54 protein-coding genes (2 of these 54 cut by a window edge) are annotated in these 57,671 nt (G+C 36.6%); 10 read left to right on the top strand and 44 right to left on the bottom strand.

Annotation, left to right across the window (positions count from 1 at the left end; genetic code table 11):
• Window positions 1-1,053, top strand: partial view of a calcineurin-like phosphoesterase family protein gene (locus tag REI64_RS12120; protein ID WP_308850390.1) — the 3' portion only. Its footprint begins 960 nt before the window's first position; 1,053 of the gene's 2,013 nt are visible here — the last part of the coding sequence; its start codon lies off the left edge, out of view; it ends in the stop codon at window positions 1,051-1,053.
• A gap of 56 nt (window positions 1,054-1,109) precedes the next feature.
• Here the strand turns inward: REI64_RS12120 and REI64_RS12115 are convergent, their stop codons facing one another.
• The 9 genes from REI64_RS12115 to REI64_RS12075 form a co-directional block, all read right to left on the bottom strand.
• Window positions 1,110-2,024, bottom strand: a complete 915-nt coding sequence (locus REI64_RS12115) for an endonuclease/exonuclease/phosphatase family protein (protein ID WP_308850389.1) — start codon at window positions 2,022-2,024, stop codon at window positions 1,110-1,112.
• Window positions 2,025-2,029: 5 nt separating this feature from the next.
• Complete coding sequence (gene pafA, locus REI64_RS12110) at window positions 2,030-3,673, bottom strand: alkaline phosphatase PafA (RefSeq protein WP_308850388.1); 1,644 nt, start codon at window positions 3,671-3,673, stop codon at window positions 2,030-2,032.
• A complete protein-coding gene (locus REI64_RS12105; protein ID WP_308850387.1) occupies window positions 3,673-4,614 on the bottom strand; it encodes a glycerophosphodiester phosphodiesterase family protein in 942 nt (313 codons plus the stop codon). Before REI64_RS12105 ends, pafA begins: the two co-directional genes overlap by 1 nt.
• Before the next feature lies 1 nt (window position 4,615).
• On the bottom strand, window positions 4,616-5,533 hold the full coding sequence (locus REI64_RS12100) for an endonuclease/exonuclease/phosphatase family protein (RefSeq protein ID WP_308850386.1): 918 nt from the start codon (window positions 5,531-5,533) through the stop codon (window positions 4,616-4,618).
• Window positions 5,534-5,536: 3 nt separating this feature from the next.
• A complete protein-coding gene (locus REI64_RS12095) occupies window positions 5,537-6,664 on the bottom strand; it encodes a metallophosphoesterase (RefSeq protein WP_308850385.1) in 1,128 nt (375 codons plus the stop codon).
• A gap of 56 nt (window positions 6,665-6,720) precedes the next feature.
• Window positions 6,721-7,962, bottom strand: coding sequence for a DUF5689 domain-containing protein (locus REI64_RS12090; protein WP_308850384.1), 1,242 nt, complete (start codon window positions 7,960-7,962; stop codon window positions 6,721-6,723).
• A gap of 29 nt (window positions 7,963-7,991) precedes the next feature.
• Entirely contained in the window at window positions 7,992-9,371 is a 1,380-nt protein-coding gene (locus tag REI64_RS12085; RefSeq protein ID WP_308850383.1) for a SusD/RagB family nutrient-binding outer membrane lipoprotein, read from the bottom strand.
• A 92-nt stretch (window positions 9,372-9,463) separates the two neighbouring features.
• Entirely contained in the window at window positions 9,464-12,670 is a 3,207-nt protein-coding gene (locus REI64_RS12080) for a SusC/RagA family TonB-linked outer membrane protein (protein ID WP_308850382.1), read from the bottom strand.
• A gap of 400 nt (window positions 12,671-13,070) precedes the next feature.
• On the bottom strand, window positions 13,071-14,441 hold the full coding sequence (locus REI64_RS12075; RefSeq protein ID WP_308850381.1) for a dipeptidase: 1,371 nt from the start codon (window positions 14,439-14,441) through the stop codon (window positions 13,071-13,073).
• Between the two features lie 134 nt (window positions 14,442-14,575).
• Between REI64_RS12075 and REI64_RS12070 the strand changes: the two genes are divergently transcribed.
• Window positions 14,576-15,532 (top strand): zinc dependent phospholipase C family protein, encoded by a 957-nt coding sequence (locus REI64_RS12070; RefSeq protein ID WP_308850380.1) that lies wholly within the window; start codon window positions 14,576-14,578, stop codon window positions 15,530-15,532.
• A gap of 154 nt (window positions 15,533-15,686) precedes the next feature.
• Here the strand turns inward: REI64_RS12070 and REI64_RS12065 are convergent, their stop codons facing one another.
• The 10 genes from REI64_RS12065 to REI64_RS12020 form a co-directional block, all read right to left on the bottom strand.
• Window positions 15,687-16,370, bottom strand: a complete 684-nt coding sequence (locus REI64_RS12065; protein ID WP_308850379.1) for a VTT domain-containing protein — start codon at window positions 16,368-16,370, stop codon at window positions 15,687-15,689.
• A 211-nt stretch (window positions 16,371-16,581) separates the two neighbouring features.
• Window positions 16,582-17,706 (bottom strand): DNA polymerase III subunit beta, encoded by a 1,125-nt coding sequence (dnaN, locus tag REI64_RS12060; protein ID WP_308850378.1) that lies wholly within the window; start codon window positions 17,704-17,706, stop codon window positions 16,582-16,584.
• A gap of 34 nt (window positions 17,707-17,740) precedes the next feature.
• A complete protein-coding gene (gldG, locus tag REI64_RS12055) occupies window positions 17,741-19,450 on the bottom strand; it encodes a gliding motility-associated ABC transporter substrate-binding protein GldG (RefSeq protein WP_308850377.1) in 1,710 nt (569 codons plus the stop codon).
• The gene (gldF, locus tag REI64_RS12050) at window positions 19,444-20,172 is read right to left on the bottom strand and encodes a gliding motility-associated ABC transporter permease subunit GldF (RefSeq protein ID WP_308850376.1); all 729 of its coding nucleotides are present in this window, start codon (window positions 20,170-20,172) and stop codon (window positions 19,444-19,446) included. The genes gldG and gldF overlap by 7 nt, the downstream gene beginning before the upstream one ends.
• Window positions 20,173-20,265: 93 nt before the next feature.
• Window positions 20,266-20,919 (bottom strand): porin family protein, encoded by a 654-nt coding sequence (locus tag REI64_RS12045; protein ID WP_308850375.1) that lies wholly within the window; start codon window positions 20,917-20,919, stop codon window positions 20,266-20,268.
• Between the two features lie 82 nt (window positions 20,920-21,001).
• The gene (locus tag REI64_RS12040; RefSeq protein WP_308850374.1) at window positions 21,002-21,523 is read right to left on the bottom strand and encodes an outer membrane beta-barrel protein; all 522 of its coding nucleotides are present in this window, start codon (window positions 21,521-21,523) and stop codon (window positions 21,002-21,004) included.
• Between the two features lie 193 nt (window positions 21,524-21,716).
• Window positions 21,717-22,259 (bottom strand): hypothetical protein, encoded by a 543-nt coding sequence (locus REI64_RS12035; protein WP_308850373.1) that lies wholly within the window; start codon window positions 22,257-22,259, stop codon window positions 21,717-21,719.
• A 67-nt stretch (window positions 22,260-22,326) separates the two neighbouring features.
• Entirely contained in the window at window positions 22,327-23,034 is a 708-nt protein-coding gene (locus tag REI64_RS12030) for an ATP-binding cassette domain-containing protein (RefSeq protein ID WP_308850372.1), read from the bottom strand.
• Window positions 23,035-23,955, bottom strand: coding sequence for a glycerophosphodiester phosphodiesterase family protein (locus REI64_RS12025; protein ID WP_308850371.1), 921 nt, complete (start codon window positions 23,953-23,955; stop codon window positions 23,035-23,037).
• Between the two features lie 51 nt (window positions 23,956-24,006).
• A complete protein-coding gene (locus REI64_RS12020) occupies window positions 24,007-25,059 on the bottom strand; it encodes a patatin-like phospholipase family protein (RefSeq protein WP_308850370.1) in 1,053 nt (350 codons plus the stop codon).
• 507 nt (window positions 25,060-25,566) lie between these two features.
• Between REI64_RS12020 and REI64_RS12015 the strand changes: the two genes are divergently transcribed.
• A complete protein-coding gene (locus tag REI64_RS12015) occupies window positions 25,567-27,054 on the top strand; it encodes a glycine--tRNA ligase (protein ID WP_308850369.1) in 1,488 nt (495 codons plus the stop codon).
• Window positions 27,055-27,132: 78 nt separating this feature from the next.
• Window positions 27,133-27,705, top strand: a complete 573-nt coding sequence (locus REI64_RS12010; RefSeq protein ID WP_308850368.1) for a hypothetical protein — start codon at window positions 27,133-27,135, stop codon at window positions 27,703-27,705.
• Window positions 27,706-27,773: 68 nt separating this feature from the next.
• On the opposite strand, the gene REI64_RS12005 is transcribed toward REI64_RS12010, so the two are convergent.
• Both REI64_RS12005 and REI64_RS12000 read right to left on the bottom strand, forming a co-directional pair.
• Window positions 27,774-28,118 carry an arsenate reductase family protein gene (locus tag REI64_RS12005; RefSeq protein ID WP_308850367.1) on the bottom strand — a complete coding sequence of 115 codons (345 nt, stop codon included), beginning with the start codon at window positions 28,116-28,118 and terminating at the stop codon, window positions 27,774-27,776.
• The gene (locus tag REI64_RS12000; RefSeq protein WP_308850366.1) at window positions 28,118-29,320 is read right to left on the bottom strand and encodes an SH3 domain-containing C40 family peptidase; all 1,203 of its coding nucleotides are present in this window, start codon (window positions 29,318-29,320) and stop codon (window positions 28,118-28,120) included. The genes REI64_RS12005 and REI64_RS12000 overlap by 1 nt, the downstream gene beginning before the upstream one ends.
• Window positions 29,321-29,478: 158 nt before the next feature.
• Between REI64_RS12000 and REI64_RS11995 the strand changes: the two genes are divergently transcribed.
• Window positions 29,479-30,564 carry an ionic transporter y4hA gene (locus REI64_RS11995; RefSeq protein WP_308850365.1) on the top strand — a complete coding sequence of 362 codons (1,086 nt, stop codon included), beginning with the start codon at window positions 29,479-29,481 and terminating at the stop codon, window positions 30,562-30,564.
• A gap of 66 nt (window positions 30,565-30,630) precedes the next feature.
• On the top strand, window positions 30,631-31,110 hold the full coding sequence (locus REI64_RS11990; RefSeq protein WP_308850364.1) for a GtrA family protein: 480 nt from the start codon (window positions 30,631-30,633) through the stop codon (window positions 31,108-31,110).
• Between the two features lie 186 nt (window positions 31,111-31,296).
• Here REI64_RS11990 and REI64_RS11985 read toward each other — a convergent pair whose 3' ends face one another.
• Complete coding sequence (locus tag REI64_RS11985; RefSeq protein WP_308850363.1) at window positions 31,297-31,986, bottom strand: NUDIX domain-containing protein; 690 nt, start codon at window positions 31,984-31,986, stop codon at window positions 31,297-31,299.
• Window positions 31,987-32,109: 123 nt separating this feature from the next.
• On the opposite strand from REI64_RS11985, the gene pfkA reads away from it, so the two are divergent.
• From pfkA to gap, 3 genes are all read left to right on the top strand, one after another.
• Entirely contained in the window at window positions 32,110-33,099 is a 990-nt protein-coding gene (gene pfkA, locus REI64_RS11980) for a 6-phosphofructokinase (RefSeq protein ID WP_308850362.1), read from the top strand.
• A 5-nt stretch (window positions 33,100-33,104) separates the two neighbouring features.
• Window positions 33,105-33,947, top strand: a complete 843-nt coding sequence (locus tag REI64_RS11975) for a hypothetical protein (RefSeq protein ID WP_308850361.1) — start codon at window positions 33,105-33,107, stop codon at window positions 33,945-33,947.
• A 130-nt stretch (window positions 33,948-34,077) separates the two neighbouring features.
• The gene (gene gap / locus REI64_RS11970) at window positions 34,078-35,076 is read left to right on the top strand and encodes a type I glyceraldehyde-3-phosphate dehydrogenase (protein ID WP_308850360.1); all 999 of its coding nucleotides are present in this window, start codon (window positions 34,078-34,080) and stop codon (window positions 35,074-35,076) included.
• Window positions 35,077-36,128: 1,052 nt separating this feature from the next.
• On the opposite strand, the gene REI64_RS11965 is transcribed toward gap, so the two are convergent.
• The 10 genes from REI64_RS11965 to REI64_RS11920 form a co-directional block, all read right to left on the bottom strand.
• Complete coding sequence (locus tag REI64_RS11965; protein ID WP_308850359.1) at window positions 36,129-36,587, bottom strand: JAB domain-containing protein; 459 nt, start codon at window positions 36,585-36,587, stop codon at window positions 36,129-36,131.
• Window positions 36,588-37,067: 480 nt separating this feature from the next.
• Window positions 37,068-37,904: a hypothetical protein gene (locus REI64_RS11960; RefSeq protein WP_308850358.1), complete on the bottom strand. Its 837-nt coding sequence runs from the start codon at window positions 37,902-37,904 to the stop codon at window positions 37,068-37,070.
• Window positions 37,897-38,220, bottom strand: coding sequence for a hypothetical protein (locus REI64_RS11955; RefSeq protein WP_308850357.1), 324 nt, complete (start codon window positions 38,218-38,220; stop codon window positions 37,897-37,899). The genes REI64_RS11960 and REI64_RS11955 overlap by 8 nt, the downstream gene beginning before the upstream one ends.
• A gap of 142 nt (window positions 38,221-38,362) precedes the next feature.
• Window positions 38,363-38,824, bottom strand: coding sequence for a hypothetical protein (locus tag REI64_RS11950; RefSeq protein WP_308850356.1), 462 nt, complete (start codon window positions 38,822-38,824; stop codon window positions 38,363-38,365).
• A 27-nt stretch (window positions 38,825-38,851) separates the two neighbouring features.
• A complete protein-coding gene (locus REI64_RS11945) occupies window positions 38,852-40,786 on the bottom strand; it encodes a DUF3732 domain-containing protein (RefSeq protein ID WP_308850355.1) in 1,935 nt (644 codons plus the stop codon).
• Window positions 40,787-40,789: 3 nt separating this feature from the next.
• Window positions 40,790-41,245, bottom strand: a complete 456-nt coding sequence (locus REI64_RS11940) for a three component ABC system middle component (RefSeq protein ID WP_308850354.1) — start codon at window positions 41,243-41,245, stop codon at window positions 40,790-40,792.
• The gene (locus REI64_RS11935) at window positions 41,242-42,363 is read right to left on the bottom strand and encodes a hypothetical protein (protein WP_308850353.1); all 1,122 of its coding nucleotides are present in this window, start codon (window positions 42,361-42,363) and stop codon (window positions 41,242-41,244) included. Before REI64_RS11935 ends, REI64_RS11940 begins: the two co-directional genes overlap by 4 nt.
• A gap of 696 nt (window positions 42,364-43,059) precedes the next feature.
• A complete protein-coding gene (locus REI64_RS11930; protein WP_308850352.1) occupies window positions 43,060-44,673 on the bottom strand; it encodes a hypothetical protein in 1,614 nt (537 codons plus the stop codon).
• A 112-nt stretch (window positions 44,674-44,785) separates the two neighbouring features.
• Window positions 44,786-45,493: a hypothetical protein gene (locus REI64_RS11925; protein ID WP_308850351.1), complete on the bottom strand. Its 708-nt coding sequence runs from the start codon at window positions 45,491-45,493 to the stop codon at window positions 44,786-44,788.
• 315 nt (window positions 45,494-45,808) lie between these two features.
• Window positions 45,809-46,312, bottom strand: a complete 504-nt coding sequence (locus REI64_RS11920) for a hypothetical protein (protein ID WP_308850350.1) — start codon at window positions 46,310-46,312, stop codon at window positions 45,809-45,811.
• 511 nt (window positions 46,313-46,823) lie between these two features.
• Here REI64_RS11920 and REI64_RS11915 point away from each other — a divergent pair.
• Window positions 46,824-47,447, top strand: a complete 624-nt coding sequence (locus REI64_RS11915) for a helix-turn-helix domain-containing protein (RefSeq protein ID WP_308850349.1) — start codon at window positions 46,824-46,826, stop codon at window positions 47,445-47,447.
• Between the two features lie 63 nt (window positions 47,448-47,510).
• On the opposite strand, the gene REI64_RS11910 is transcribed toward REI64_RS11915, so the two are convergent.
• The 12 genes from REI64_RS11910 to REI64_RS11855 form a co-directional block, all read right to left on the bottom strand.
• On the bottom strand, window positions 47,511-49,400 hold the full coding sequence (locus REI64_RS11910) for a hypothetical protein (protein WP_308850348.1): 1,890 nt from the start codon (window positions 49,398-49,400) through the stop codon (window positions 47,511-47,513).
• 50 nt (window positions 49,401-49,450) lie between these two features.
• Window positions 49,451-50,032, bottom strand: a complete 582-nt coding sequence (locus REI64_RS11905) for a hypothetical protein (RefSeq protein ID WP_308850347.1) — start codon at window positions 50,030-50,032, stop codon at window positions 49,451-49,453.
• A gap of 212 nt (window positions 50,033-50,244) precedes the next feature.
• Window positions 50,245-50,997 (bottom strand): hypothetical protein, encoded by a 753-nt coding sequence (locus tag REI64_RS11900; RefSeq protein ID WP_308850346.1) that lies wholly within the window; start codon window positions 50,995-50,997, stop codon window positions 50,245-50,247.
• Between the two features lie 141 nt (window positions 50,998-51,138).
• Entirely contained in the window at window positions 51,139-52,386 is a 1,248-nt protein-coding gene (locus tag REI64_RS11895) for a tyrosine-type recombinase/integrase (protein ID WP_308850345.1), read from the bottom strand.
• 341 nt (window positions 52,387-52,727) lie between these two features.
• A complete protein-coding gene (locus REI64_RS11890) occupies window positions 52,728-53,186 on the bottom strand; it encodes a JAB domain-containing protein (protein WP_308850344.1) in 459 nt (152 codons plus the stop codon).
• Window positions 53,187-53,935: 749 nt separating this feature from the next.
• Window positions 53,936-54,529, bottom strand: a complete 594-nt coding sequence (locus tag REI64_RS11885; protein ID WP_308850343.1) for a hypothetical protein — start codon at window positions 54,527-54,529, stop codon at window positions 53,936-53,938.
• A 226-nt stretch (window positions 54,530-54,755) separates the two neighbouring features.
• Window positions 54,756-55,094 carry a hypothetical protein gene (locus tag REI64_RS11880; protein ID WP_308850342.1) on the bottom strand — a complete coding sequence of 113 codons (339 nt, stop codon included), beginning with the start codon at window positions 55,092-55,094 and terminating at the stop codon, window positions 54,756-54,758.
• Window positions 55,095-55,131: 37 nt separating this feature from the next.
• Window positions 55,132-55,686 (bottom strand): suppressor of fused domain protein, encoded by a 555-nt coding sequence (locus REI64_RS11875; protein ID WP_308850341.1) that lies wholly within the window; start codon window positions 55,684-55,686, stop codon window positions 55,132-55,134.
• On the bottom strand, window positions 55,676-55,969 hold the full coding sequence (locus REI64_RS11870) for a hypothetical protein (RefSeq protein ID WP_308850340.1): 294 nt from the start codon (window positions 55,967-55,969) through the stop codon (window positions 55,676-55,678). Before REI64_RS11870 ends, REI64_RS11875 begins: the two co-directional genes overlap by 11 nt.
• Window positions 55,966-56,907, bottom strand: a complete 942-nt coding sequence (locus REI64_RS11865) for a tetratricopeptide repeat protein (protein ID WP_308850339.1) — start codon at window positions 56,905-56,907, stop codon at window positions 55,966-55,968. Before REI64_RS11865 ends, REI64_RS11870 begins: the two co-directional genes overlap by 4 nt.
• Window positions 56,908-56,973: 66 nt before the next feature.
• Complete coding sequence (locus tag REI64_RS11860; RefSeq protein WP_308850338.1) at window positions 56,974-57,351, bottom strand: hypothetical protein; 378 nt, start codon at window positions 57,349-57,351, stop codon at window positions 56,974-56,976.
• 202 nt (window positions 57,352-57,553) lie between these two features.
• A protein-coding gene (locus REI64_RS11855) for a hypothetical protein (protein ID WP_308850337.1) crosses the window boundary here: on the bottom strand, window positions 57,554-57,671 show its end. It continues 560 nt past the right edge of the window; the window shows 118 of its 678 coding nt (coding positions 561-678); its start codon lies beyond the right edge, outside the window — the gene reads right to left on this strand; the stop codon is at window positions 57,554-57,556.

Below are 57,671 nucleotides of genomic sequence, written 5' to 3'. Positions count from 1 at the left end.
GTTTTTCATACGATGGGCAACCACGACAACGACCCATACATTAATGCCGATTGGCAGGCCGAAACCGCCTACAGAGCAAGTTTAGGACCAACATACTACTCATTTAATGTTGGAAAAGTTCACTATATAGTGCTAGACAATGTGCAATATATTAATACCAATGGCGCACAAGGAGTTGCCGGAACTAAAAATTACAACGGTGTAATTGTAGCAGATCAAATTGCTTGGCTTAAGAAAGATTTGGCAATGATTACCGATAAATCTACGCCTATTGTCATTGGAATGCATATTCAGCTGAACAATGCACCGACCTTAAGCGGACAGAATGAAACAGCTACTTTACGCCTAAACAATTCTACAGAGTTCATCAGTACACTAGCCGGCTTTACAGATGTGAATGTAATTACCGGACATACGCACGTTTGCTACGCTTACGAAAACAACGCTAATATTATGGAACACAATTCGGGTGCTATTTGCGCAACTTGGTGGTGGACCGGTAGAAGCGGCTACGCCAACAACCACACCTGCAAAGACGGCGCCCCTGGCGGATATGCGATCTGGAAATTCAATAACAAAAACTACGACTGGAAATATAAATCTATTGGATTTGAAGAAAACTATCAGTTTAGAGCTTACGACCTGAACAAAGTACATATTACCGCAGCAAAATATGCTCCTAGCAGTACCGATGCCCTGCTGAACCCTTACAAAGGCCCTTATGCAAACGCTAACAATAACAACGAGATTTTGGTAAACGTTTGGGGCTTTGACAAACAATGGAAAGTGGAGATTTTAGAAAATGGAACACCACTTGCAGTAACTCGGGTTAGCACATTAGACCCTCTGCACATCATTTCTTACGAAGCCTTAAGATTGAATGTGGGACAAACACCAACGGCAGATTTCGTAACAGCCAACTCGGCACATTTCTTTAAAGCAAAAGCAAACGGAGCAACCACACCTATCGAGATTAGGGTTACAGATAGGTTTGGTAATGTTTACAGCGAAACCATGAACCGACCAAAAGATTTAGTGGTGTCGATGAAGTAAAAGACAAAAGCCAGTTTTCAAAAATTGAAACTGGCTTTTTTAATCCCCAAAGCAATCTACAATTCAATATCCGAATACATAAAATAATGATCGCTGGGGTAGAACCCATTTTTGGCATCCTTAACCAGAACACAACTTTGCGCCTTTATATTTCCTTTGGTAAGGATATAATCAATTCTATTACCAATCTTACCATTTGCAGTTCTGTATTCATCCCCTAAAAAACCATGCCCGGTAGCGCCTGGATTTGCAGCCCCATTAATGGCGATATATTCATCAACAAATTTGGCATCAGTTATAATTTTTAATGCCGAGCTTGTTGGAGCAGAATTAAAATCGCCGGTCAAAATCTGAGGAAAATTTGCTTTGTATTGATTAGATTCTGCCACAATCATTTCCACCTGTTTGGTCTTGGCTATTTCGGTACTGTTTTTAGCTGTGGTAAGGTGAGTATTTGAAAACCTAAACAACTTTCCGGTAGTTAGATCTTTTAGCAAAGCATAGTTAACATGACGAGCCCTATAGGTACCCCAAGATTCGCTTCCCGCAATATGTGGCGTTTCCGAAAGCCAATATATGCCAACAGAAAGCAATTCGAACCTTGATTTTTTAATTAACAATGGATTTTTCGCAATACCTGCATATTCGGTAACTCCATCCATCTCGGGCCCATCGTAACCTAAAAAATAATAGTCCTTAAATTCGTTCCTTAAATCTATAGCCTGTTGATAAAACACCTCTTGCAGTCCCACAATATCTGGATTGTATTTTTTGATCACCTCAAAACAATAATCCTTGCGCTTTTTCCACCCCACTCCCTTTTCTTCATCTTCTTTTAAATCTACCCTAATGTTGGCGGTCATTACCCTAAATTTCCCGATTTCATCTCTGCTGGCTAAGGCTTCAATTGAAATTGTTGGTAATACAGTCAATATCGCTGCGCTTTTTAAAAAATTCCTTCTTCCGTTCATCTTGATTATTTCGCTAATAACTCTAAAATTGGCACACCTACATTTCCATTAGGCGCTTGAATTTTCAATAAATTGGATAGGGTAATGGCAATATCATTTTGGTGATATATTCGATTTGTTGCACCAGACTTAACGCCCCAGCCCATAAACAACAGCGGGATATGCGTATCGTATGGATTCCAAACGGCATGTGTTGATCCGCTTCTTTTGGCTGCATCTAAGTAACCTGCATTGGGAACTATTAAAATAGAACCCGTCCGCTTTCTATTGTTACCATTAACAACCATCGTTTTTAAAGGCTCTGGCACTGGCGAACTTCCTATTTGATCAACATCAATGGCGAAAAGCACACCTGCCTGTTGCTCCAAAAACCTAATCGAGGCCTGCTTCACTAGCGAAAAATCTAAACCTTCTACTCTATCCATCTTAAAATACACGCCATAATTAGCAGTACCCTCTATCAAGCCTTTAACTTTAAATTGCTTCTCCAAATATTCATTTAATGATTTCCTAAGTGGAGACATTAATAGCTGTCCATTTGGCATTTTATTCTCTTCGAGAAATTCTAATGAATGTGCCACACCATGATCTGCAGTTAAAAAAATCAGGTAGTTACCTTTGCCATATTTAGAATCTAGATATTTGAGAAAACTGGCAATTGTCTTATCCAACCTTAAATAAACATCTTCAATCTCAATAGCATTAGGTCCAAACTTATGCCCTACATAATCTGTAGAAGCCAAATTCACCGTAAGAAAATCTGTATCTGCACCCTCTCCTAACTGATAGCCTTCAATTGCTGCTTTGGCAAAACTTAATGTCAAATCGTTTCCAAATGGCGTAGCCCTAATTGCAGATTTGTCTACTTTATAGATTTCTGATAAAGGGTAAGGAAAGGTCGGCTTAGCATGCCCCTTGAACAATCCTTCCCATTTTACATCATCAGCAGAACTTTGCGTATAAGTTTTGATAGGATAAAGTGTTTTCCAATCTTGAGACATCAGTTTTGCGGGCTCATTTTTTTGGTTGAATTGATTAACCCAAGAAGGCAGTTCTTTCATATAATAAGTACTAGAAATAAACTTTGCCGAGTTATCATCATACCAAAAAGCAGCATTTGCCGAATGCCCCGAAGGTAAAATGGCAGCTCTATCTTTTAAGGAAACCCCAACCACCTTCGATCGGAAGTTGGTTGCCAACTTAAGTTCATCTGCCACCGTATTAACCAGCAAATTACGTGGCGACATTTGTCCTCCATCGCCATCATCGCCCGATTTCACATTATTTATACCTAAGGCCCGTACCGAAGTATCACCAACACAATATACTTTTTCTCCCGTATAGCGCTCTATCCAACTATTTCCGGTGATACCATGTATAGCGGGCACAGAACCAGTAAAAATGGTGGCATGCCCTACGGCTGTTTTAGATGGTGTATGATTGATATAGGTATTTTCCACAGAAAAACCTTCGCTCTGCAAACGTTTAAATCCATCTGAACCATACCTATCTTTAAATTTATATAGATAATCCCAACGCATTTGATCTACCACCAAACCAACAACTATCTTTGGCTTAACTCTCTCTTGTGCCCAAAGATGATTTGATAAAATGGTTAGCACTACTATTGAAAGAATGATTTTCTTCATTATGGTTTACTTGTTTTAAAAAACTTACTTTTCGTACTTTTTTCGGGCATAAATTGCTCGATAGCCCCATAGGCCTCCAAAGCTCTATCACTTAAAAGAATATCGGCGCCGTCTCTTATGGTTTTCCTATATAATTCTACCCTGGTATCTTTATTTTTTTCCCTTTCCATTACTTTTGCGGTATAGACAAAAATCATCATGCCTTTGCTGTGCAAAAGCTCGTAAAAGCTTTTCTTTTTGGGCTGGCCAACATAAGCCACCATATTTTCGTAAGGCACACCTGTATCTTCGTAAGCTTTCAACTTCTCCTCATTGCTCACAAAAATCTCGAACATCAAGTTTTTATCTTTTGCATAATAAAAAGCGGCTTCTTCTGGTTCGTAAGCAGAAATCAGCACACAGCTTTCTGCTTTATTTCTTTTGATAATCTCATAAAGCTGTCCTAAGGGCACGTCTTTTTTATCTATCATGATGATAGTTTTCCCCTTGGCCCATTGCAAAACTTCATCTAAGGTATGGATAGCATAATTGGTTAATTTACCCTTACTGTCTTTCAGCCTTAACTTCTTTATTTCCTCCCAAGTGTAATCAGACAGTTTTCCTTTACCATTTGTAGTTCTATCCAAAGTGGCATCGTGCAATACAACAGCAACACTATCTTTAGTCAACCTTGGATCTATCTCAAAAAAAGCAGGCATTTTATTAAGAATATATTCTAAGCCAGCGATGGAATTTTCTGGATAAAGTTCTTGCGCACCACCTCTATGTCCACATATCAAAGGAATTCTATCTGGTGTATATTGAAAAAATTCCTTTAAATTTTTAGTTGATTTAACTGATAAAGCATGCTGTTTTTTATCCTGTGCCAATACTTGAAATTGGTGCGAAAACATCCAAATAAGGATAAAAACCAAACGTCTACAATTTCTAACACTTAACATTTTAATTGATTTTGAATGTCGCTAAAACTGGATAATGATCTGAAACAACATGTGTAACAGAGTCTTGAACAATATCTGATTTTACTAGTTTTTGGGCTAATGGCTGGTTTACCCAAATATAATCTACCCGTCGCAAGATAGAGTTCTTTTTCAATTGACTTTTTACCGGCACACTGTTCTTAAACGACCTATGCAGATAGAAGTATGAATCGACAAATGACGCTGCCAACATTTTATCCGTAACAGAAAAATCGATAGCACCGTTATTTAAATTATTCCTGTAAATAGTTTTGTTTTTAACGATAGGCGTACCGCTTTTTGGCTCAAGACGTCCTTCTAGTCTTGACATAGATTTCAGCAAACTATTGTCATATTGCGTTGCATCAAATCTCGCCAAGGAATTAAAATCTCCACCCACCAATACCATCGCATTTGTTGGCAAAGATTTTATTTTTCCAATGATCAAATCCACATCGTGCTGCCTATCTTTTAACGTGAAAGGAGCTAAATGTGTTGCAACAAAATGCACTCCCCTTATTTTTGCATAAACATAGCCGTGCCACATATTCTCGTTTCTCATTTCAATTTCTTCGAATGGATATCTCGAAGTAATAGCGATAGGGTGCGTTACATCGTAGCCAGTTTCTTTACTCATAATTACCGAAAAACCATGACCATATTTCTTCGCAAACAATTCGAGTTCTGCTTTAGAAAAATTGATCATTTCTTGGTATAGCACAACATCTGCAGAGTGTTGTACTACCCAGTTGATGTATTTAGCTCTTGTCAAGCTATCATTATTAAAGCCGTGCAACGAATTATAACCTATCACAGTTAGGGTTTTACCATTTTGCCGTGCAACACCTTTTTGAAAGACAAATAAAAAACCAAAAGAAAGGAACAATATTACTTTTCTCATTACCTATTTATAAAGTGGAAGCGAGAAGTTGCTATCTTCATCATTTTCTTCCTGCACACCATCGCTATGCGGAATAAAAGTTCTAACACTTAAAATCTGCTTAGTTTGGTTAAACTTCATCAGCCTTAAAATACCATTGCCTCCATTTCTATCTTTCTCCGTATACTCTGGATTTCTCCTTCCCTGATAATCCGTTAATAAAACCTTTATTTTTCTTCCTTCGAACTCAACTTCTCTTAACGCTTCGCCACTAATATGTCCACAAAGCATCATAAATACGTTAGGTGAGTGTTTAAATTTCTCGATAATTCTTTGTCCTTGCTTAGTGAAATTGCCCGGTTTTGGTGCCTTTCCGGCTCCTGCAATAAAATTGCTTTTACTAGAAGTATCTGGCCTAAGTATATTATGGCTAACCACAATGGCCTTTCTATCGGCATGTTTCGATAATATATCGGCACCCCAATTGTGTACTTTTTCCTCTAAAGCAGCATCATAAAGTTCTTTCTTACCGGGATCATTATATATCAAGTAAAGCACAATAAATTTTTCGCCGTTTGCTGTGAACAGATCAAAATGGCTATCGCTAGATTCATTGTTTTCAAAAGAACCTCCATAATGCGGCTTACCTTCAAAGTGCTTGCGTCCAAAATATTTTGTATAGCCAATTTTTGTGCCGTTAGGATCGCCGTTTGGTCGTACATCATGGTTTCCTACTGCCACACCGTACGGAATACCATGTGGCAACCCCGGACGCGGCTGCTCTAACCTATACATTGCTTCTTTTGCTCTTTCCCATTCTTCGGGTGTTTTATCGCCATGATCGGTAATATCGCCTACGTGCACCACATAGGCTATTTTCTCTTTCTCTGCATTAGAAGTTATCCAATCAATCTGATTGTAGAACATATTCATATTACCACCATTTTTTATTGCGGTGTAATACTGGGTATCAGCCAAAACAGCAATCTGAAAATATCGATCATCGGCGGTTTGGGCTATCAGCGCCGCTTCTTTAGTAAAAAAACCAAAATGCCTAATACCTTGTGTAAGTACAAGCAATGATAAAAAAGTATAAAGAACAACTAATCTATTCTTTAAAACTCCCGACAAAAAATTAGGATATGTAATCATTTGAAATAAATTAAAAGGTATTTGGAAAGTTAACCAAATACCTTATGAAGAAAAAATTAATTTTGATATACGGCAACATCGTCCACAAATAATCTAGCATTTGCCGCATCTTTTGAAATTCTAAATCTCACAGGCCCTTTAATATCTAAAATATACTCTTTAAAATACTTCATATTTTGTACAGTCACCAGTAAGTTATCGCCAAGCGACTGCCAAGTATTCCCAGAATCTTGCGAATATTCTGCCCTTACGGTAATTGGCAAATTGGCATCGGTAGCCGATAGTGTAGCCGCACCATAATAGAAAGAGAATTTTGAAGCGCCATACGGCAAATTGAAATTCATTGCCAAAGCAGGTGCAGTGCTGTTCCTCATCATCACAGCCCAAGTACCATTTTTATTTACAATATTAGCAGAGCTGATAGAATACATATCTGGCATTAGCCATTCGCCTGATGGGAAAACATCTAAAGTGCCTGTATAAGCGCTTTTACGAGCAGGAGTGGTGGTATGTGTTTCCCATCCTTCTGGGAAATTAAGATACAATTGATCTGGTTTGTAAGGTTCCAAAGACTGTCCCACATAATCGTTTTCACTCCTTAACCAGAAACTCGGCTTTTTAGCTGCGTTAAATAACGCAATACCTGTGTAATCTCCTAGACCCGGCACTGGCTTGCTCGCAAAACTAGCGGTAGCCTCGGTGTGCATCAAAATTGTATTTGCCCAATCGCTAAGCGGTATTTCACCTACAAAAGTTTGCCCTACGGTCATATTTTCCACTACCGCCGATCTCAGCTGTACCAACGTACTTTCATAAATAGCCATACTATTCGTTATTGAAGTAAAAGTTGTAGCAGACGTGTGCACTTTTTGCGGGTTGCCACTCGATATTTTAGATACCGCACCTGCTGGCAATTTAGAAATCTGCAAAATGCCATTTACTCTTTCCAAAGTAGAACCATCTACTTTTACTACAATTGAATCTCCAGCGGTATATTGGCTTGCCTCTGCACCCAATGCTAAGGCAATTCCACGAAGCTGCTTACGACGATAACTCTGCATAATTACCAAGCCATTAGGCGCATTTCCATTTCCAGGATCGGAAATTACGATACCGCAAATACTTGTGGCCCCCATCATGTTATCGGTTTTTAGCACCAAAGGCGCTTCTTGATACATCGATTTAATATCGGCAACTGAAATTAATGGACTTGGCTTTCCGGTTATTTTTTCTTCTTTTTTACATGAGCCAGCGAGCATTACGCCTAGCATCATTAAAATTGATAATATCTTTTTCATCCGTATAAATTTGTTTTTTCATTATATGGCTAAGGTTTTTGCCACCACATTAGGGTTTTTAGATCATCGGGGCCTTGAGCCGAAACAGCATTGTTATAATTTGTTGCGTTAGCAGCCTGGATTGATATTGGATAAAAAAGTCTGGTTGGCATTATACCATCGTTTCTTAAGCCCGCACCTTTTGGCAAAACTGGATGACCCGTTCTACGGTATTCTACCCAAGCTTGCATATCTGTATAGAAGAGAGCCAAATACTTTTGCCAGTGTATTTTTTCCATCTTGGCTTCCAAAGTTGCACTTTCGTTCCATGCTACCATAGTGCCGTTTAGGTAATTACCTACAGACCTACCCCATAAGGTGATACGGGCCGTAGCACCTGCATCATAACAGGTTTTCGCATTTTTTGAAGTAACCCACCCTTTCGCGGCGGCTTCGGCTAAAATTAACTGTACTTCGGCATAATTGAGCATGTTACCCAATAATGGTTCTGTTCTTAAATAAACGATATTAGATTTTGCAGTAGGCGTTTCGCCGTAAGTATAACCACTTGGAATGCCTTCGTACAAGCCATTAAACTCCGTTATCCATCTACTAATACATGGATCCGCAGACAAATCTAGTTTATCTACAAAATAACTGCATGCTTTTGGATAACGCCAGTCAGAATCTTGCATATTGGCAAAGGGAGAATTAAATGGCGTTAGGCCTGTCCATCGTAAAATTGCAGACTCTTCATTGGTGTTGATGATTGGATAGTTTGCTGGATTTACATCTACTATTTCCTTAATCTTTGCCACAGCATTGGCAGCTACTTCGGCTTTGCCCGAAACCCTTAACAACAATCGCAGATATAAAGAGTTTCCAAATTTCCGCCATAAGCTTACGTTACCTTTATAAACCGGATCTGATACCGAACTCACATTCTTGGTTACGCCCTTTAAAATGTTATTTGCCTCTTCTAACTTGGCAAACATGTCTGCATAAATATCTTCTTGAAGATCGAACTTTGGGGCATAAATACCATCCCTTGCCCGGTTCGATTCGCTATAAGGTGTATCTCCGTAAGTATCTGTGATGATAGAATGTACCCAAGCTTGACAAATCAAAGATATGGCCATGTAAGCTTTGGTGTTGTTTTCATCTACCGTATTTTCTTGTGCAAATTTATAGACATCTTTAAAATTGGTTAACTGTGTATACCAACCATTCCAGGGAGCTTCGGCAATGTTACGCCTAATATCATACCTAAAGATACGATCGGTTTCTACTAAGGTATTTACCGTTACCTGCATTAATTCGTTGGTAATGGTTCTGCTCCTGTTCATATTGGAGCTTACAGTTTGCACTAAAGCCCTAGCCAATAAGTTTTCTGCCAACACCTTTTCCGAAGTATTTGGGTCTGTGTTCATAGCAGAAAAATCTTTGGTACAAGATGGGGCGAGTAAGCTTATACAAAACCCTATTCCTATTAAATATTTTATCGTTTTCATCATGATATCTCTTAAAAACCAACGATTAAATTAACTCCAAACGTCCTGGTAGATGGGAACTGCCCAATCTCAAATCCTCTATTGATTTCGGAGCCACTTAAGGTTCCAAATTCTGGATCAAATCCTGGCCAAGTAGAAAAAATGAACAAATCTCTGCCAAAAACACCTAAAGTGGCTCTTTGCAAGCCTAGTTTCTTCGCTGTTTTCGCATTAAGTGTGTAATCTAGCCTAGCCTCTCTCAGTTTGATAAAATCAGTAGAAAAAGTTGACCCTTCTATGTTACTGATACCGAAATGCGCATCGTAATAAGCAGACAAATCTTCTGCAACCACCGTATTAGGACTAAAACTACCATCTGGATTACGCATTACCCCATTTCCTACAATGCCGTTATATCTTCCTTGCAGGGTTGAAGTTGTTTTACCTTGAACCGCCATTTTACCTTGTGTTAAAGAGTAGGCAACTGCACCGTATTGCGCATCAAAAAGAAAGCCCATAGAGAAATTTTTGTACTTAAACTGGTTCTGTATAGCACCTTTCCATTGAGGCATCGTATTGCCTAGGTAAAGGAGATCGTCAGACAATACTGGCATTCCACTGTCGTAAACAATCTGACCATCTGGCGAGCGTAAATAACCACGGCCGTACAAATCGCCCATACTTCCCCCAACATTTGCGATAATGAAACCATTACTGCCAGGCCCGTTTTGAAGCGTGAAAGAATTAAGGTTATCTGCCAATTCAAGTATTTTGTTTTTGTTAGCAGAAAAGGTGACATTTACATTCCATGTTAAACCACTTTTTCTTTTAACCGGCGAACCCGTAAGCGCAATTTCAACCCCACTGTTTCTTACCCTACCTGCGTTAATCACCAGATTGCTAAAACCTGTTGACCTATCTAGCAATGAAGACAAAATTTGGTCTTTTGTTTCGGAACTATACACAGTAAAATCTAAGCCCAAGCGATTTTTAAAGAACTGTAGTTCTAAACCAGTTTCATAACTATACGTGTAAAGCGGTTTTAGGTTAGGATTATTAAGCGCAGAAGGATTATACAAACCACCAGAATAAGAAGGATCTGCCTCGAACGAAAAGGATGTTTTATACGGCGTTGTACCGCCACTACCAACACCAGAAACAGACGCCCTTAACTTAGCATAACTTATGTTTGATGGTAACTTAAATGCCTCAGAAAGGATAAAACTGGCATTAACCGAAGGATAGAGGATAGAAATATTATCGCGACTGGTTGGTGTTGCCAACAAGCTACTCCAATCGTTCCTAAAAGTAAAATCGAGGAACAGATAACTTTTATAACCAGCAGTAACCAAGCCATAAACACTATTGATACCGTAATTGGCACGATAAGGTTTGGTCCACAGCTGCCCCGCACTATTTGCGAAAGTGAAGATACCTGGAAAAAGTAATGAATCTGCCCTTACCTCATTTCTATTAAAATAGTTTCTTAAAATTGCTCCACCCAAAGATGCGGTAACATCTAGGTCTTTTTTAAATTTCTTTTTGTACTTAATCAAGAAGTCGCTATTAATTTCACGAGAAATGATATCCTGTGTGCGATACATTCCTTTTCTAAATTTCTCTGTGTCAAAGGGACGTTGTTGCGAACGCACATCATTTGCCATATCCATAGATGTTCTTACCATCAGGCTCAGATCTTTCGTCACATCGTACGTTGCGGCAATATTACCTGTTATCGAATTTCTGTTTTGTTTGTTCAACATCTCGTAAGAAATAAGATAAGGATTATCTGGTCCAGTAGTTAAAGGTGTGTTTTGGGTTATTCCCTCTTTGCCTGGCACCCAATAGTTACGCAACCAAGATATAGGTGCACTTGGTGCCCAGAAAATAAAACCATACATAATAGATTGGTTATTGTATCCGCCTGCTGGCAAATTATCTGAAGTTTTACTAGTATAATTCAGCTTTGATGTTATTTGTAAGCCTTTAGATGGCTTAGAGTTGATAGACATCGCCACTGTATTTCTGTCATAACCTGTATTTGGAATAATCCAGCTGTTGGCAACGTTAGTATAGGAAAAACGAGCTGTTGTTTTATCGGTACCGCCATCTATAGAAACACTATTTGTAAATGTTTTAGCTGTTTCAAAGAAATTGTTAAAGCCTTCATCCTTATAAGGCCTCCAAAGTGTTCTTGTTGCTCCTTGCGCATTGGTTACTGGATCATACTGATAAAAATACTGTCCGTTAAACTTCGGGCCAAAGGCATTCGTTGTCCTATTTGTTGCCGGGCCATCTTCAGACACGCCATAAGAAAAATGATTTGCGCCGTCTACCCCCTGACCATATTCATACTGAAGGGAAGGCATCCTGTTAATTGCGGCAAAGCTCGTGTTGCTATTAAGACTAATACCGATCCCCTTTTGCTTACTTTTACCAGATTTAGTAGTGATAATGATTGCTCCATTTGCCCCACGAGAGCCATATAAAGCCGCAGCACCAGGTCCTTTCAAAACTGTTACGTTCTCTATATCATCCGGATTGATGTCTTCTAAACTACTGCCGTAGCCAACTACCGTCTCGTCCAAATAAGCTCCAGAACCCCCACTCATTCTACCGCTACCACCATTGATGATTACCCCGTCGACCACAATAAGCGCATCGTTATTGCCCGTCAGATTGCTTTCGCCACGCAATATAATAGAAGTGGACCCCGTTGGTCCGCTATTAGAACGAATAAGGTTTAAACCAGCTACTTTCCCAGAAAGCGCATCCGTCCAGTTATTGGAAAGAGCTTCTGTAAGCTGCTCGTTACCAATAGTAGTTACCGCATACCCCAACGCTTTTTGACTACGTTCAATATTCAGGGCTGTAACCACAACCTCGTTTAGTACACTTCTATCCTCTACCAAAGAAAAGTTCACTTTGGTGTCGGCTCCTGCTTTAACTACTACATTATCTTTCTTTTGTTTCAAAAATGAAAGAAATGAAATTTCTAGCGTATAAGTTCCTGCTGGCAATTGCATTTTATAATTACCCGAAACATCTGTGGATACTACCCTATTGAGCTGAACCACTTTTACACTGGCGCCAGTAAGCACTCCGCCAGTTTCATCAGAAATTTTCCCAGATATCGATCCGTTTTGCTGCGCAAAGGCACCCGCACACATCACCAGCCACAAAAAAGCTACAACAACAGTTTTGAATCCCGAAAAACTTATGAAATACTTTTTCTGCATAACGATAAGTTTGGTTTATACTTTGGTTTAAAGAGTTGTGCTATTTAGAACAACCTTTATCAAAGTAAATTAATTTAACATTAAAAAACAAAATAAAATTTAAAAAAAACATTTTGAAAGTTTTTAAACAAAAATTTTTTGCTCTATTTGTTTAGCCCAACATGATAGTACACCCACGAAAGCAGGTTTAAAAAGTCATAAAATAAGAAACAAGGAAAATTTGTTGAGTTCATGATTATTGAATTTGTAATTAACTGCAACAAACCTACCGAAACAGCATAAAGTAAATATTAACAAATCATTAAAATTTACTTTAAAAAACTTAAATAAAGTTAAAAAAAATAAAAAAGCCTTTCGATTTTAAATCAAAAGGCTTTAAGAAACAAATAAGTAAATATTGTTATTTATTTAGTTCGGCAAAATATTTATGGAACAAGGGTAAGGTTTCTATGCCTTTGTAATAATTATAAACATCGTATTTCTCGTTTGGAGAATGTAGCGCATCGCTATCTAATCCAAAACCAAATAATACAGACTTAATACCCAAAACATTTTCGAATAAAGCTACGATTGGAATACTGCCACCACCACGTGTAGGAATTGGCTTTTTACCAAAGCTGTCTTCAATAGCTTTTTCTGCAGCACGGTATGCAACACTATCTGTTGGAGTAACTACCGGCTCACCTCCATGATGTGGAGTTACCGTTACTTTTACGCCTTTTGGTGCAATTTTCTCAAAGTGTTTGGCAAAAATCTCGCTGATTTCATCAGAATTTTGATGAGGTACCAAACGCATAGAAATTTTAGCGTTTGCTTTGCTTGGCAACACGGTTTTAGCACCTTCGCCAATATAGCCGCTCCAAATACCGTTCACTTCTAAAGTTGGTCTTGTTCCGGTACGCTCTAAAGTTGAATATCCTTTTTCGCCCCACTCAGCATCAATTTCTAAATCTTTTTTGTACTCTTCCAAATCGAATGGCGCAGAATTTAAAGCTTGTTTTTCTGCATCGCTTAATTCTTGCACTTTATCGTAAAACTCAGGAATGGTGATATGGTTATTTTCGTCGTGTAATGAAGCAATCATTTTACAAAGAATTGTTGCTGGATTAGCTACTGCGCCTCCATAAACGCCAGAATGCAAATCTCTGTTCGGACCTACCACTTCTACTTCCATATATGCCAAACCTCTCAAACCAGTTTCAATAGATGGATTTTCCATACTGATCATCGAAGTATCAGAAATCAAAACCACATCCGCTTTTAAACGCTCGGTATTAGCTTTTACGAAAATGCCAAGGTTTGCTGAACCAACTTCTTCCTCACCTTCTATCATGAACTTTACGTTACAAGCCAAAGTGTTGGTTTGCATCATTAATTCGAAAGCTTTTACGTGCATGTAAAACTGACCTTTATCGTCGCAAGCACCGCGAGCATAAATTTTACCATCGCGTAGTGTTGGTTCGAAAGGTGGAGTTTTCCAAAGTTCTAATGGATCCGGCGGTTGCACATCATAGTGCCCATAAATTAATACCGTTGGCAAGCTTGGATCTACAATTTTTTCACCATATACTATTGGATAACCAGCTGTTTCGCAAATTTCTACTTTATCGGCACCAGCCTCTTTCAATTTCTGGGCAACAAAATCGGCAGTTTTTAACACATCGCCTTTATATTTTGGATCTGCACTTACCGAAGGAAAACGTAATAACTCGAAAAGCTCGTCTAAAAAACGTTGCTTGTTATCTTCTACATATTTCTTTATTTCTTGCATAAGATTTATATTTTGAACAAATATAGACATTTTGAATAGAGCTTCCGACTAATCAAAGTCATAAAAAAGTTGTGATACTTACCCTTATAGACAAGCGATTTTCTTATTTTTACCATCATACAAATTGTAGAGCAATGAAGAAACTATCCCTTTGCCTTTTATTAATTAGTGCTGTTGTGCTGCTATCTTCTTGGGGGTTTTATGCTCACAAAAGAATTAACCAGCTCGCTATATTCACATTGCCTGAAGGCATGATTGGCTTCTACAAAAACAACCATAAATACATTACCGAACATGCGGTTGATCCAGACAAACGACGTTACGCAGATACCGCAGAGGCACCTCGTCACTTTATTGATGTAGAAAATTATGAAAGCCACATAGACAGTATTCCCGAAAAATGGAATGATGCAGTAAACAAATACGGTGCAAAACATTTAGCCAAAGAGGGCATTGTACCTTGGCAAATACAACGTACCTACAACAACCTGGTAAGGGCTTTTAAAGAACGTGACTCTTCAAAAATATTAAGATATTCTGCCGATCTTGGACATTACATTGGAGATGCACACGTACCCTTACATACCACACGCAACTATAATGGTCAGTTAACCAACCAAGTGGGTATTCATGGATTTTGGGAATCGAGAGTACCTGAGTTATTTGCAAAAAACTACAATTTATTGGTTGGCAAAGCTAATTATATAGAAGACCCGTTAAAGGAAGCTTGGAAAATTGTAAAAAATGCACATACTATGGTAGATACCGTGCTGAGCTTTGAGAAGAAATTGAGCGAAACTTTCCCCGCCGACCAAAAATATGACTTCTCTATACGTGGAAAAAACGTGATGAAACAGTATTCTGTAGCATATTCTAAAGCTTATTCTGATATGATGAATGGCATGGTAGAAAGGCAGATGAAATCATCGATTATTAAGGTAGGCTCTTATTGGTATTCTGCCTGGGTTGACGCGGGGCAACCCGACTTACGAAACATGATAAGAATTGAAGCTACCATAGAAGATAAACAACAAGCTGAAAAGATTGATAAAAAGTATCAGGAAGGGAAGATTATTGGCAGGGAATATTAAGCTGGGTTAATTGGTTAACTGTTTAAAACGGTCAATTGTAATTTCGCTAGTCGGGGTTATTTTATGAACTCGCTTTGCTCTGTTTGCAATCCGGAGCAGCGGAGGTAAGACTTCAAATTAAAAAGGCTTACTAAACAGTAAGCCTTCTTCTTTATTATTCAGGATTAATCTCTTCTTCTATTTGTTTATCAATAGGTTTCTTTTTAAATAGCGATTTAAGCGCTGCAATAATTACAGGAGCAAATGTACCTACAGCGATTATTACAATAATTACTTCAAAATTCTTTTCTACAAATGGAATTTTACCTAATAGGTAACCAGCGAAAGACAAGCTGAAAATCCAAGCAATACCACCTATAATGTTATATAAGGTAAACTTCCCAAATTCCATTCTTGCAGCACCAGCAACAAATGGCGCAATAGTCCTAAAAATTGGCAAGAACCTTGAAAATACAATAGCTACAGCACCGTGTTTCTCGAAATATTCATGAGATTGGTGGTAATATTTAAGCTTCAAAATTTTATTTTCTTCCTTAAACACTTTGATGCCGAAGTATTTTCCAAGCCTGTAATTTAAGGTATTGCCTAAAATCGCGGCAGCAGTTAAAATAAAACATAGAAACCAGATATCTAATCCAGTATTTCCGGCAGCTACAATTGCACCCATGGCAAACAGCATCGAATCTCCTGGTAAAAATGGTGTCACTACAAATCCCGTTTCGGCAAAAATAATGATGAATAGAATTAGATAGGTCCAAGTTCTGTATTCATAAATGATTGCACTTAGCGTATCTTTTGTATCGGTAAGTAAGCTTATAAATAAATCTAGTATTTCCAATGTATTTAAATTTTGCGCTAAAATAAGCAATATGCGTATTAGTTGGATTTTTAAATTGCTAAATTGTTGTATTGTTTATGTAAATATTTATTAAAGCAGCATTAGAAATATATTGTCTGCATGTGTTTTTATAAATCAACAACAACCTAAAAAAAAGTCCGAGTGTCTAGCTCGGACTTTCATATATTTTAAAGTATGTTTTAATTTTCTACTAGTAGCTGTTATTCAACATCACAGGCATTACTAACATCAACACATCTTCGTTTTCATCGTTAGTTTGAGGAATTAACAACCCTGCTCTGTTTGGTGTAGATAACTCTAAAGTTACTTCTTCGCCACTTAAGTTATTTAACATTTCGATCAAGAAACGAGCATTGAAACCAATCTCTAAATCTTCACCATCATATTGGCAGCTTAAACGTTCATGAGCTTCGTTAGCGAAATCTAAATCTTCTGAAGAGATGTGCAACTCGCTACCGTTAATTTTTAAACGCACCTGATGTGTAGTTTTGTTGGCAAAAATTACTACCCTACGTAATGTATTCAAAAACAAAGCTCTATCAATTACCAACTTATTTGGATTGTTTGCAGGAATTACTGCTTCATAATCTGGATAACGCTCATCAATTAAACGACAGATCAGGTTGATGTTTTCGAACTTGAAAAATGCACTTGTAGCATTATAATCTACAGAAACATTTACGTCGTTATTTGGTAAAGCAGCCTTTAATAAAGTCAATGCTTTTTTAGGCAAAATAAATGAAGATGCTTTATCAGCCTTGCTATCGTTTCTTCTGTAACGAACCAATTTATGGGCATCCGTAGCTACAAAGGTGATGTTTTGAGGAGATAACTGACAAAAAACTCCGGTCATTGCTGGTCGCAATTCATCATTACTTACTGCAAAAATTGTTTTAGTGATAGCTTCGCCCAAAACAGATGCCGGAAGATTTACAGATGAGGCATTATCTACAACAGGAATTTTTGGAAAATCCTCGCCGTTTTCGCCGCTCAATTTATATTTACCATCACCAGCACTAATCTCAATAGCGAAACTATTATCATCCACGTTAAATGAAATAGGCTGATCTGGAAGGGTTTTTAAAGTATCTAATAAAATTCTAGACGGTACAGCTACCTTACCTTCTTCTTTAGATTCAACTGCCAAAGAAGTAGTCATGCTCGTTTGCAAATCTGTAGCAGAAATGGTCAAATTTCCTTCTTTAATTTCAAACAGGAAATTCTCCAAAATTGGCAATACCGTGCTGCTACTCGAAGCACCATTAACCGTTTGTAAATGCTTTAATAATGTCGATGTGGATACTATAAATCTCATAGTTTGTTATATATGGAATCAAAAGTATGAAATTTTACTTTGCATACTTATGTTTACGATAATAATGTTGAAAAATTGCGAAACATATTAACAACAAAATAGGTAAAACTGTGTTTACAAGCTGCCATTTTGTTTTTTCGGTGCGTACTAAAGTTTTATCTAGTGATCTTACGGTAACTTCTTTATTTCGCAGGGCGATGAGGTTATCGGTACTAGTAAAGTAATCTGCAATATTCAAAAGCAAAGCCTTGTTGCCAAAATTCTGTTGTGTGTACCTGTCAAAACCGAGTGGAAAAGGCGAACCATCGCCAGCTACCTGGTTTCGGAAAATATCCCCATCGCCCAAAACGATCATCTTTGCTGGTTTACTCTGTGCGGGCAAATCAAACTTTTCTTTTATCGCCTCTGGCACCGGTCTATTTAAAAACACCGATTTAAAACTTCCTTCTAACAACACCCCTACATTTCTTGGCTGATTGGTAAATTCTTTTTCGGTTGGTTGTTCTTCAACCATTTGTAGGTTAAACATTTTCGGCGAAGTGTAAACCTTGTTGTATGACGATGTTCGAAGAATAATTCGCTTATTTACATTTCTACTGCCAATGGTATCTACCGTGCTTGCAAATTCGCTTTTAATGTTATCCAAGTTTTTAACAACGCTGTTAGATGTATCTGGCAATAAAATTGGATAATAAAGCCATGGTGCCAGTTGGATATCCCCTTTGGGACCGCCAGACATTGCCACAGGAATTTCGGCGCAATTTACATCGGCAATGATATCGTAATTAACACGGGCACCGTACTCAAACAACATATCGTCCAAGTTGAGGGAATTATTAGCAGCCATGAAAGATCTTCCGCTACGCAAGCTATCCAAATCCATACGCACCTGATCGATAGACCAAACCACATGCCCTCCTTTCATCACAAAGTAGTTGATTTTGTACTTTTGAGCCTCCGTAAAAGGTTTCGAAGGCTTGGCAATCACCAACATTTTCAAACTATCCAGCCCTTCTTTTGTCATCGAATCTAGGTTAACCCTACCCACCACATAACTATCAGACAAAGTGCTCATGGCATCATATAACTGTAAGTCGTTAGGTTCTCCGTTGCCCTCGGTAAAACCTATTCTTGGGTTATAACCAGTAATTACTTTTTTTAAGGATGATGTAAACACATACTCTAAATTCTTGATGGAGTTATTAATGCTTTCATCATAATTAGATGCTTCTCCACCCAAATTTTGAAGCAATTTCACTGGCATCCGTTTCCCGTTACTTTCAATTAAAGCCATTGGAAAAACCAACTTTTCAGAAAAACCAGCATCAGTTTTGATGTTGATGTTTGTAGGTTTAATGCCCATTTCATACAACTGCTGAATAACTGTATCTTGTTCGTTAATTGTTAGTCCAGAAATTGGATCTACAAATACGACCTTAAATTTCCCATTAGCATAAGCCTTATAGTCTAATAGCAAATCTTTAGTAGCATTGCGCAAACGCTTAAAAGCTGCAGGCATATCGCCATCTAAAAAAATGGTTATTTCTACATCGTGCTTATTTTGCTTTAACGTTTCTTTAGTTTTTTCGGTTAAGGTAAACCGTTTTTCTTTAGTAAAATCTATCCTAGTGTAGGCAAGCTGCGTCACTACATTTAGTACAATCAAAGTCACAACAAGCAGCAGAAACTTAAATTTCCTGTTCTTTAGTCTTTGGTCTTTAGTCTTTAGTCTTTCCCCTACCATTTCCTACCTCCTATTGCCAATTTGGTTAACCCTAAAAAGAAAGCCACAAAAGTGATGAAATATACAGCATCTCTCGTATCTAAAACGCCCCTACTAATAGACTGGTAATGTTCGGCTATGCCAAAATTCACCAACACGCTAGAAATACTTTCAAAAGCACTAATTCTACTTATCGAATCGAAACCGCTATACATAAAAAAACAAAGAAAAACAGCTATTGCAAAGGCAATAATTTGATTTTTAGTAACGGACGAAGCAAAAATACCAATCGAGGTGAATGCGTTGCCAAGTAAAAACAAACCAATGTACGAGCCTATGACTGCTCCTGTATCTATATTCCCTTTGGGCAGGCCCAACTGCGAAATGCTATAATAATAAACCAAGGTTGGCAACAGAGAAAAAAGCACTAATACCATACAAGCTAGATACTTTGCCAATATAATCTGTAAATCGGTTAGCGGCCGCGTGGCCAGCAAAACATAAGTACCTTCTTTTCTTTCCTCGGCAAAAGAACGCATAGCGATGGCCGAAATAAGGAACATGAATAGATAAGGGACTAGGCTGAAGAAACCGTCCATTTCTGCATATCCGTATTCTAAAATTGAGGTATCTGGGAAGAACCAAAACATTAAACCGCAGGCCAATAAGAATATACCGATGGTAATGTAGGCCATTGATGAACTAAGGAAACTGAATAACTCTCTCTTAAATACTGCTAGCATGCGATGTGATAGGATTGCCGAAGTTATACAATATCTGTTAAAACAAAAAAGCCCCGACAAAATTGTCGAGGCTTTTAATTAACTTATTTTTTCTTAGAAATTGAAGCCTAAGCCTACTGAGAAAACTTTATTTTTGGTATTTCCTTCGTTACTGTTTTCTGTATTGCTTAAACCTAAACCATAGCCTGCATGTATATTTAGTCCATTGCTTAGTTTATAACCTCCTAAAAAGTTTAGTCCAAACTCCATTCTTTTCAGCTGGCCATCCTCAGAACCAAATTCAGCATCAATTTTTTCATCGCCAGCTTTGATATTAGCAGATAAAGCATAAGCTGCATATGGACCCGCACCTATAAAAACCTTTCCAGTTCCAGCATTAAAATTTGCTAAAAGATTTAGAGGAAGTTCTAAATACGAATAATTAAATGTAATAGCGTCAGCACCATTCAAATCTTCTGGATCAGCACCCATTTGTTCTGCCATTTCGCGGATATCAAATTTGCCTCCCTTGCCAACATAGGTCAAACCTGGCTGAAACGAGAAAATTGGTGAAATGTTGATATCTGCAATACCACCTACATAAAACGATGTTTTAGAAGAAGTATTTAATGAAATTCCCATTGTTGAAGCGGTGATTTTTGGAAAGGTCACACCTGCTTTAACTCCGAAAGAAACAGGTTTGTCTTGAGCGTTTACAGCTGTAGTTAAACCAGCCGCCAACGTTAATAATAGAAGGATTCTTTTCATTTTGTTTTTTTGATTGTTAATATTAAATGGTTATTTAATTTGAAAGTTCACTGAGGTAGTGAACTTTCAAATTTTATTTAGATTATAAACCGAAGTTTAAAGCTGCTCTTAGACCGATGAACGAAGATGTTCCGTTCTTAGACCAACCTTCGTAACGAGCACCAAAATCGATAGCCATTTTATCTGCTACTGGGAACTCTACACCTAAACTTGGTGCATATAAGAAAGCAGTACCACCATTAGTTTCTGTTGAGATAGCCGCACCTAATTGACCTTGAGCATAAAAATTTTCTGCTAAGAAATATCTTACGCCAGCTTTCAACGGAACAAAGCCAGTACTAACTGTAACACCAGCAAATTCTTTTGAAGTGAAACTTAAATATCCAGCCTCACCTACGAAATTTAATTTATTTGCAATTGGCGCTTGGAAATTCAATGAACCTCCAACTCCAAAATTCCAAACATCCCCAAAATCTCCCATTGGGAAAGCGAAATCTGCACCAACACCGAGTTTAGAGCCACCCATTGCAGGATCTTTTGTTTGTGCGTTAGCAGCTAAGCCTAAACCAGCTACAAGAGCTAATGATAATAGTAATTTTTTCATCGTTTTTGATTTTTGTTTTAATTGTGATGAAGCTATCCGATCATATCGGAATGGTTTCATTTTAAGTAATTTAAATTTGTGTATTAATAAAACTGCTCCAATAGACACAACAATATTGCCAATCGTTACACTTACACATCAAAAATATTACAAACAAATGTAAATCAGCATATTATTTTAACAAACACACAATCTATAACCCAAAAACATAACCTAATCTTAATCCAATAAAACTGAAACTTGTAGTTTTTAAAGTAGATGTTGCACCGTAACTTGTATTAGTCCAAGCTTCGTATCTCAACCCAAATTCTAATTTATTTTCCGAACTTCCTGTTTTAAAATAGGTACCAAATCCCGGCGACCAAACAAAAGAAGTTTTAGATGAACTTCCCATCCTAAAAGCCGTGCCCGCTTGCCCTTCTATATAAAAGTCTGGGGAAGGATAATGCTTTAAACCTAACTTTACCGGTACGCCTTGTATGTTAGCTATTTTGGTACCGAAAACTCGTTTAGTGAGAAAAATATTATATCCTCCATTAGCCGTAATAGCATATCTCTCTGCAATACCTATTTCAGCTTTTACGCTTCCGCCAAAACCAATCCCAGTCATGCTCGACGCATTGCCAGTGGGCACATTAATCTCTGGCGATAAAGTAATTTTCAATTGTTGAGATTGAGCTTTAACAACTGATGAAAGCGTGATAAAAAGTAGTACAGCAAATTTTCTATAATTCATAACGGTATATTGATAATCCTTTAAATCTCAAAGAATTCCTCACTAATAATGGGGATTATAAAATTGACTAAAGGGTTAGTTTCTTGAAAATATCTTCTAAAGATGATTGAGCATGCTTCTCTTTCAAATCATTTATTGAAGAATTTGCAACCAAAACACCTTTATTGATGATAATTACATCATCGCAAAGCGCTTCTACCTCTTGCATAATGTGAGTAGAAATAATTACAGTTTTATCTTTGCCCAAGTTTTTAATTAGCGCCCTAATATCGGATAGCTGATTTGGATCCAATCCCGATGTTGGCTCATCTAAAATTAGCACTTGCGGCTGGTGGATAATGGCTTGTGCCAAACCTACTCTTTGCTTGTAACCTTTAGAAAGCATTCCTATTTTCTTGTGCTGTTCTTGGGTTAAACCTACCAATTTTATTACTTCTTCTACTCTTTGCTTAACGTTTTTTAATCCATAAGTTTCTGCAACAAAGCCCAGAAATTCGCGGACATACATATCCATATATAAAGGTGTATTCTCTGGCAGGTAGCCTATCAATCTTTTCACTTCCAACGGTTCCAATTGAATATCTTTCCCGACAATTTCTGCTTGGCCAGAGGTAGGCTGCAAATAACCAGTCAGCATTTTCATGGTGGTAGATTTACCAGCACCATTTGGCCCTAGAAAACCTAAAATACGTCCAGGTTTTGCTTCGAAACTAATTTCGTTTACTGCTTTTTGTTCGCCATAATGTTTGGCCAGATTTTTTACGATTACGCTCACTTATTTAAGGCTTAGGTTTTTAAACTTCAATTGTTTTTGATTGCGATAAACATCCAGCTGCTGTCCTGCTAAAGCAACTTCATCAGTAGAAAGCACATCTGCTCCATTGCCAATTAAATCACTGTAAATGGTTTTGTTACGATTTGCCTTTGCACTTCTATCTAAGTTGCCCATGGTGCCCAAAATAGTGCTTATGCCTTTGTTATGCAAATATTCGTAAAGGCTTTTGCTAGGTTCGGCAACACCAACAAATGCAATAATTTTATCGTTAGGCACCCCCATTTTGTTCAAACGCTCCAAATCTTCTGGACTTTTAATGGTTGCAGAAATCATTAAATCTGGAGCTAACTCATGCACCTTTGCCGCTTGATTAGCATTATAGGTAATGATGATGGAGTTAGCTTCCGACTTTGTTTTACGTACCGCAGCAATAATTTTTTCGTAAGGCACACCTCTTTTAATGTCGATGGTGAAAAGCACTTTATTTTTGCCCCAACGCAACACTTCTTCTAAAGTTGGAATTTTGAACTTGGTTAACTTACCGTCGTCGTCTTTTAAGGTAAGTTTTTTCAATTCTTTATAAGTGTATGACGACACCAAGCCTGAACCAGTGGTTGTTCTATCCAGTTTATCGTCATGCATAATGACTAATGCAGAATCTTTACTTAACGCCACGTCAAACTCGATAATTACGGGTTGATAATTGGTCGCATTTTCGAAAGTTTCAATAGCATTTTCTGGAAAGCCTGGCATTGGCCCGCCACGGTGTGCACTTAGTAATGGATATGGCTTCGTTTTTCTGTTTAAAAAAGCTTGAAACTCTTTCGCAGTTTTAAAACTGATATAGTGGTGTTGCTTTGGGGCGATGCAGGCAATACCCAATAAAGCAATTGCAAGAACTAGAAATTGTATTTTTCTCAAGTTGTTAAATTTGATATGCAAAGGTAGTTTTTGTTTTACCAGCTAAGAAATTTAAGACCTCTTTAGGAAATTCCAAACAGATTCATCTTTTTCCTCTTTTTTGTCTTCGATAAGCCCAGCCACAATTTGATCTAGCAGATCTTCATTTTCACTCACTAATTTATCGCCAAGCGATACAATTTTTTGAATATTGGAAGTAGAAGCTGCATCCATAGATGAATCGATAGACGAAAGATTGCTTGGCTCTATTCTAATGTAGTTATTGATTTTCTTCACAGAATGGAACAACTGTTTAAGGAAGTAATTGGTACTTTCTGCCGAACTGCTGCTCATGATATCTACCAAAGCCGGACCGATAGAAATTGCTCTTTTCTTCTTAAAATCTTCGTAATTGTAAGATATTTTAGAAAGGCCTGTACCTAACGAGAGTATCCAAATGTCATCTATTTTATAAGTGTTATGGCTTTTTATTACTTCTAGCAAAGCTGATAGCGATGGGTTATGAGCAAACACGCCTCCATCTACTAAAGGATAGCGGGTTTTTGCCAGAGAGAAAACTTCTGCAACAGAGAAATAAGTTGGTGCGGCAGATGTTGCACGACAAACATCTCTGATATAAAAATCTCTAGAATCGCCGTGAGATATTGCCTTTTGCTGGCGGAACAAATGATTTTTACGTAACTCTATATCGTAGGCAGTGATAATGCAGGGCTTTAACAGCTCACTTAATTTCTTCTCACCAAAGTAACCATATAACACCTTTTCCAGAATGGTGGCATCGTAAAGTTCGCTTAACAGGCCAAATCTGCTAAGGAAACGTCGCCATGGTTTTGCAGAAAAAATTTCTTCCCCATGTTCTAAGTAGATATCTAATGCTTGTTTGGCGGTATATTTTGGCTTAAGAGGATCTTTATCGCTTGGGCACAAAAGTATAGATAACAATATGCCGCCTGTGCTAGTGCCCGCAAAGAAATCGAAATAATCTATGAGGTGGGCATCTGGATTTTTAGTTGCTCGCTGAATTTTTTCTTCCAAAGCTACTAACATCATTCCTGGTATGATCCCGCGAATGCCACCGCCATCTATGGAAAGTATTCTTTTCATTGTCTGTACTCGTTTCGTAAACAACCGAAAGTAGTAAAAAATTAGGTTTATTCCTTTTTTAACCTTACAAGACATTTAAAGTTCATATTAGTTTTAGTCTGCCTTTGCGGTGCTTTGCGAAAACTTCAAAAACTTTGCGGTTATTGTAATTTTGACCATGTAAGGCATTTAAGTTCATATTAGTTTTTTGTGCCTTTGCGGTGCTTTGCGAAAACTTCAAAAACTTTGCGTATATTTTTTCACCACCTAAGACACCTAAGTTCATATTAGTTGAACATCCGTTTTAACCAATGTACAGGAGAGTTTCGAAAAGAACGCGAAGTTTGAAATGTTGTCATTTGTTAAATAAACCTGATAGAAATGAAAAGCACGCAAGCGAGTGTAGCGAGTGCGGACTTGTAATGAACAGCAGGGCTTTCGGAACAAATTAGCACTAAAATTGCTTTTCAAAAACCTTAGGTTTTACGCCTTTAAACCCTCTACCTTTTTTATTATCTTTGGCGCACTATGGCTCAGAAAAATAACGACGAACTTTTTAAAAATGTAATATCACATGCAAAGGAATATGGTTTTGTGTTCCAAAGCAGCGAAATATATGATGGCTTAAGTGCGGTTTACGACTACGGACAATTGGGTGCGGAGTTGAAAAACAACATCAAAACTTATTGGTGGAAAGCAATGGTGCAAATGCACGAAAACATTGTGGGCATTGATTCTGCTATTTTTATGCATCCAAAAATCTGGAAGGCTAGTGGTCACGTTGATGGTTTTAACGACCCGATGATTGACAACAAGGATTCGAAAAAACGTTACCGTGCCGACCAATTATTGGAAGATAGAATTGCCAAATACGAGAAAGATGGCAAAACCGAAAAAGCTGCAAAATTGCAAACTGACATGGACGATGCTTTAAAAGCTGAGGATTTACCTCGTTTAAAAGCGTTAATTGAAGAGCATGAAATTGCTTGCCCGGTAAGTGGCACCAAGAACTGGACTGATGTACGTCAGTTTAACTTGATGTTTGACACGCAGTTTGGCGCAATGGCAGACGGCAGTGAGAAGGTCTACTTACGCCCAGAAACTGCGCAAGGTATTTTCGTAAATTTCTTGAACGTGCAAAAAACAGGCAGAATGAAAATTCCTTTCGGTATTGCACAAATTGGTAAAGCTTTTAGAAACGAGGTAATTGCCCGTCAGTTCATTATGCGTATGCGTGAGTTCGAGCAAATGGAAATGCAATTCTTTGTTCGTCCAGGTGAAGACAAAAAATGGTTTGAGTACTGGAAAGAAGCTCGTTTGAAATGGCACAAAGCTTTGGGTACGCCTGCAGAGAAATATCGTTACCACGACCACGTGAAACTAGCGCACTATGCTAATGCAGCTACAGATATTGAGTTCGAATTCCCATTTGGCTTTAAAGAAGTAGAAGGTATTCACAGTAGAACTGATTTCGATTTATCGCAACACCAAGAGTTTAGCGGTAAGAAAATGCAGTATTTTGATGCTGAATTGGATGAGAACGGAAAGCCTTACGGCAACTATGTTCCTTATGTAATTGAAACATCAATTGGTTTAGATAGAATGTTCTTGTTAACGATGATTAACGCATTGGAAGAGGAAGATTTAAGCACGCCTGAAAGACAGGACAGCAGAACTTTATTGCGTTTGCACCCTGCACTAGCCCCAATTAAAGCGGCTATTTTCCCTTTAACTAAAAAGGATGGTTTGCCGGAAAAAGCTCGTGAAGTGATGGATGCTTTGAAGTTTGACTTTAATTGTATTTACGAAGAGAAAGATGCGATTGGTAAACGTTATCGTAGACAAGATGCCGTTGGTACGCCTTTCTGTATCACGGTAGATCACCAAACTTTGGAAGATAATACGGTTACCATTCGTCATAGAGATACGATGGAGCAACAACGTATTGAAATTAAAGATTTGCACTGGACGATTGAAAGCAAGGTAAGCTGGAGAAGTTTGTTAAGTAATTCATAAATGTTTAATCCCGATCTAAAAAATCGGGATTTTTTATGGAAAATGCTTTTTTCTACATCCTAAAATAAATTATGATAAATGAAGAGGCTTACGTTTACAATCATCTTGTTGTTGTTCAGTTTAGGTTTTGTAAAGGCGCAAGAGGCAAAGTTAGATACCGTATTAAGAACTAAGACAAAACCCAAGGTTAAAGTCATATACGACATCCAAAGCGCTTCTCTTCTACCTCATCAAAATAACGATGTACTTACATGGAATTTCAATTCAAAAACTAAGGTTAAAACCGTAAATCCAATTTTCATCAATTACAACAATGTTGATGATTTGAACATCGATAAAGCTACCAGAAGCCTTCTCTTTAAATACAAGATAGAAAAGCCAGAAATAGTTAATCTATATGAGTTGGCTAGCAAATACTGCAAGTTAAGTGAAAAAGATATTTTATTCAGTGTAGATGATGAGTGGCAAAAACAACCTGATAGTACCTTTATTAGTATTGATGCCATTAAACATGTAAGAGTGGTAGACAGCAAGAACTATCCTTATCTATCTGAAAAGAAAGACGGTTTTGTAGTGATGGCTATTAAAACTGTAAATCCTCCAAAGAAAGAGGAAGCTGAGGATGGAAAGCCAAAGATTTATATTCGTTAAAGAACTTTCTCAGCTAAAGTTGTAAGATTGCTTCGTACCTCGCAATGACGACTTTGTGAAAGCTATAGTTAAAGAATACTATCAATAGCCTCTTCGCTTCTAGCAATTACAGCCTTGTCGCTATTGACAATAATTGGCCTTTGTATTAAAATTGGATTTTCATGCAGCGCCTTGATCCATTCCGCATCAGATAAGTTTTTATCCTTAAATTTCTCCAAATAAATCTTCTCTGTTTTACGGACAATATCAATTGGATTCAAATCCAATTTTGCCAAAAGTGATTTTAATTCAGTAATACTGGGAACAGCTTCCAAATAATTAACCACTTCGAACGGCTCTCCACTTTTTGTAATTTCTTTTAAGGCAGCGTTGCTTTTGCTACATCTGCTGTTGTGATAAATTGTAATGCTCATTACTTCTTGCTAAAATACCAATCGTGCTTTTCAACTTTAGTAATTTCTGGCTGATTGATCTGTGTTAAAATCCGCCTTGCGCCTACCAAGGTTTTAGTCTGATACTCATCATAATTAGTCGCCGTTGGCAAAATACTGCTGATCTTCACCATTCCTGCAGACTGGATAAATTCGCCATTGCCCATGTAAATTGCTGTGTGGCTAATGCGTCCACCATTCACACCTCTACGCTTAGCGGCAGAGAAAAACATCAAATCTCCGGGCTTTAAATTCTTCAAGCATTTTTCTACACTAACCGAATCATTTTCCGTTACGTCCAACTTTTCACCAACCAAAGCTTGTTGCGAGGCATCACGAGGAATGATCACACCATTCAAAAAGTAGGCAGTTTTGGTAAAGCCACTACAATCTACCCCTTTTATGGAAGTGCCGCCCCATAAATACGGTACGCCAATTAAAGTTTGCGCAGTTTTCAAAATCGCTTCAGTGCTAGGAATTGGTCTTTTTAACCAAGCACTATAATCTGCAGTTTGATTTGTTGGAATATAAGCTTCTCTCCCATCCGGAAAAGCAACTTTAGTAAACGAGCCTTCAGTAGCCAAAAATCTCAATACATTTCCAGCTACTAAGTCAGAAATCCTAGCAGCAGTCGGATCGGCTTTGACAAGAGCATGTCCATAATCGTTTACGTAAATTATTTTCTTTGCAGCTTGCCATTCTTTAAATTTGTTCTCGTTCATCAAAGCGATAGAACCACCGTCAGTCCAAGCTAAATAGCCATCAGGCGATTTCACCAAATAAAATCCACCCTGCTTTTTCAAGATTTGGATGGGCGTACCTAACAAGGTTTGTGTCATTAGCTCTGCGCCATGAAAAGGCTTGCTTCTATTGTTAGCTACCGATATTGTGGTTACACCATAAATTTGATCTTTCAATTGTTTTGATGGCAAGACGGACAATATCAGCTTTGCTTTTTCATTAGCTGCAAAAGAATTTCCGAAAGCAGACACGGCTTGTTCAGATGTACTTTCCACAAAAACAGAATCGCCTTTAAACCGAACGTCAAAATACACTGAACGTTTATCTGGGGCATATTTTTTCTGGATGGTATTAGCTGTTGCTCTGTACGCCAAAGTATCTATTTGGGCAGCTGCAGCCAAATTGAATAAGGCACAAGCCAAAAAGAAAAAACATCTTTTCATTTTTTTGTGTTTTGAGGTATATCTAGTGTAGCTAAGTTACAACATAAATGCTTATCTGCTTTTTAGTAGCCTAATATTTACACAGAACGCTTGGATACTAACTTGATAACCATATTTTTGAAAATTACCCAAAACACTCACATCGATAATTGAACGACATGTTAAAAAAACTACCGCTTCCGCTCTGGACAATTGCCCTACCTATTTTAGCTTGGATAGCCTACTTTTTGCCTCTTGATAGCATGGGCAGCTTTGGAACGATTTTGCTGGTAACACTTCTTATTGGCAGTGTATTGTCGGCGGTACACCATGCAGAGGTGGTAGCACATAAAGTTGGCGAGCCATTTGGAACACTAATCCTCGCTTTAGCAGTAACCACCATTGAAGTTTCGCTTATCGTTTCCTTAATGCTCACAGGCGGCCCTGGAACCGAAGCACTAGCAAGAGATACCGTTTTTGCCGCAGTGATGATTATTCTTACCGGTATGGTCGGCATTTGTTTGTTAGCAGGTGGCGTTAAATTTAAGCAACAACGCTTCAGTTTAGATGGTGTAAAAGCAGCCTTAGTTGCCCTAGCAGCCATTTTAACACTTACACTGGTATTGCCAAACCACACCACTAGCGTAGCAGGTCCTTTCTATAACGATGCCCAACTTATTTTCGTAGCCATTATTTCGTTGATCTTATACGGCACGTTCGTTTTGGTGCAAACTGTTAGGCACAGAGATTTCTTTTTACCACCAGACAACGACGAAAAAGGTATAGAAGCACATGCCGAACCTCCTACAAGAACAGTAGCGTTAAGCAGCGGCTTATTGTTATTAGTTTGTTTAGGCATTGTAGTGCTACTAGCAAAAACATTAGCTCCAGATATCGAAAACGCAGTAATTAGCGCAGGTGCGCCAAAAATGTTAGTAGGTGTAATTATTGCTGCAGTTGTTTTGCTACCAGAGGGCTTGGCAGCTTACAGAGCAGCAAGAAAGAACAGACTGCAAACAAGTTTAAACTTGGCTTTAGGCTCTGCGCTGGCAACTATCGGGCTTACCATACCTGCTGTTTCTATTGTGTCTTTAGTTTCTGGAATGACCATAACTTTAGGTATCGACACCAAGTCTGTAACGCTACTTCTGTTGTCGTTATTTACGATTATGCTTTCTCTCGGATCTGGTAGAACCAACATATTGCAGGGCGTTGTATTATTAACTATTTTTGCTGCCTATCTGTTTACCATTGTAGCACCTTAAGCTTCAATTTAAAGCAGGAAATAACACAGCACAAATGTTAAACAAGCAATTAACCTACAAAAAAGGATGAGGAAATTAGCGTTACGCATTATCGATTTTTTCTATCCCCCTTTTAAAAATTGGTTTTCTATCGGCACTTTTCGTTACATGGCGAGTGGAGGTATTACTGCAGCCTCTGGGATTGTTGCTTATTTCATTATTTACAACTACGTTTTGCACCAAAAAAACGTACACATTGGCGAGTACATGGTTACCGCTCCCATTGCTGCGCTTGCATTAGAATCTGTGTTCACCTTTCTAGTAGGCTTCACGTTAAACAAGTATTTAGTTTTCACACAATCGAACCTAAAAGGACGCATCCAATTATTTAGGTATGGCACCGTCGTAGCCACCAATATTTTACTCAACTACGCCCTCATGAAGATATTGGTAGAAGGTTTCCAGTTTTACCCTTCCATTTCTAAAGCTTTAATTACAGCAGTATTGGCAGTGTTTAGTTATTTCTCGCAAAAGTATTTCTCGTTTAGGGTAAAGAAAAACGTTTAATATTTGAAGCGCAGAACTAGTGCTGCTATATTCCGATAGTCCTCTAGTCACCTATGGTTATCTGGAGCTTTACACTACAATCTTTATCCAGGATAGTACCTTTGCCGACCAGGAAGAGATCGCATAAGTTTTACCTGCGTTTCATCTGTTTTGATTAACAGTTCTATTATTACAGTGCGAAAAAAATTAAAAAGAAATTTCTTTACCGAACAGCTTGTTGTACTTACGTTTATCAAACTTGTACAATGTAGCCGCCCTAAAAGATACCCCACGTTGCTTTTCTTCTAGCTCTTTAAGCACTTTAAAACTTAAAATCTTCTTACGGAAATTACGTTTATCCAGTTTCTTACCTAAAATAAGTTCGTAAACACTTTGCACTTGGGTAAGCGTAAATTTTTCTGGCAAAAGTTCGAAAGCCAATGGCAGGTGCTTAATTCTGCGCTTAATTTTCTCTAAACCTTTATTGAGGATGTTTTGATGGTCGAAAGCCAATTTAGGCAAGCTAGCCACGTTTACCCACTGCGCTTTTTTAGCGTAATTGCTAAGCGGTTTTAGTGGTTTATCGCCACCTAAACGTAACATGGCATAATAAGCTACAGAAATTACCCTACCCTGCGGATGTCGATTTACATCGCCAAAGGCATAGTACTGTTCCATGTAAATATCGCTTAGGCCAGTAAGCTCTTTCAAGATACGCTGTGCAGATTGATCAACACTTTCTTCGTGGTTAACCAAGTTTCCGGGCAAAGCCCACCAATCTTTAAATGGTTCCTCGTTTCTCTCAATCAACAAGATTTTAAGTTCGGCACCATCAAAGCCAAAAAGCACACAATCTATAGAGACTGCAAAATCAAAACCGGGGGTCACTTCTGTCAAAACAATCGCTTTAAAATGTTCGAAATATGGAACAAAATAAAGACACTTATTTCGTTAATTCATAAATTATTTGAAAAAAAATTACTTAGTGTAAAAAATACACGTTATATTCGTATAATCAGAATGAAACCAAATATTAAGAACATAGCAGTACTGACCTCAGGAGGCGATGCTCCAGGCATGAATGCCTGCATTAGGGCCGTGGTACGCACCGGAATTTATCATGGCAAAAACATGTTCGGTGCAATACAAGGCTACCAAGGTCTAATCAATAACAACATAATTCCGATGAATGCCCGCTCTGTAAGCAATATTTTACACATGGGCGGAACCATCCTTAAAACAGCCAGATGTTTGGAGTTTAAAGAGGATGCCGGAATGGAGATTGCCTTTAAGAATTTACAAGAAAAAGAAATAGATGGCTTGGTGGTAATTGGTGGCGATGGCACCTTTACCGGAGCTAAACGATTTGGCGAAAAATTTGGCGTTAAAGTAATTGGCGTGCCTGGAACGATAGATAACGATCTTTACGGATCTGACTTTACCTTAGGTTACGATACCGCCATTAACACCGTTATAGAAGCCATAGATAAGATTAGAGACACCGCCGATTCTCACGATAGGCTGTTCTTTATTGAGGTAATGGGCCGCGACTCTGGCTGTATTGCCTTGCGTAGTGCAATTGCCAGCGGTGCCGAAGCAGTACTTTTACCAGAAAGGGAAACTTCTTTAAAAGAATTGATTACCAAGTTAAAATCAGGTGCTTCAACCAAAAAATCATCGAGCATTGTAATTGTTTCTGAAGGAAATAAATACGGCGGCGCTTATGATATTGCGAAAGCAGTGAAGCGTAAGTTTACGCACTACGATACCAAAGTAACGGTTTTAGGTCACTTACAACGTGGTGGTAGCCCAAGTGGTTTCGACAGAATTTTAGGCAGCAGATTAGGTTTTGCAGCTACCAATGCACTTATTGCTGGCGAAAGCATGAAGATGGTAGGTTTAAAAGGAAACGAAATTGGCTTAACCTCTTTAGAAGAAGCACTTAGTGGCTTAAGTAATTACAAGCTGGAAGATGATTTGTTGCAAATGACACACGTTTTATCAATATAGTTAAGATGATAGCAGTAGTATATAGCGGATCAAAAAATGCTTGCTGGAAAATTTGGCAAGAAGGCACTGCCATGATCGAAACGCATACCGCAAGTGTTAATCCTTGTTTTAACGATCCTAAGCAAGTGTTGCAGGTGCTTAGCAAGAACATTACCTTGATCCATAATGCAGAGAATATTAGAAAAATCTACGTTTTCGCAGCAGGTGCCTCGGCCAAAGAGAAACAACAAGAACTTACCAGTACATTGGAGCAGTTCTTTGTGAATGGCAAAATTAAGGTAAAAGACGATGTGTACGGAGCTGCTATTGCTGCCTGCCACGATAAAACGGGCATTGTTGGCATTTTAGGCAGTGGCGCCAATTGTGCTTACTACAATGGCAAAAAACCAGAGAAGAACAATTACGGCTTGGGCTATATCCTTGCCGATGAAGGCTCGGCCAACTATTTTGGTAAAATGCTGTTGAAAAACTTCTTGGAAGGTAAAATGCCGGAAGATTTAAAAATGAAGATAGAAGCGCAGTACAACTTAGACCGACCAAGCATCTTAGAACGTGTGTACAGAAAACCGCAGGCGCAAACTTACCTAGCCTCGTTTTTGGATTTCTATCTCGATAATAGAAACCATACCTATATCCAACAGTTGTTGGCCCAAGGATTTGATAAATATATAAAAAGCTATATCATCCCTACGCTAGAAAAACATCCAGAAGAAGAAGTGCATTTTGTGGGTTCTGTAGCTGGCGCTTTCCAAGATCAATTACGAGAAGTGGCAAGCAAATACAACATCAGCATTGTATCAGTAACTAGAGAACCCATACACAACATATTAAATTATTACACCAATTAAATACGATGAGTCGTCTTTTGGACAGCTTCATCACCATTATTAAAACAAAAACCGATCCCGATTTTACATCGGGAGAGCTCATGATTACAATTAAATAAAAATAGATTACACAATCATAATTAATAAGAAAATGAAAATAGGAATTAACGGATTTGGCCGTATTGGCCGTTTAGCCTTTAGAGCCGCTGTAAAACGCAATGATATCGAAGTTGTTGGTATCAACGACTTAGTAGAACCAGATTATATGGCCTATATGTTAAAATACGATTCTACCCACGGTCAGTTTGACGGTACTGTAGAAGTTAAAGATGGCAATTTGGTAGTAAACGGAAAAACAATCCGCGTTACTGCAGAGAAAGATCCAGCAGCTTTAAAATGGGATGCTGTAGGTGCTGAGGTAATTATCGAATCTACAGGTTTATTCTTAACGCAAGAAACAGCTCAAAAACACATTGATGCTGGTGCTAAGAAAGTGATCATGTCTGCTCCTGCAAAAGATGACACCCCTACTTTCGTAATGGGCGTAAATCACAAAGAATTAAAGGCAGATCAGCATATCGTTTCTAATGCTTCATGTACTACTAACTGTTTAGCGCCAATTGCTAAAGTATTACACGATAAGTATGGCATTTTAGAAGGATTAATGACTACAGTTCACGCTGTTACTGCTACTCAAAAAACAGTAGATGGTCCTTCGGCTAAAGACTGGAGAGGCGGACGTGGAGGTTACCAAAACATCATCCCTTCTTCTACTGGTGCTGCAAAAGCAGTAGGTTTAGTATTGCCTGATTTGAAAGGTAAATTAACCGGTATGTCGTTCCGTGTACCTGTTGCAGACGTTTCTGTAGTAGATTTAACTGTACGTTTAGAGAAAGGTGCTAGTTACGAAGAAATTAAAACTGCGATGAAAGAAGCCTCAGAAGGTGAGTTAAAAGGTATCTTAGGTTATACTGAAGACGAAGTAGTTTCTTCAGATTTCTTAGGTGATGCTCGTACATCTATCTTCGATGCTAAAGCTGGTATCTCATTGAGCGATAACTTCGTAAAAGTGGTTTCTTGGTATGATAACGAGTGGGGTTATTCTAACAAAATCATCGATTTAGCTCAAGAAGTAGCTAAGCATATTTAAGCATGACATCCAAACCAAAAATAGAAAGCAGTGCCGAGAGGTACTGCTTTTTTGTTTTTTAACGGATAAGCTTAGGACAAGATTTAACCACCAAGACACCAAGAACACAAAGGCTATTTAAGCCTATCCTATCTGCACTAGATTTTAAACAGTTGAAATGAGTACAAACTTTCCCAAGTACGAAATCACGGCCTCTTAGCATATCGCCCCGTAAGCCAATAAAACGTTTGCAGGAACGGCCGGGCACCTACCAACTAAGCTGGGTGCAGATGTGTTTATCAACCTTTCATCTTTGCTGCAACAATGACACGTCTCATCCAGCACTATTAACGTTTTATTGAGCTGAAGCAAGATAAGGTTGAGCAACCTTGAAATTTATACCTTAGCGTTAATGTCTTTATTTACAGGTATGCTTTCGCTAATGCTCAGGTTGTTACTTTTGGTTCAAGCCAAATTGCAAAGCAATCTTGAATACCTTATAAAAAAAGAACTCATGATGAAAAAGGTAAAACAATGTTAATAAAAGTTAAATACAACATTATGATAAAACTTTTAAAAAGCAGCGCAAAATCTATTTCGTATTTTTGCGTTAATAGGTTAGTTTTTGCGGAGCAAAACTACAGACATAACAGTTAAGATACCTTTAAAGTGGCGAAACTGCAAGAAAACGCCCACAAAAGTCACAGAACTGTCATAACGCTTGACAAAATTAAATTTTCTTAGTGTACCATTTACACTAAGAAAAATAATACCTACATTTGTAGTGTTGATTTACATCAACGCCCTAGAATAGATAAAAGTCCTGAAAAGGAATAAAGAGCAACCCGTTCATACAGGTTTATATTTGGTTAGAAAGAGAGATATGCGTGGATGCGATATCTCTTTTCTTTTTTATAGGGTTTTTAACACCCTTCCAGATGCTTTAAAGCCACATTCTGTTATTTCTCACTAAAAGTTTAATTCCTTCAACGCTTCCAGTTATTAATCTGTTTATTATCTATTTTGTTGGAATTTGTTGGAATTTGTTGGAATATTTGTTGGAATAATCCGCTTCAAATATATGCCTCTTCTAACATACTGCAATAACCACTTTCACTAATTATCAAATGATCGTGTAACTCAATATCCAATAACTTAGCAGCCTCTTTCAATTTCTTAGTTATCCGTATATCATCACTAGATGGTCTTAAATTACCACTCGGATGATTATGTGCTAATATAATACTAGTCGCTGTAGACTTCAAAGCGATTGCAAAGACCACCCTAGTGTCCATCACCGTTGAACTTCCTCCTCCTTTTGATAGATCAACTATCCCTAAAACTCTATTGTTTCGGTTTAACAATATCATTTTAGCTTGTTCTAGGAAATTAATAAGGCTCATGTCCCAATTGTTCATTAGCACTTGATATGCTTGCTGAGAAGTACTGATTTGAGGACGTTCCTGTGCTTTGAAGTGTGGCTTGTAGCTTAGTTGCACTTCGGCAACGTTAAAGAATTCTGTTTGTTCCATATTATTTTAATTAATTATGGAGCATGACCAACCTTTGTCCGCAACTAAGCAAAGGAGGAACGGAATAAATAGGTAGTGCGTAAATGCCACGTGAGCGTTTATGCCGTAGTTCCTTTAAGCGTGTTGGGGAGAAAGGTTAAATTTGAGGAGTGATTTATGCAAAAATTGATAATTGAATTTCAATTAATTAGTTAACTGTTTTATATGATATCATTTAAAGTCAATTCTTGGCTAAGTATCGCTCTGTTGACCTCCTTTAGCAGTAGAACACTATCGATAACTTTTTTAGTTAGCCTCACATCGATATCAGCAATATCTTCGACTGCCAATCTAACATCAGACCTTTTTATGTAAAAAACAATTTTATCAAAATTATCTTTATAAAGCTGTCTTATGGATTCATAATCAGGTTTACTAATAAATTCTGACACGTCCCTATTTAAGTTCTTCTTTAACTGTTTATCAAATTCACTCATATTTTCAATAATTTCTGCATACAACTCTTTCAATTCTAGGAAAATCTTTTCCCATTTCTGATTTCAGGACATATCCAACTTCCAACTCAATTTTCCTGTTATTTTTATTCTTAAATTCATTTTTTATCTTAAAGGCATTCACGCCTTTTTGAGGTTTAAATATTTCATTACTAATAATTGTGTAATTCTTTTCATCAGTTTTCTCTAAAAAAGAAATAGAAATATATTCAATCTTTTCAAACAAAGTTTCATTAATAAAATTCAATTTGAGTTCTAAATTCTCACTCAAATAATCTTTTGGGCAATCGAATACAAAATTAGATGACCTCCCAGAAACCATATATCCTTTTCGTTTATCAAGTATCTCGTCGTCCAGCTTTGTGTTATAACCTTTTATTTCAGCGATATCAGCCTTATTTTCCAATATCTTCTTAGTTATATCACCTTTGACCTCACGCTTGTTCCCAATTATTTTTTCATAATTTTCAATATTTACCTTCAATTTCTCCAATTCAATATTTTGTAACTTTATGCTATCTAAGAGGTCTTTCATCCTATTTCTAGCTAATTCTAAGCTATGCAGGTCTACTTTATTTAAATTTGAAGTATCAATATTTAGACTATTCCTTTTAGCTAATAATTCACTAACCTCCTCATACTGATCATTGAATATAGAGTCGTAATAAAAACTGATTATTAACGAGCTTAATAGAGTAGCGACGACTAGAGTCATAGTTATATTCTTTGCTTTCTTATCTTTATTTGCAGTAATAAAAATATATAGTGAAGCAATTAAAGTCGCTATTAACGGAAGTATGTAGATGTAGTTAATATTACTCATTTCCGGAGGCTTCAATTTGGTTAGTATTTCTTTTTAACATTGCTATTAAGGTTCCACTCCAACTTATTCCTGCAAAAATCGAAGATTTAAGTGAGCTTGGGTCTAACAGTACGTAAGCTAGTAAAGCTCCAATAATCGGTAACAATAAAAAGTCGACTCTAAAATAAAAGGCATCAGTTTTGTTTGGGAACATTTTTTTTATAAAAGGTATCGTTCCCTTGAAGTCATCGCTATAAAGCGATAACAAATGTGCACATAATGCGCCTAACCAAGTCTGGAATAAGATAATCCAATTGAATTCACTAAAAATTTCCACTTTTTACATTTTTGGTTCTAACATGGGTATCTAGGTAAAATCGGTAGCTATTCTGTAAATTAATCTAAAATTGGATTTAAAAATTACTATCAGTTAATCCTCCCGAGCGCTTTAATTTAATTACAACAAATATAATTGATTTTCATAACAGACTGAATGAGTCTTTAATAAACTGAACATCTTCGGTAGAAAACTTATTCCATTTCACGCTACGTCCATCTACATTTGGTTCGGCAGAAAATTGCTCAGCTTTAATGTGAGTTTGGAATTTATCAATGAGATTTATAATTAATTCGTCAAGTTCTAATCCTAAGTCCGATTTTGACATTACTCCAATCGAAATATTTGTCAGCTTTTGACTATCCTGAACATAATAAACAGCATTTTTTTCCTTTCTAACCTCTGCGATTAACGTCTGTGTTCCCATACAATATCTTATGCAAGTTTCAAATGTTTTACTAATCGCCATTTCTTGAATTAAAGAGTTGATGTTATAATTCATTGATGAAGGAAAATATTGTTGACTTCCTATAAGAAATGGAATTGTCAGCCCGTCTTTGCCTCTTTCACGTTGTTTAAGGAGTAATATTTCCCAATATTTCATATATGCATAAGTTCACTAATTTAAAAACTAAATCAATTTACTTCCATCTTTGCTCCAGCGATATTTAATAAATTGATCAAGCTCACTTTCATCTGCATGCTCCAAAACAATTACTTGAGGCTTATAACCACATTCGTTCTCAATATTTAAAATTTCATCAGATATTACTTTGAAAATATTTTTTACTTGAACAATATTATCATCAACTTTTTTTTGTTCATTTTCTACGACTTCATCCAATTCTTTATAAACTTTTGGAAAGTATACCTGACTAGGTTGATCCAAAACTAATATTGACGGTATTTTTGAAGTCTTAGTTATGCTATGGAGATACAAGAAACCTAAAAATGCCGATAAATGTATTGCTAACCAGTTTGAGCCACTTCCCATCTCAGATAGCAAGATATTTTCTTTACCTTCAATATTGTACTTCAAGCTAAATTTTTCCAGATCAAATAATATCTTACCTGGTTTGAATTCTTCTTCAAAATCAAGCAGATCACAAATATCACTCATCTTATTACTCAGTATTATTTGAGCTCTTTGCAACTCTTCTTTTAGATTGAAACCAGCAAGTTTGTTTTTGAGTTGTTCAATTTCTGCTTCTAACTCTGAATAATCACTTTTACTATTTGATAAAATCTTATTTCTTTCAATAAGGTTTTGAGCATTCGCTTCTGTTCTTCCTTTTAACAGTAACCCTTTTTCATATTCATTCTTAGTGCTGAACTCTGTTAATATCTGTTTATTTAAGCTTTCAGCTTTAATATTGAGTTCTTTTAAATGTCTTTTCAAGACATCTCTCTCTTTTCTAAGTGAAGCATTTTGAGTTGATGTATCATTTACGTATGTGCCAATTTTTTCAAACTCTTCTTCTAATGTCTCATTAGATTCTCGAATTACGCCAATTTTATCTACTATCGCCTCTACTTCTTGCTCGCAAAGTGGACAGTGAATTTCACTAACATTAGTTTCGATTGACGCTAAAGACTTTAATCGATTAATATTTTTATAATAATTTTTAGATATGTCATTATTAGATTTAATTGTATCTAATAAATTCTGAACTATTTCTAATTCTTTCTTTTTCTCAAAGATCAAATCATCTACTTTTCTAAGTTGTTCGTTAAGATTTTGATCACCTACTGAGTTAGCGTTGGCACTTGGCAAAGCTGTAATAAGCTTTTTAAGTTCAGGTAAATTTATATCGGCAGACAGTTCTTTCCCTAAAAATGTGTAGTAAAATGACAAAACAGTATAGAGGTCGTCTCTTAATTGTTCATTGCTGATTTTCAACTTCTCGTCTAGCTTTTTCTTTTGACTTAATTCTTTCTGCTTACTTTCCAGATTTCGCTGTAAATCAAAAAAATCAGCATCTCCGAATCCCATTAGTATAGGATAATCATCAATAGTTTTTTTTCTCTTGTAAAAATCATCAAACCTGTAGAAAAGACTATGCTTATTAGCAATTAAATTTTGATGCTGAAATAAAAAAGGCACAAAACTTCGCATTGTTACTTTGCCTCCAGATTTCCTCTTATCTTCTTCTTCATCAGCTCTTGTATCTAAGACAGAAATTCCGATATGTTTTTCAAATTCTCTTTTAGCTTCATCTAAATCAAGCAGTTTCCTGTCATAAAAATATTCAATAGAAAAGTGTTCAAGAAAAGTCGAACTAATTTCGACATTGAAATACATTTGATTACTATTTTTTCTTCTTCCAATAATTAAATGCTTGTCTTTCACTCTATATATTATGCAATAAAGATCTGTCCAGTCGGTTATAATTCCTTTTGGAATAGTAGATCTACTTGCAAACAAACAATAATCGATAATCTCAATTACTGCGCTTTTACCTGTTTTAGAATCGCCAGAAATTATATTTAATCCCTCATCGAACTTTAGTGTCCGTGATTCCTTGGTATCTTTAAAAAGACATATACGTGATATTAATGCTTGCATAAGTTATAAATTGAAAAATATTCTCCTATAATCTTCCTTTGAAAGAATTGATCCTAAATTAAATGCTGCCTTATAATAATCTCTTAGCAAAAGATTTTTCTCTTTTGAATAAATAGTTTCCTGTTTATCTGTAAGAATTACGTAGTCTAAGATTTCGATATTATTGGTGTTTGACAAGGTAATTAAAGCTTCTTTTGTCTTCTTTTTATAATTTGTCAACAGAGTATCTATTACAATTAATTCCATTTTAACTTCAGAATTAAGAAACGTATTAAAGGTACTCTTTGAAGTACTCTTCAAAAGTTTATCTCGTATTGTTTTGTTGTAAATCAGCGGCAAAACATAATAGATCAGTTCCATTTTCAAACGATTATTTTGTGCTCCAGCTAAAGCCATCAGCAATAATTTAGATGTAAATAATGGATTGAAGAGAATCTCTTCAGTTCTAGCTATATTCATAGATCAGTCTCTTTATATAACCATTCAAAATCAGTGGTTTCGTTAATATTTTGAATCCTACCATTCCTAAAAAATCTTTGGGTTCCATTAAATCCTATAATTTCATTATGAGGATTATTAATGCATCTAAAATAAACTTCTTGTGACTTTTTTATATGAGAATTATCTATAAATGAGTAGTTTGAAAGTTGGTACAGAGCTGCGCTTTTTTCGCTCTTTAGACTAGAACTGATTTCTTCCTCATATTTTATTACATTATCTTTTAAAGTAGGATTTATTTTTAGTATCTCTTCATAGGCCTCCTCAGATCTAACATAATCTTGAAAAGCTTGGTGTAAATCATTATTTCTTAAAGAAATAGCTCCCAATTTTTCTATAAACCTATAACCTTTAACTAAATTTTCATCATTCCTTTCTGATTCACGTACAGAAGGGAAAGGAACATAATCTTTAGTAAACTTCGATAAGCTGAATTGTAAATCTGAATTGAAATCAGTGATATTAATTTCCCATTTATTTGAATTATCAATGGCTTTCTCTACGACCCATTGATGAAGTACACCTACAGCAGCACTTTTCAAATCATCGTGTATCAATTTAAAAGTGGCGTGTTTTTTTAGTTGAACTAATTTTTCATTAACTTTTGGCTCACCACTAAAAATGACAAACTTATCCAAGATTACGAGTAAATCGGTTTTGGAGATTTTTTTGCCAAAAATTTCATCTTTAAACACTTTAGAAGTAGTTGAAATATCATGATCTTTCAGTGTTTTGTACTTTGTATCTTTTTTTAAACTATTCCAATTGTGAAAAATACTATCTTTCGGTATATTCTGTGTAGTGTGAAGAATAAATCTATCATTAGATTTTAACTTATCATATTCAGCGACAAGGTTTTTCAGCGTTTTCCAAACATCTACAGAATTACTAGTAAGGTTCGTATCTCCTTCATGATGCTTAACTTCAATAGATTCATTTCCATATTGTACATCTCCGAAGCATTCGATAAAAACATACTCGCCGTTTTGGGCGTTTAGACAGTATTCTAACGCTACTAATTTTTGATATTCAAATCCTAAAAGCTTTTTTGTTGCATCATTATCTAAGGTTTCGCTCATTTTAATGGTATATTACTATCAAATTTTTACAAGGTTCGATATTAAAATTTCATTGGATTTGATAAATAAAAGTTTACCAAACGCTTAAAATAGCACCTAACACAAAGCTTTACAGAAAATATTTTTATGTATTTATTTTGAGATTAAGAGCATATTTCAACTAAACTAATATAAAAATCTTTTAATTGCAAGACATAACGCTCACCGCCTGCTCAACGAGCATTTGTGTCAAAGGTAAAGTTGTGCAACAACGACTTTGACTATGTTTTACACAAGTAATTGGCGGGATGTTTGACCAAACATCGTGACCATTACGCAGCAAAGGCGAGAACGCAGGTGAGCTGAAAAGTTGGAAACGAAAGGATTTAGTTTACTAAAGACAGAGAGTTTCCATGAGTTGCGCCGCTTTGTTTAAGCATAAGGAGTGACAAACGTGTGTTTGGCGGTCTCTTATGCAAACATTAGTAGCGACGAATACCGCTCTACCTAATCGGGTTAGTAGTGCCCTTACCCAAGAACTACTACAGATAAAGTGTTCAGCACTTACTCAATTAGAAAGCACCAATTTTGTTAAACCACAGATATAAAGACTAAACCATTCCTTTCCCTTGGTACGCCACAAATGAGGGCAAGGAATGGATTTAGGATGCTCCATTTAGAGAAGCTTCATAATTTTTATAAGCCACATCAAGTTCTCTACGACTTGGGCAGCCATACTTTGAATGCGCCCGAGATAAGAAATTCTCTAACTGACCTATTTCTCTTGTAAGTGCGTTCATTTTCTGAGTAATCAGATAATAATCCGCGTCTAGATAACATTGCTTTATATCCTTCGTCAAGTTGGGGAACTCCGTTAAAATCTCCTCTCTTAACGGCTTCAATTGTTGATTTACAAAATTCATCATATTGTGTTCCCAACTCGCTTCTTCTATCTTCATCTCTTTTGAAAGCTTCTCCTCGATTCTCAAGCTCTCTTGCGATATCTCTTTCAGCTTGCTCCTTAATTTCTTTCCCTCTTCTAAATTCTCTTTCTCTATTTGCTCTATTTCTAGCTGCTCTCTCTTCAAAATCTCCTCCTCGACTATTGTTATTTCCTTTTGCTTCGATAACAAATCTCTCTGCTTCTCTTGTAGCTTCGCCAATGCTAATTTCTTGCTGTTCAAGTTCTGATTTAGCATTTTCAAAGTGTTTTTCCTCTCTTTCGCTAGTTGCGATTCGTTCTCTGTTTGCTCTTTCAATTTCTGCCTGCTTAGTTGCAATTTCTCTTGCCTTATCGAGATATCTTCGTTCCGAATCTTTATACTGTTGTTCAATTCTGTCGATAATAGACTGATTTTTTCCTCTTGCTTTTCTAAAATTTTCAACCTCTCCTTGCTGTTCTCCGATAAGGAATTGGCTGTCTCTTTCCGATTGTTCTCTAATAATTGTTCGGAGTTCGTCTGCATTTCCCTCAACTCTTTGAAGTTCTCGTCTATTTGCTTCGATAACTGTTCTGAATTGTTCAGATTCCAAGCATCTTCCAATTCTGCGAATAAGGTCTCTAATTTCCGCCTGTCTGCATTTGAATGTAATTCTAAAATCTCTTCTTTGGTGCTCATCAATAGATGGTATTGCTTCTGCATCTGAGTCGGAAAGTGATAAATATTGAGTTGTCTCTTGTTCATAATTGTAAATCCACTTAGTCCTGTTTACTTCATCAAACGTTTGTCTTATAGCTTCTGGAGAATCTTTTGGTATTGTTACAGTAACTGTATCTATTCCAAGTCTCCTCATTAGTATGATTTTATCTTCTGTTAGCTTATGGGTTGCCACTATTTCAATAAGCAAAATAGGTTGCCCACTATTATCAAAGAAAGTAACATCTGGTCGAATTAGAAGATTTTTACCTTCTCCGATATCCTTTCCCCATTTAACCTCTCCGTCATCGGTTTCGTAAAAAGAAAGCTCAATAGAAACTGAATGTGCTTCTACGTAATGGGATGGTCTTATCAGCAACGCATCGCCTTGATTACTTGGGTTATATTTTAAAATGGCGGGAACTTTAATTCGTTTAGATATTTGCAACGCTTCTTTAGCGAGCTTGTGACGGTATGTTTCATCCGAATAAGCGCATTTTCCTTTTACCTTATTAGCTTCTACATCGTGTCTAAAATAGGACTTTCTCCCCTGTATAATAGATTTTACAGCCTGCATTTCTTTACCACAACCTAAGCAGAAATATCCTTTTCTTCCACTAACAGCGTCAAGAATGTATATCTCTTTAGATTTTACGTCTAATGCATAAATATTTTGTATTTCTTCCGTAGTCATTTGAGATTAAATTAGATATATAAATATAACTATCAATTTGACTATGATGCAAGTATATAAAAGTAAAGGGGAACGAATTCGTTCCCTTAAACTCAAATTTTATCGTTAAATACTAATCGATCTTAAGATATTTTGTGCTGTTAACACCTCTAAACAACTTTCCTTCAACAAACTCAAAATCATTGCCTAGCTTCTTAAATGTTAAAAGCAAATGTTTTAGCTTATCCTTGACATACACTTTTCCCTCCGAGTCATATCCAATTTCTTTAACATAAAATCGGTATGTGACTGAACAATTATCTAAATCTTCCTGCGCTCCCAGTTCATCATCGCTAACGAAGTATAGGTTTAATGACTTAGTTTTAGATAAAGCTTTCTTTCTCGCCTTTGACAACTCACATTCGTTAATTGACAGCTGACTAGCTGTTGTTTTCGGCGAATTATAAGTTGTATTGTTTGTATTCGACGGAGACGTAGATGGAACTATTTGGGAAACCTTGTTTGCAACTATAGATTCCTTTCCCTGACTTAGATAATCCATTACAAAGAAGAACCCACCGACTAAGAACAAACCTAAAATCAAATATGTCACAACTGGAACACTATTGCTATTTTGACTTAAAGTTTTATTGTTTCGCTCTATTCCTTTAGACCACGTGGTTACATCATCGCCATTTAATAAATATTTAGCATTACATCGCTCGCAATTTATCACTTGTTCATCAGAAGAGTAACCATCTAATTTCTCAACTACTTTATTATGTTTATATAAGTGATAGTTACAATTAGGACATTTAAACTCGTTAGTTTCAATTATCATTATTTTAAATCAAGCGTCAACTGTTCCCTATTGACTTGTTATAAACACAAAAGCGTGGAACCGTAACCAATCCATGCTTGAGGGCCTAGGAACCCAACACAACAGAGTGGAACAGTCCACGCTTTCGCGTGAACGTTCTCTAATCTGTTCTTGTTGTGTTTAAAATTTCCTAGGTTTCAAGCACAAGAACTTTAGCTAACGCTTTATTTCTTAATTATATGTAATTCTAATTTATCTCTACTCTATATCTTCTTTTGTTTAAACAACAAAGATAATATAGTCAAAGAGATTAGGCGTAATTTCTACCCTTAAAATTTACGCTGCTTCTGGTCTTTCTACTACTGCTATGGTTGCTGTTTTCGTGTCCCCTTCAAAACAAAGTCGGTAATAATAACTACGAACGTCATGGTCAACAAACATTACTTTTAAAGCATATTCACAACCAATTGTTCCATCTTCGGAATTTGTAGCCCTGTAAGCTTCCCTTAGCAATAAATTAGTTAAGTTACTTCCGAACTTTTCGATAGAGTTGCCATCGTAATTGATGTAAATGTAATAGCGACCATCTCTTCCATTTATAAGATTAATTGACCAGAAATGGCAGATGAACTCACATATAAAATTGGTATTTTGTTCGTCCTTTAAATTATCTACAGTAACGTAAGTCCGATATTTTACCATTTCAAACTTTGTAAGCAACTGTTGAGCCGCTTCAATGATCTTCTGATAGGCTTTCTGCACTTCGTTGTTCGTAACCTGTGCTTCAGGTGTTACCATTACAAATTGTGTTGCTGGTTTAGAGGTTGTGTTCTTTTTCATGTTTTTGATTTTTAAAAGGTTTTAAATGAAAAATGCGCTTGTGAGCGCACTTGTTAATTGATTAATATGTTGGATTATTAAGTGTGTGATTAGGAGTTTACCGCTAGGTTTGGTCTAAAGTGGTTTAAGATTTGTAAAATCGTAGCGGTATGTATTAGGAAGAAATGTAGTTTAAATCGATTTTCCAAGACAAATGCCGTGGGTATTGATTTGATAGAGGCTACAAGCGCGGATTACAAATGGGGTGGGTGGGTTTTAAAATTGAGTATGTTTTATATATATAATTTCTGTCGCTCTTATAGAATTTCCTCTCACGTACCCTAACAAAATAATATAGGGACATTATCAATTATATATCTACAGATATCAATATCTTGTTAGAGTACGTCGTAGGAAAAACCTCCAATTTTTCGTATCTTTATATATGCCCAAAGACCTAAATCTAGGTCTTTAAAGATATTCCAAGTATTTCGAGATAATCAATTATTAATATGATTATGTAAATAAACAAATGTCTAATGTTAAAAGGCCATTCATTAAAATGCCTTACTTTCTAAAGCTTGATGAGCAAAATTTAAATTATCTAGATGTACTAACCTACGTTGCGTTAAAATCCTTTGACAATCCAGATCATAGATGTTTTCCATCATATGAAAGCATTGCTGACAGAGCTGGACTTAGTCGAGATTTTATTATAAAGTCCATAAGCAGATTAAAAGATGCGGGATATATAAGGATATGGCGAAGAGCAGGATTTCAATCAGCTAACAAATCGTATCCGAACCACTATTATTTTAACAAGCTAGATAAAGGTGATTACTTTTTCATGATACCTTACGAACTATTGAGTGAAGATAGGATTACAAATTATGAAAAAGCAATTTTACTCTTGTTATACCAATTTAGTGTAACACCTACCACTGTAATTGGAAAGATGGATCGTTTTGTTAAAATGCTTGGCATTAGTAAGAACGCTATTTACAAAAAATACCTCTCACTAGCTGACAAAGGATTTATAGATAAGTCGAGATTTAATAAATATGGGATTTTGAATCTGTTAATTATCGACTGGGACTTTACCTATTACCTAAAAGGGCTTGAAGACCAAAACTGTCAAGAATTAAAAGTGGCTTAGTGGGGATACTGGGGATATTTCTTCTTCTCCTTATTATAATATAATAGTTAGGAAAAATATCCCCTACCTCTTAGCCAACAGACTGAGATCATTAGAGAGCGAATATCTCGGTTTACCTAGTATATAGTATGTTTCATATCCCCTCGTTTTATCTGGTCTCTTTGGCTCTATAAGCTTTCCTTCAAAATAGTTCAGTATACTGTTGGCTTTGGCTCTTACCACCTCATTATATCCTTTCACATAACTGAATTTATCATAAATACGCTGCAATTGTGCCTTTAAATCAGAACTATATATTTTAACGTGCAAAGGAAAATGAGTTAGTATGTAATCAATCATATCCGAATACGTATTATCACGCTTTTCGATTATGCAACTATAATAAAGCTGTTTTAATTCTTTAATCTTAAAATCTATTGACTGCATGTTTTCCAACATTCCCATGAAGAAAAGCTCGTATACTAATTCGTCTTCCTTTTTAAACAGTTCTAATGCATCCAAAAACTCATTATCAAACGGTTTGCTTTGTGTTTCGTAGAACTGTATTAATTTATATAGTCCATTTGCCACCGCTTTTCGCTTTTCCCGACCTTTTAACCTGTTAAGTTTAAGTCGGTCTTCTTCGCTTATAGCATGACAGACATTTCTATAATTTACTTTAAAATGTAAAGTTGCTTCATAGGCTGCTTTTAATGCTGTTCCGTCGGTATAATAGTTCTCAACCTTTAGTTTGTGCAGGAGTGATTGTTTAAAATATGAATGGGTTACATGTTCGGCATCTACATCTAGTATTTTATATATATTATGTTCTGATACAGCATTCAGGACGGTTTTAACAGTTTCATTTTCAAAATCAAATCCTGCTGTCTTCATCTTTGAAACCAGCTTGTGAGAGAAATTAAATTCTTCCTCTAGGTCTTCTTCAAGTTTATGTGGCAATCCTTGGTAGAGGGTTGTAATGTGTGTAATTGAAGAAATACTATTCCTACACCTAGCCATTATCTGGATAGCATCCGTAAAAGGGTCGATAATCGACGGTTTCGATTGTGGTACATTCGTAATATAAACGATATGTGGTTTAACATTTACGTAGATATCCAGAGCAGAAAAGAATCTGCTTGTAAGAAAATTGAACTGTTCATATTCTTGCGATGCAACGGTATTCTCAATGTTCAAAACACCTTCCTTTGAAAAGAAATCTGTCTCTATCTTATCAGAACAGAATACCTTGCAGTTGTCCTTTACGAAATCAAGCCTACTTGCATATAGCATTGTCTTTACGCAGTTGCTAAATATAAATATTGGCTTATTATCTCTGACATTTGTTAGGATATTCCTTATTGATGTCCGAAGGTTATTGGTTGTTATTAACGTTAGTTTGTTTGAGTAGTCGAATAATGGTTGAAATCTAAGTATCTTGAAGCCATTGTCCTTAAATCTAGTATCATTTGGAATGATTGGTGTTGCCGAAATCAATGCCTTGTTTTCAAATTCAAAGAAATATTCCATCGGCTTAAGGATATTTTTTCTAAAAAGGCAATGGGTTATCAATTGGTCGCATTCATCATAAAGTAGGAAGTATTCTCTGTACGCAACATCTTTTTTAAGTAACGTCAGAAGCCTAGTAAAACTATCTGGAGTAACCATAAACTTCTTATACTTTCTATCACTGGAAATATAGTCTTTGATTTCATCGGTTTTAGTATTCCCATTTACTACGCATATGTCATGCTTGCTACCATGTTTTTTTACATCCATCACATCAATTAAAGGAATGGCGATGATTGAATTTCTATCACAATCTAGTTCCAACTGCGTTGCTCCAAAGTTTGGACGTACCTTGTCAATAATGAAATCTGATGGCAGTAACTTAGGATATCCGTTCTTTCCCAAAATATCGCCAATGCGCAATTCCCTATCAATCTCGTTGATATAAATCGTATCTATTTTCATTTTTAGAAGTTAATAGGCCCCATTGCCTGATAAACAATGGGGCTGATTTATTAGTATTTAGGCTTAGAATTAAGTATGTCTTTTTTCACCTGTTGATCTTCGACAGCTTTATAATCATCATATTCTGCTTTAAAGAATGATGGATTAGCAGCTTTTTCAAGTGTGAATTTTTCCGCTATTTCATGATCGCTAGTATTTACAGCATTCTGAATTGTTGGGTCTACAGCTTTTGTAGAAATCGTACTACCTAGTGTTTCTATAGTCCATACTGCAGAGAGAGAAAATTTTGTCACTCCTTCATATTCGCCCTCTAATAATTTCACTTCTGACACTTTAATTACCGCTCCATTTAAGGTTTTGGGATTGATTTCTTTCGGCCCATCTGAAAAATTATTAAAGAGCACTCCGAGATCTAGTATAATATTTATTTCATCTTCGCTATCAGGAGACACGTCCAAAGGAACCCAGTCGGCCGATACCATAAACCTTAACCAATTTGCATGGAATTCCACATCTATCAATTCGGTTATACAGTAATAACCTTCTACTAAAGGACGTTTTACGCCATATTTCTTGATCTTTCTGCATTTTTCAGTGTACAAACTGAGAAAATCTAATTTTGAGTTATTCATTTTTATAGTTTTTATATTATTATCCTCGTTTGCTTTATGGGCACCTTGGATTTAATAGACCTGCTTTGCGCAAAGCTTTAATTGAAGCTAGAAGCATTATTTATTTATTCCTTCCTTGTCTTTCAATGGTTCAAAATTGGCAATAGTAGCTGGTATCATCGGGGAACCCGATAAGGATAAAAATAGAAAGTAGGTAACCCGATAACTAGGGGTTAACCCTTGATGAATTTGCGATGATTCTTTAGAGTCCTTTTTAGGTATGCTGTTTTCTGAAGATTGTCGATATTCTCCTTATTAAAATTTGTTGTCAACTCAAATAATTGGTTTTCCTTATCACTAGCTAGTTGAAATATATCACTAACTATTAGTAGGTCAGAAATAAATAGCGTTTGTTTTCTTGATAACTCTTTCTCTAGATAAGTATTTGTGTAATCTAAAATATCTTCGGCTATCTCTGCCACAAAGTAACTTCGGTAATTGATGATATAGTTTACTTCTTTTAAAAGCTCATCTATGACCTCAACTGGAGGTATTTCCTCGTGAGGCTCTAATAGTTGCATCAATGAATGGTAATGCTGCTTTCTTAGCAACTGATAAATTGCCTTTACTGCTAAATCTGCATTACCGATTTTAATTGGTGTATCGTTTTTAATAGATGGGTTTACCAATTCGATGTATCTAGCGTTTAATTTGGATTTCAATGCATCTTCCGATCTGCTTGTTTTACTTATAAAATTGGTCTGCTCAATATATCCCTTTATAAAATCGAGTGGCTCTTTACATTCTAAAGCATCTAAATACTTTTCATCTAGATATTGATAAATGAATAGGTGTTGACCGATTATGTAAATAAGGTCTACTTTATGGATTTGCGGTAACTTGTATCTTTCAAAAATTTGGGTTATCGTATTAAAATATTGCTCTTGATATTCCTCACATATCAATGTGTGAGCATATTTATCCATAAATGATGGATTAGTCTAATCGTACTTTCTGTACTTAGCTACTTTTAAGGGGTCTATTTCTAACGGGATTAGTTCGAACATAAAAAGCCGAATAGGTTTATCTACTCGGCTTTAAAGATAGATTATTGTAATCAATTGGATTTACTTCTCTTTAAATTCATTCAAAAGCCTTTCTCTTGGTATCGCCTGTGAAGATTGCTTACCTCTATTATAGATTTCCGTAGTAGATTGATTACTGTGATTAGCCATTCTTTGTGCTAAGCCTAAATCATGTTGGGCTATTGTTGTTATCGTAGTATGTTTCAAGCTGTATATTAGAATGTCTTTAAACTTTGGGTAAAGCTTTCTAAATTTCACTATTTGCGTGTCCCTAATATCTCCTTGACTAATCGCCTTTCCACCTTTCTTAAAACAGTTTCTTCCACCAAGAAGATAATCATCAGGTTCAATAATGCGTCCACTATTTATCGTATTCACATAAACCTTTCCTATCAATTCGGCTAGTTCATCACTTATAAATGTTACTTCTTTAGCTTTCTTTCTACTTTTAGGTGTTAGATACAACGTTTTTCTTTCCAAGTCAACATCTTTAGCTTGTAATCTGTAAGCCTGTACAGGACGTTTTGCATTCTCGTAAACAAGCAAACTAATAATGTTCAACCGTAACCACCTTTCATCACTTTTTAATGTATCTAAATATTCGTTAACTAAACCATGCTCTACAAATCCGTATTTAAGTTCCTGCTTTGAAGTATCCAATCTTTTAAGCTTCACTGCATGATTAACGATATTTAGTTCTTGATCATTTTGTAACCAATTATAAAAGGACTTGACATACACTATATATTGGTTAACTGTAGAGTTAGATTTGATCTTATAATTAGCTAAAAGGTAAAACCTAAACTCTGACCAGACATCTTTATTTAAATCCGACAATTTCAACTTGTCTCCCAAATGATCCGCGAAGTAATTATTGAGTTTCTTATTTCTATCTCGGTAATCTGTAATGTCAACCAATTCGCCAATATGTGATAACCTTTCCTGCTCTTTGAAATACTTGTTGATAGCAAAAGTAACTAAGGAGGTTAACTTTAAAGTCCCTTCAACTACCGCAATTTGATTTATCGATGGATAAATCTGTTCTTGAATAATCGGAAGGTACATGTTTATTAAGTTCTCTGTAGTTTGATGTACCTTTTCCAATTCAATGAATTGAATATAAACATCCTTCACGCCGATATAATAACGCTTCGAGCCATTATATTGGATACAGTAGTTTGGATACTTTTCTTTGTTATGCTTTGTTGGTATCACTAGTTTAAATGATACCCCTTTGTATATGCCTAGTTCGTAATGTAAGTAAAGTTGTTTTTTCGTTTTCTTCAACATGAGTTGCCAATTTGTTGGACTCATTGTTGGAATTATCAACTTTTAGTGGAAAATATGCCTCTACAGCACTCTCCGAAGAGCAACCCGTTCATACAGGTTTATATTTGGTTAGAAAGAGAGACAAGTCTGGATGGATTGTCTCTTTTCTTTTTTATAGCCAAACCAAATGCCTAAATGAACGTTCAAGGGGGATTTGCTTATGACAGCTTGTTATTTACTCTGTTAATTGTATCATTCAAATATACGGTTCTCACACCACTCTCATTAGCTTTTGTCCCTATTGTCCCTCATTTTGTCCCTATGCTAGCTTTTAAGAAGTGTGTTTTGTCCCCGTGTTTTTACTACATCAAACCGTCCTCTGCCATACTGCAATAGCCATTTTCGCTTATAATCAAGTGGTCATGTACTTCTATCTCTAGTAACTTACCTGCCTGCTTTAATTTCTCTGTCAACCTAATATCCTCGCTTGACGGTCTAAGGTTTCCCGATGGGTGATTATGCGCAACAATCAAACTAGTAGCCGTTGCCTTCAATGCAGTGGCAAATATCACTCTACTATCCATTACCGTAGAAGCTCCACCACCTGTAGATAAGCTAATGATGCCTAACACCCTGTTATTGCGGTTGAGTAAAATCATTTTAGCCTGTTCAATGTAGTTTATCAAACTCATATCCCAATTAGCTATTAGTAAATCGTAAGCTTGCTTAGAGCTACTAATCTGCGGTCTCTCCTGCGCTTTGAAGTGTGGCTTGTAACTTAGTTGTACCTCAGCAACCTTGAATAGTTCTTTCTGTTCCATGTTAATGTATTTTAAATTAATGAATGGAACCAGTGCAAGCTTTCTAACCAACTAAGCAAAGAGGCAACGCAATAAATGGACTGTGCGGTTGGGGTTGTGGGTTTATGGCGGAACTTCTTTAAGCGTGTTGGGGAGACAAGTTTATCTTTGAGTAGTGTATTAATAAATACCTTTACATCTATATCATCTACTTTCTTTATCTTAGATACATGCTCCAACATTACAACTATCCATTAAAGGTATGGCTGACCAGCGTGTTGCTTGGTTCTATAGGTCTATTTACAATGACCTACATCTACCAAAGAGATATGTTTATAAACTACAACTTGATTTCTTATTTCGTACCTGTTACGTTATGCATCGCCTTAGGTGCTATACTTTTTTGGCTTTCCTTCTGGGCGTATTATAGCAGGCTTGTAAACAGAGATAGAGTTAGTAGGACAATGCTTCTGCTCATAGCTATAGTGCTGGCTCTATCAAACTTCGTGGTATATCTTATGGTAGATTTGATAGTTTCAAGTGTACAACTGACTACATCTAGGATTCTAGATGTGCTTGTAAGTGCGTTCAATCCTCGGGGTCTACCTATAATAACATCGTTCGTTGCTGCAATAGCCTTTGCTGTGTTGATTTACCCCATTCACAAAGCTAAACCAAAAGAAACAACTGCTTAAGCTTACATAGCTACATCCAAGATTTTGTCAATATCGTTTACTTAAGGGGGTTAGACAGATTTTTGGATGGAATTACTATTTTGCTCCGTATTTTACAACCTCAGCTTTTGAAACGGATGGCTTCCAGTTAGCGCATTTTTCAAACAAGAAGTAATCATCAAAGAAGTTAATTCCGCCCTCATCATAGAACCAAAACAACTGTTCTCTTCTAATATACTCCCTTTCTCCTTCATCCTCTGTAATCCCCATTAGTTTATTATTCTTTACATACTGCTCATACGAAGCATTACCACAATGTAGGCACTCGCCCTGCTTCAAACTCACTTTACCACAGATATCGCAACAGCTCAAATCTTTAAAGTAGTTCTGCTTAAAGCTGACTAGCCTATCATTCATGATGATGTTGTCAGGTATTGCCTTAATCAAGTTTAAAAAACCAGAATGAGTGTTTGCACCAATAGTGTCAATCACAGCGGACCTATAAACCAATAACTTGCTTTCGTCTGTAGAAAGCTCTACCTTACTGATATCATTCCATTTTATTGAATGCATCGTCTTCCCATCTGGTACGTGAACTAGGTATCCACCTGTATCTCTAACTTCTATAGTAAGAATTCTACTTCTCTCCCGTGCTACCTCTTCGGCTTTCTTCTCCAAGTATGTATCCATTAGATATGCAGGCACATATTTGACAACGAGATATCCAAGTATCATAACGAGAACTATAATGGGAATGATATACCACTTCATTTGAGCTTATTTAGTTGATGCTAATATACAAAGAACTCCAATTGCAAGAGGATTAATGCCGCCATTGATGCTCCAACCTTATCCTTTATAAGTGCAACAAGTGTAAGCTAGTGTACAATGGTTTAGCTTTTAAGAGTAGGCCAAGCTATAAATCATTTCGAATACCTTTGTGGTCAAGCCAAGCTAACAACTTACCCCTCATTATTTCTTTCTCATCTTCATTCAAAATAGTCCTGTTAGGGAACCGTTCAAGGTTTTCGTCGAAGTATACCGACATATCATACTCTTTAACACCAGACATCTCTACATAAATCTCAATTAGAGTTCCTTGTTCGGTGTAATAGATATAACCAGACCTTCCATGCGACTTGAATGTGAAGCCATCTTTGCTTAATAGGTTTGAAACTCCATCCCTTTCCCACCTTTCATTACGCCATCTATTCTTTTCTTCTTCTGAGGTATATACTACATTATAATCTGTCATTTACCAACTTATTTATAAAACTCCTGCTTTTGTAAGCTTAAACTAAACTCTCCCTTTGTGGGTCTAAGTAATCAAATTGCTTATCTTCAAACAACTGTTCTAATGCTTCAGCACCATGCTCTACCTTATAATCTCGCTCCTCTTTCGTAATTGGTATTAGCCAATAACAGTTTACCAGTCTATCTTCAAATTGAAACAGTTCCAATGCTTCTCCATCCAAATAAGGCAATGATATAAAACCATAATCGCAAAGTGAACCATCAATCCAAGGTTGCCCAATGTTAACGGTGTGGTGTAGATTTAGTGCGGCATCGTTTCTATGATAAGAAGCGCAGACTGTAAGAAGCTCTACCAAAGCCAAATCAGATTTAGGAGAGTAGACGACCAATTCAATTGCATTATCTAAATGGTCTATTGACATACCTACGGTACAATAACAATACATCTGATGCTGTGTATTAGATGGTATCTCCAACACACAGAAACCATCTGCTAACTTACCAGTAGTTGGCTCAATGGATAGGTTTAAACGGCTACCCTTTACACCAAAATAGTTTTCGTAGTGGTCAATTAGTTTCTCTTTATAAGCCATATCTATTCATCCACATCAAGTAGCCATCTACAAATAACAAAAACAGCACACCTAGTATCAACACGGTCAGCACTTTAATCAATCCAACTGATAGCACTGCGTCCTTACTTCTGACAAACCTAACAAACACAATGACAAAGTGAATGATTAGGCAAAGCATAGTTAAGGCAAAGAATAAGATGTCAGTACCACCTTGCCTGTTCAGAAGAAATAGGTTTGCAAATATAAAGTAAGCGGTAAAGATTAACACCTGCTTACACACTCCAGTTATATATTTCTTCATCTTATACTTCTAATCTTAACTCTTCGTAAGTAAACAAAACCTCCACCAATTGCTACGAGCCCTAGCATAGCAAGCCCATAGTACAAGAGCCTGTTTGATTCTTCCTTTATTGCGTTTGCCTTATTAAATGCTCTCACCTCCTTTACATATAAGCGTCTAGACTCCTTAATTCTAAAATCTAAATCGGGATGCAAAAAACCGTATCGCCTAGCCTGCTTGTAAACTTCAGAAGCTACCTTGTCCCAACGGAGCAACATGGAAACATTACCTAAGTCGAATAGCAGTTGAGCTACTATCTTATCCTGTGGCTTAATAAACGACATACGCTCATTCAACTGATAATAAAGCGAGTAGCGCAAGGTCTCCAACTCCTTTTTACTCATTTTAGATATAGGGAGCTTACCATTCCCAAAGTCAAGCCCTAACAAACTCTGAGTTGTATGTTTTTCGTCGCCCCTAATCTTTGCTTCAAGGATTTTAACATGTATCCATTCGGATTGATGATGCGACTTGGGGTCTATTTCAATCGACTTCTTTATCCACTCAAGAGCCTTTATGTTCTGACCAGTCAACTCGTAAACAGTACCCAAATTAGAAGCCGTGGAGTAGCGGTTAGGCTGCATCCTCTCTATTTTAAGATAAAGCCCTATGGCTTGTTGGTATCGTTCAAGCAATATCAGTACAAGCCCCTTATCAGACAGAAAGCTAATGTTTCTTGTGGCATTATAAAGGCTGTCCAGTTCATCAAGTGTTTCCAAAAGCCTTTTACGCTCTGGAAACGAATGCCCTTCGGGAACCTCGTAATCCCTATCCACATACAAGATTGTTCCATTTGTCAACTCAAAGTGTTCACCATTTAGACATGCTTTCACCTTAGGTATGGAAGTACATAACAGGATTAGTACAAACGAGAGGACTGTTAATTGCTTAGATGTCATTTACATTAAACGTTTACTCTAATATCAAACTTTAAATCGATACCTCCAACACTAGTGTTGATGTCATTACGCTTCTCTATAGAAGTTGAAAAGGTTGCTGTAGTGCTTAACAGTTTCAGGTTTCATCATTGACTTGATTACATCCCTATCTTCCTTCTTTGCTTCCATAACAGTTACCAAGAAGTCGGTATAAAGAAATGAGGTAACGGTTGAATTACCTTCATGAAAGTACAGTTCGACGATATCCATCACTGTTTGTACATCATCCCGTTCTCCATCTGCCACCCATCTCGCAAGTTCCTGGGCGAGCTCTGTCATTATAAACATAATATCGTTACCATCCTCACTCCAATCGTACACTTTCCATGTATCCAAGCTCTCCATCTTCGGAAACTGACCTCTAAGTTCATTATAGAAATCTACGTGGGTCTTTTGTTTTAACATCATTATCTATTAATTGATATCTACAATATTGTGTTGATGCTATCATTTGTAGTCCACAGCTACTCATTTACAAGCTAAGCAGTTTCAGTTGATGTACAATGGTTCAGCTTGTAAATGGTAGGTGCGCACAATTAATCATCAGGGGGCTTAACATAACCAGTAAGATTAAAATTGTGGATGTGGCTATGTTTTGCCAAGTATACTACCTAATACGCTCCTTGCTACCTTTCATTTTGCCGTATCTAAAACTTAGCTCGGTTGACAAATCAACGATAGCCTTCCATCCTGCATCAGTCAAGCCTACCAGCGCATATTCATCC

Origin of the sequence: Pedobacter sp., from assembly GCF_031119335.1 — a bacterium.
Taxonomy (GTDB): domain Bacteria; phylum Bacteroidota; class Bacteroidia; order Sphingobacteriales; family Sphingobacteriaceae; genus Pedobacter.
Note: the sequence above shows the minus strand (reverse complement) of the source record. Positions and strands in the feature narration are given on the sequence as shown.

What these genes read in the sequence shown, in the direction of transcription:
- REI64_RS12075 (WP_308850381.1), bottom strand. Translation starts at nt 14,441, where the DNA reads ATGCAAGAAATAAAGAAATATGTAGAAGATAACAAGCAACGTTTTTTA.
- REI64_RS11950 (WP_308850356.1), bottom strand. Translation starts at nt 38,824, where the DNA reads ATGAAATATTGGGAAATATTACTCCTTAAACAACGTGAAAGAGGCAAA.
- REI64_RS11940 (WP_308850354.1), bottom strand. Translation starts at nt 41,245, where the DNA reads ATGAATATAGCTAGAACTGAAGAGATTCTCTTCAATCCATTATTTACA.
- REI64_RS11990 (WP_308850364.1), top strand. Translation starts at nt 30,631, where the DNA reads ATGAGGAAATTAGCGTTACGCATTATCGATTTTTTCTATCCCCCTTTT.
- REI64_RS11885 (WP_308850343.1), bottom strand. Translation starts at nt 54,529, where the DNA reads ATGGATACATACTTGGAGAAGAAAGCCGAAGAGGTAGCACGGGAGAGA.
- REI64_RS11880 (WP_308850342.1), bottom strand. Translation starts at nt 55,094, where the DNA reads ATGACAGATTATAATGTAGTATATACCTCAGAAGAAGAAAAGAATAGA.
- REI64_RS11895 (WP_308850345.1), bottom strand. Translation starts at nt 52,386, where the DNA reads ATGTTGAAGAAAACGAAAAAACAACTTTACTTACATTACGAACTAGGC.
- REI64_RS12035 (WP_308850373.1), bottom strand. Translation starts at nt 22,259, where the DNA reads ATGAATTATAGAAAATTTGCTGTACTACTTTTTATCACGCTTTCATCA.
- REI64_RS11910 (WP_308850348.1), bottom strand. Translation starts at nt 49,400, where the DNA reads ATGAAAATAGATACGATTTATATCAACGAGATTGATAGGGAATTGCGC.
- REI64_RS11915 (WP_308850349.1), top strand. Translation starts at nt 46,824, where the DNA reads ATGTCTAATGTTAAAAGGCCATTCATTAAAATGCCTTACTTTCTAAAG.
- REI64_RS11960 (WP_308850358.1), bottom strand. Translation starts at nt 37,904, where the DNA reads ATGAGTAATATTAACTACATCTACATACTTCCGTTAATAGCGACTTTA.
- gldG (WP_308850377.1), bottom strand. Translation starts at nt 19,450, where the DNA reads ATGGTAGGGGAAAGACTAAAGACTAAAGACCAAAGACTAAAGAACAGG.
- REI64_RS12115 (WP_308850389.1), bottom strand. Translation starts at nt 2,024, where the DNA reads ATGAACGGAAGAAGGAATTTTTTAAAAAGCGCAGCGATATTGACTGTA.
- dnaN (WP_308850378.1), bottom strand. Translation starts at nt 17,706, where the DNA reads ATGAGATTTATAGTATCCACATCGACATTATTAAAGCATTTACAAACG.
- REI64_RS11905 (WP_308850347.1), bottom strand. Translation starts at nt 50,032, where the DNA reads ATGAATAACTCAAAATTAGATTTTCTCAGTTTGTACACTGAAAAATGC.
- REI64_RS11925 (WP_308850351.1), bottom strand. Translation starts at nt 45,493, where the DNA reads ATGATAATTGAAACTAACGAGTTTAAATGTCCTAATTGTAACTATCAC.
- REI64_RS11945 (WP_308850355.1), bottom strand. Translation starts at nt 40,786, where the DNA reads ATGCAAGCATTAATATCACGTATATGTCTTTTTAAAGATACCAAGGAA.
- REI64_RS11865 (WP_308850339.1), bottom strand. Translation starts at nt 56,907, where the DNA reads ATGACATCTAAGCAATTAACAGTCCTCTCGTTTGTACTAATCCTGTTA.
- REI64_RS12105 (WP_308850387.1), bottom strand. Translation starts at nt 4,614, where the DNA reads ATGTTAAGTGTTAGAAATTGTAGACGTTTGGTTTTTATCCTTATTTGG.
- gldF (WP_308850376.1), bottom strand. Translation starts at nt 20,172, where the DNA reads ATGCTAGCAGTATTTAAGAGAGAGTTATTCAGTTTCCTTAGTTCATCA.
- REI64_RS11920 (WP_308850350.1), bottom strand. Translation starts at nt 46,312, where the DNA reads ATGAAAAAGAACACAACCTCTAAACCAGCAACACAATTTGTAATGGTA.
- REI64_RS12095 (WP_308850385.1), bottom strand. Translation starts at nt 6,664, where the DNA reads ATGATTACATATCCTAATTTTTTGTCGGGAGTTTTAAAGAATAGATTA.
- REI64_RS11965 (WP_308850359.1), bottom strand. Translation starts at nt 36,587, where the DNA reads ATGGAACAAACAGAATTCTTTAACGTTGCCGAAGTGCAACTAAGCTAC.
- REI64_RS11935 (WP_308850353.1), bottom strand. Translation starts at nt 42,363, where the DNA reads ATGAGCGAAACCTTAGATAATGATGCAACAAAAAAGCTTTTAGGATTT.
- REI64_RS11930 (WP_308850352.1), bottom strand. Translation starts at nt 44,673, where the DNA reads ATGACTACGGAAGAAATACAAAATATTTATGCATTAGACGTAAAATCT.
- REI64_RS12070 (WP_308850380.1), top strand. Translation starts at nt 14,576, where the DNA reads ATGAAGAAACTATCCCTTTGCCTTTTATTAATTAGTGCTGTTGTGCTG.
- REI64_RS12040 (WP_308850374.1), bottom strand. Translation starts at nt 21,523, where the DNA reads ATGAAAAAATTACTATTATCATTAGCTCTTGTAGCTGGTTTAGGCTTA.
- REI64_RS11890 (WP_308850344.1), bottom strand. Translation starts at nt 53,186, where the DNA reads ATGGAACAGAAAGAACTATTCAAGGTTGCTGAGGTACAACTAAGTTAC.
- REI64_RS12090 (WP_308850384.1), bottom strand. Translation starts at nt 7,962, where the DNA reads ATGAAAAAGATATTATCAATTTTAATGATGCTAGGCGTAATGCTCGCT.
- REI64_RS11870 (WP_308850340.1), bottom strand. Translation starts at nt 55,969, where the DNA reads ATGAAGAAATATATAACTGGAGTGTGTAAGCAGGTGTTAATCTTTACC.
- REI64_RS12015 (WP_308850369.1), top strand. Translation starts at nt 25,567, where the DNA reads ATGGCTCAGAAAAATAACGACGAACTTTTTAAAAATGTAATATCACAT.
- REI64_RS11860 (WP_308850338.1), bottom strand. Translation starts at nt 57,351, where the DNA reads ATGTTAAAACAAAAGACCCACGTAGATTTCTATAATGAACTTAGAGGT.
- REI64_RS12045 (WP_308850375.1), bottom strand. Translation starts at nt 20,919, where the DNA reads ATGAAAAGAATCCTTCTATTATTAACGTTGGCGGCTGGTTTAACTACA.
- REI64_RS11995 (WP_308850365.1), top strand. Translation starts at nt 29,479, where the DNA reads ATGTTAAAAAAACTACCGCTTCCGCTCTGGACAATTGCCCTACCTATT.
- REI64_RS12085 (WP_308850383.1), bottom strand. Translation starts at nt 9,371, where the DNA reads ATGAACACAGACCCAAATACTTCGGAAAAGGTGTTGGCAGAAAACTTA.
- REI64_RS12100 (WP_308850386.1), bottom strand. Translation starts at nt 5,533, where the DNA reads ATGAGAAAAGTAATATTGTTCCTTTCTTTTGGTTTTTTATTTGTCTTT.
- REI64_RS11875 (WP_308850341.1), bottom strand. Translation starts at nt 55,686, where the DNA reads ATGGCTTATAAAGAGAAACTAATTGACCACTACGAAAACTATTTTGGT.
- gap (WP_308850360.1), top strand. Translation starts at nt 34,078, where the DNA reads ATGAAAATAGGAATTAACGGATTTGGCCGTATTGGCCGTTTAGCCTTT.
- REI64_RS12080 (WP_308850382.1), bottom strand. Translation starts at nt 12,670, where the DNA reads ATGCAGAAAAAGTATTTCATAAGTTTTTCGGGATTCAAAACTGTTGTT.
- REI64_RS12010 (WP_308850368.1), top strand. Translation starts at nt 27,133, where the DNA reads ATGAAGAGGCTTACGTTTACAATCATCTTGTTGTTGTTCAGTTTAGGT.
- REI64_RS12000 (WP_308850366.1), bottom strand. Translation starts at nt 29,320, where the DNA reads ATGAAAAGATGTTTTTTCTTTTTGGCTTGTGCCTTATTCAATTTGGCT.
- pfkA (WP_308850362.1), top strand. Translation starts at nt 32,110, where the DNA reads ATGAAACCAAATATTAAGAACATAGCAGTACTGACCTCAGGAGGCGAT.
- REI64_RS11975 (WP_308850361.1), top strand. Translation starts at nt 33,105, where the DNA reads ATGATAGCAGTAGTATATAGCGGATCAAAAAATGCTTGCTGGAAAATT.
- REI64_RS11900 (WP_308850346.1), bottom strand. Translation starts at nt 50,997, where the DNA reads ATGGATAAATATGCTCACACATTGATATGTGAGGAATATCAAGAGCAA.
- REI64_RS12005 (WP_308850367.1), bottom strand. Translation starts at nt 28,118, where the DNA reads ATGAGCATTACAATTTATCACAACAGCAGATGTAGCAAAAGCAACGCT.
- REI64_RS12020 (WP_308850370.1), bottom strand. Translation starts at nt 25,059, where the DNA reads ATGAAAAGAATACTTTCCATAGATGGCGGTGGCATTCGCGGGATCATA.
- pafA (WP_308850388.1), bottom strand. Translation starts at nt 3,673, where the DNA reads ATGAAGAAAATCATTCTTTCAATAGTAGTGCTAACCATTTTATCAAAT.